At 39.7% G+C, this 57,671-nt stretch carries 50 protein-coding genes and 1 pseudogene; 26 read left to right on the top strand and 25 right to left on the bottom strand.

Annotated elements, in window-relative coordinates:
- Positions 1-54: 54 nt before the first annotated feature.
- From AAEZ18_RS10480 to ccoN, 4 genes are read right to left on the bottom strand one after another with little or no spacing between them, the layout of a single operon-like run.
- A complete protein-coding gene (locus AAEZ18_RS10480; RefSeq protein ID WP_011328520.1) occupies positions 55-1,089 on the bottom strand; it encodes a c-type cytochrome in 1,035 nt (344 codons plus the stop codon).
- Complete coding sequence (locus tag AAEZ18_RS10475; RefSeq protein WP_011328519.1) at positions 1,086-1,271, bottom strand: cbb3-type cytochrome oxidase subunit 3; 186 nt, start codon at positions 1,269-1,271, stop codon at positions 1,086-1,088. Before AAEZ18_RS10475 ends, AAEZ18_RS10480 begins: the two co-directional genes overlap by 4 nt.
- A gap of 6 nt (positions 1,272-1,277) precedes the next feature.
- A complete protein-coding gene (gene ccoO, locus AAEZ18_RS10470) occupies positions 1,278-1,952 on the bottom strand; it encodes a cytochrome-c oxidase, cbb3-type subunit II (RefSeq protein ID WP_011328518.1) in 675 nt (224 codons plus the stop codon).
- 12 nt (positions 1,953-1,964) lie between these two features.
- On the bottom strand, positions 1,965-3,398 hold the full coding sequence (gene ccoN / locus AAEZ18_RS10465) for a cytochrome-c oxidase, cbb3-type subunit I (RefSeq protein WP_011328517.1): 1,434 nt from the start codon (positions 3,396-3,398) through the stop codon (positions 1,965-1,967).
- A gap of 344 nt (positions 3,399-3,742) precedes the next feature.
- Here ccoN and AAEZ18_RS10460 point away from each other — a divergent pair, with 344 nt between their 5' ends.
- The 3 genes from AAEZ18_RS10460 to AAEZ18_RS10450 all read left to right on the top strand — a co-directional run bounded on the left by AAEZ18_RS10460 (position 3,743) and on the right by AAEZ18_RS10450 (position 8,907).
- The gene (locus AAEZ18_RS10460; RefSeq protein ID WP_197108120.1) at positions 3,743-4,165 is read left to right on the top strand and encodes a hypothetical protein; all 423 of its coding nucleotides are present in this window, start codon (positions 3,743-3,745) and stop codon (positions 4,163-4,165) included.
- Positions 4,166-4,987: 822 nt separating this feature from the next.
- A complete protein-coding gene (locus AAEZ18_RS10455) occupies positions 4,988-7,435 on the top strand; it encodes a TonB-dependent receptor (protein WP_350594859.1) in 2,448 nt (815 codons plus the stop codon).
- A gap of 104 nt (positions 7,436-7,539) precedes the next feature.
- The gene (locus AAEZ18_RS10450; protein ID WP_350594861.1) at positions 7,540-8,907 is read left to right on the top strand and encodes a hypothetical protein; all 1,368 of its coding nucleotides are present in this window, start codon (positions 7,540-7,542) and stop codon (positions 8,905-8,907) included.
- A gap of 50 nt (positions 8,908-8,957) precedes the next feature.
- Here the strand turns inward: AAEZ18_RS10450 and AAEZ18_RS10445 are convergent, their stop codons facing one another.
- The 8 genes from AAEZ18_RS10445 to AAEZ18_RS10410 form a co-directional block, all read right to left on the bottom strand.
- Complete coding sequence (locus tag AAEZ18_RS10445) at positions 8,958-9,212, bottom strand: DUF3862 domain-containing protein (RefSeq protein ID WP_350594864.1); 255 nt, start codon at positions 9,210-9,212, stop codon at positions 8,958-8,960.
- 31 nt (positions 9,213-9,243) lie between these two features.
- The gene (locus tag AAEZ18_RS10440; protein WP_197108122.1) at positions 9,244-10,080 is read right to left on the bottom strand and encodes a peptidoglycan binding protein CsiV; all 837 of its coding nucleotides are present in this window, start codon (positions 10,078-10,080) and stop codon (positions 9,244-9,246) included.
- Positions 10,080-13,553, bottom strand: coding sequence for a transcription-repair coupling factor (gene mfd, locus AAEZ18_RS10435; RefSeq protein WP_197108124.1), 3,474 nt, complete (start codon positions 13,551-13,553; stop codon positions 10,080-10,082). The genes AAEZ18_RS10440 and mfd overlap by 1 nt, the downstream gene beginning before the upstream one ends.
- A 61-nt stretch (positions 13,554-13,614) precedes the next feature.
- Positions 13,615-14,508: a carbon-nitrogen hydrolase gene (locus AAEZ18_RS10430; protein WP_011328510.1), complete on the bottom strand. Its 894-nt coding sequence runs from the start codon at positions 14,506-14,508 to the stop codon at positions 13,615-13,617.
- Positions 14,505-15,560 carry an agmatine deiminase family protein gene (locus AAEZ18_RS10425; RefSeq protein ID WP_350594866.1) on the bottom strand — a complete coding sequence of 352 codons (1,056 nt, stop codon included), beginning with the start codon at positions 15,558-15,560 and terminating at the stop codon, positions 14,505-14,507. The genes AAEZ18_RS10430 and AAEZ18_RS10425 overlap by 4 nt, the downstream gene beginning before the upstream one ends.
- Before the next feature lie 57 nt (positions 15,561-15,617).
- Positions 15,618-16,226, bottom strand: a complete 609-nt coding sequence (locus AAEZ18_RS10420) for a PilZ domain-containing protein (RefSeq protein WP_350594868.1) — start codon at positions 16,224-16,226, stop codon at positions 15,618-15,620.
- A 224-nt stretch (positions 16,227-16,450) separates the two neighbouring features.
- On the bottom strand, positions 16,451-17,212 hold the full coding sequence (locus AAEZ18_RS10415; RefSeq protein WP_179807299.1) for a haloacid dehalogenase type II: 762 nt from the start codon (positions 17,210-17,212) through the stop codon (positions 16,451-16,453).
- Positions 17,212-17,862 carry a peroxiredoxin-like family protein gene (locus AAEZ18_RS10410; RefSeq protein WP_350594870.1) on the bottom strand — a complete coding sequence of 217 codons (651 nt, stop codon included), beginning with the start codon at positions 17,860-17,862 and terminating at the stop codon, positions 17,212-17,214. Before AAEZ18_RS10410 ends, AAEZ18_RS10415 begins: the two co-directional genes overlap by 1 nt.
- A gap of 119 nt (positions 17,863-17,981) precedes the next feature.
- On the opposite strand from AAEZ18_RS10410, the gene AAEZ18_RS10405 reads away from it, so the two are divergent.
- The 3 genes from AAEZ18_RS10405 to AAEZ18_RS10395 all read left to right on the top strand — a co-directional run bounded on the left by AAEZ18_RS10405 (position 17,982) and on the right by AAEZ18_RS10395 (position 21,269).
- On the top strand, positions 17,982-18,866 hold the full coding sequence (locus AAEZ18_RS10405) for a LysR family transcriptional regulator (protein WP_011328505.1): 885 nt from the start codon (positions 17,982-17,984) through the stop codon (positions 18,864-18,866).
- A gap of 152 nt (positions 18,867-19,018) precedes the next feature.
- A complete protein-coding gene (locus AAEZ18_RS10400; RefSeq protein ID WP_182683378.1) occupies positions 19,019-20,377 on the top strand; it encodes a cytochrome c in 1,359 nt (452 codons plus the stop codon).
- On the top strand, positions 20,370-21,269 hold the full coding sequence (locus tag AAEZ18_RS10395) for a c-type cytochrome (RefSeq protein ID WP_011328503.1): 900 nt from the start codon (positions 20,370-20,372) through the stop codon (positions 21,267-21,269). Before AAEZ18_RS10400 ends, AAEZ18_RS10395 begins: the two co-directional genes overlap by 8 nt.
- Positions 21,270-21,453: 184 nt before the next feature.
- On the opposite strand, the gene AAEZ18_RS10390 is transcribed toward AAEZ18_RS10395, so the two are convergent.
- On the bottom strand, positions 21,454-22,470 hold the full coding sequence (locus AAEZ18_RS10390) for a hypothetical protein (protein WP_350594873.1): 1,017 nt from the start codon (positions 22,468-22,470) through the stop codon (positions 21,454-21,456).
- Positions 22,471-22,743: 273 nt separating this feature from the next.
- Between AAEZ18_RS10390 and AAEZ18_RS10385 the strand changes: the two genes are divergently transcribed.
- Genes AAEZ18_RS10385 through AAEZ18_RS10375 form a run of 3 tightly spaced genes read left to right on the top strand, consistent with a single transcriptional unit; the run spans position 22,744 to position 27,437 of the window.
- Positions 22,744-23,319, top strand: coding sequence for an RNA polymerase sigma factor (locus tag AAEZ18_RS10385; RefSeq protein WP_011328501.1), 576 nt, complete (start codon positions 22,744-22,746; stop codon positions 23,317-23,319).
- Positions 23,316-24,392 carry a FecR family protein gene (locus AAEZ18_RS10380; RefSeq protein ID WP_011328500.1) on the top strand — a complete coding sequence of 359 codons (1,077 nt, stop codon included), beginning with the start codon at positions 23,316-23,318 and terminating at the stop codon, positions 24,390-24,392. Before AAEZ18_RS10385 ends, AAEZ18_RS10380 begins: the two co-directional genes overlap by 4 nt.
- A 45-nt stretch (positions 24,393-24,437) precedes the next feature.
- Complete coding sequence (locus AAEZ18_RS10375; protein WP_226897996.1) at positions 24,438-27,437, top strand: TonB-dependent receptor plug domain-containing protein; 3,000 nt, start codon at positions 24,438-24,440, stop codon at positions 27,435-27,437.
- A 120-nt stretch (positions 27,438-27,557) separates the two neighbouring features.
- Here the strand turns inward: AAEZ18_RS10375 and AAEZ18_RS10370 are convergent, their stop codons facing one another.
- The 6 genes from AAEZ18_RS10370 to AAEZ18_RS10345 all read right to left on the bottom strand — a co-directional run bounded on the left by AAEZ18_RS10370 (position 27,558) and on the right by AAEZ18_RS10345 (position 33,248).
- Positions 27,558-28,001 (bottom strand): ferritin-like domain-containing protein, encoded by a 444-nt coding sequence (locus AAEZ18_RS10370; protein ID WP_011328498.1) that lies wholly within the window; start codon positions 27,999-28,001, stop codon positions 27,558-27,560.
- 173 nt (positions 28,002-28,174) lie between these two features.
- Entirely contained in the window at positions 28,175-29,113 is a 939-nt protein-coding gene (locus AAEZ18_RS10365; RefSeq protein WP_011328497.1) for a LysR family transcriptional regulator, read from the bottom strand.
- A gap of 17 nt (positions 29,114-29,130) precedes the next feature.
- Positions 29,131-30,846: a bifunctional isocitrate dehydrogenase kinase/phosphatase gene (gene aceK / locus AAEZ18_RS10360; protein WP_182679246.1), complete on the bottom strand. Its 1,716-nt coding sequence runs from the start codon at positions 30,844-30,846 to the stop codon at positions 29,131-29,133.
- Between the two features lie 110 nt (positions 30,847-30,956).
- Positions 30,957-31,436: a hypothetical protein gene (locus AAEZ18_RS10355; RefSeq protein WP_089368448.1), complete on the bottom strand. Its 480-nt coding sequence runs from the start codon at positions 31,434-31,436 to the stop codon at positions 30,957-30,959.
- A gap of 100 nt (positions 31,437-31,536) precedes the next feature.
- Positions 31,537-33,030, bottom strand: coding sequence for a DUF3413 domain-containing protein (locus AAEZ18_RS10350; protein WP_350594874.1), 1,494 nt, complete (start codon positions 33,028-33,030; stop codon positions 31,537-31,539).
- A 5-nt stretch (positions 33,031-33,035) separates the two neighbouring features.
- A complete protein-coding gene (locus AAEZ18_RS10345; protein ID WP_011328493.1) occupies positions 33,036-33,248 on the bottom strand; it encodes a YejL family protein in 213 nt (70 codons plus the stop codon).
- Between the two features lie 62 nt (positions 33,249-33,310).
- On the opposite strand from AAEZ18_RS10345, the gene yejK reads away from it, so the two are divergent.
- Positions 33,311-34,327 carry a nucleoid-associated protein YejK gene (gene yejK / locus AAEZ18_RS10340; RefSeq protein WP_011328492.1) on the top strand — a complete coding sequence of 339 codons (1,017 nt, stop codon included), beginning with the start codon at positions 33,311-33,313 and terminating at the stop codon, positions 34,325-34,327.
- A gap of 79 nt (positions 34,328-34,406) precedes the next feature.
- Here the strand turns inward: yejK and rne are convergent.
- Positions 34,407-37,548: pseudogene (gene rne / locus AAEZ18_RS10335) on the bottom strand (ribonuclease E).
- Positions 37,549-38,318: 770 nt separating this feature from the next.
- On the opposite strand from rne, the gene rluC reads away from it, so the two are divergent.
- Both rluC and AAEZ18_RS10325 read left to right on the top strand, forming a co-directional pair.
- A complete protein-coding gene (rluC, locus tag AAEZ18_RS10330; RefSeq protein ID WP_011328490.1) occupies positions 38,319-39,278 on the top strand; it encodes a 23S rRNA pseudouridine(955/2504/2580) synthase RluC in 960 nt (319 codons plus the stop codon).
- Entirely contained in the window at positions 39,275-39,943 is a 669-nt protein-coding gene (locus tag AAEZ18_RS10325) for an HAD-IA family hydrolase (protein ID WP_182683383.1), read from the top strand. Before rluC ends, AAEZ18_RS10325 begins: the two co-directional genes overlap by 4 nt.
- Here the strand turns inward: AAEZ18_RS10325 and AAEZ18_RS10320 are convergent.
- Positions 39,940-40,548, bottom strand: coding sequence for a Maf family protein (locus AAEZ18_RS10320; protein ID WP_058373622.1), 609 nt, complete (start codon positions 40,546-40,548; stop codon positions 39,940-39,942). The genes AAEZ18_RS10325 and AAEZ18_RS10320 overlap by 4 nt on opposite strands.
- Positions 40,549-40,679: 131 nt before the next feature.
- On the opposite strand from AAEZ18_RS10320, the gene yceD reads away from it, so the two are divergent.
- The 14 genes from yceD (at position 40,680) to AAEZ18_RS10250 (ending at position 52,512) form a co-directional block, all read left to right on the top strand.
- Positions 40,680-41,204, top strand: a complete 525-nt coding sequence (gene yceD / locus AAEZ18_RS10315; RefSeq protein WP_011328487.1) for a 23S rRNA accumulation protein YceD — start codon at positions 40,680-40,682, stop codon at positions 41,202-41,204.
- Positions 41,205-41,213: 9 nt separating this feature from the next.
- Positions 41,214-41,384 (top strand): 50S ribosomal protein L32, encoded by a 171-nt coding sequence (gene rpmF, locus AAEZ18_RS10310; RefSeq protein ID WP_011328486.1) that lies wholly within the window; start codon positions 41,214-41,216, stop codon positions 41,382-41,384.
- 11 nt (positions 41,385-41,395) lie between these two features.
- A complete protein-coding gene (plsX, locus tag AAEZ18_RS10305; RefSeq protein WP_011328485.1) occupies positions 41,396-42,433 on the top strand; it encodes a phosphate acyltransferase PlsX in 1,038 nt (345 codons plus the stop codon).
- A gap of 57 nt (positions 42,434-42,490) precedes the next feature.
- Positions 42,491-43,417: an ACP S-malonyltransferase gene (fabD, locus tag AAEZ18_RS10300; protein WP_193038392.1), complete on the top strand. Its 927-nt coding sequence runs from the start codon at positions 42,491-42,493 to the stop codon at positions 43,415-43,417.
- 11 nt (positions 43,418-43,428) lie between these two features.
- The gene (gene fabG / locus AAEZ18_RS10295) at positions 43,429-44,175 is read left to right on the top strand and encodes a 3-oxoacyl-ACP reductase FabG (protein ID WP_011328483.1); all 747 of its coding nucleotides are present in this window, start codon (positions 43,429-43,431) and stop codon (positions 44,173-44,175) included.
- Positions 44,176-44,425: 250 nt separating this feature from the next.
- Positions 44,426-44,662 carry an acyl carrier protein gene (acpP, locus tag AAEZ18_RS10290; protein WP_006792304.1) on the top strand — a complete coding sequence of 79 codons (237 nt, stop codon included), beginning with the start codon at positions 44,426-44,428 and terminating at the stop codon, positions 44,660-44,662.
- A 208-nt stretch (positions 44,663-44,870) separates the two neighbouring features.
- Positions 44,871-46,109 (top strand): beta-ketoacyl-ACP synthase II, encoded by a 1,239-nt coding sequence (fabF, locus tag AAEZ18_RS10285; RefSeq protein ID WP_011328482.1) that lies wholly within the window; start codon positions 44,871-44,873, stop codon positions 46,107-46,109.
- 59 nt (positions 46,110-46,168) lie between these two features.
- Positions 46,169-46,993, top strand: a complete 825-nt coding sequence (gene pabC, locus AAEZ18_RS10280; RefSeq protein ID WP_011328481.1) for an aminodeoxychorismate lyase — start codon at positions 46,169-46,171, stop codon at positions 46,991-46,993.
- Complete coding sequence (mltG, locus tag AAEZ18_RS10275; protein WP_011328480.1) at positions 46,987-47,973, top strand: endolytic transglycosylase MltG; 987 nt, start codon at positions 46,987-46,989, stop codon at positions 47,971-47,973. The genes pabC and mltG overlap by 7 nt, the downstream gene beginning before the upstream one ends.
- 6 nt (positions 47,974-47,979) lie before the next feature.
- Complete coding sequence (gene tmk, locus AAEZ18_RS10270) at positions 47,980-48,606, top strand: dTMP kinase (RefSeq protein WP_011328479.1); 627 nt, start codon at positions 47,980-47,982, stop codon at positions 48,604-48,606.
- 1 nt (position 48,607) lies between these two features.
- A complete protein-coding gene (locus AAEZ18_RS10265) occupies positions 48,608-49,522 on the top strand; it encodes a DNA polymerase III subunit (protein WP_011328478.1) in 915 nt (304 codons plus the stop codon).
- A gap of 10 nt (positions 49,523-49,532) precedes the next feature.
- Positions 49,533-49,859: a PilZ domain-containing protein gene (locus AAEZ18_RS10260; RefSeq protein WP_011328477.1), complete on the top strand. Its 327-nt coding sequence runs from the start codon at positions 49,533-49,535 to the stop codon at positions 49,857-49,859.
- Positions 49,860-49,868: 9 nt separating this feature from the next.
- Positions 49,869-50,648, top strand: a complete 780-nt coding sequence (locus AAEZ18_RS10255; protein WP_011328476.1) for a TatD family hydrolase — start codon at positions 49,869-49,871, stop codon at positions 50,646-50,648.
- 4 nt (positions 50,649-50,652) lie between these two features.
- Positions 50,653-52,512 (top strand): alkaline phosphatase D family protein, encoded by a 1,860-nt coding sequence (locus tag AAEZ18_RS10250; protein WP_192531806.1) that lies wholly within the window; start codon positions 50,653-50,655, stop codon positions 52,510-52,512.
- Here AAEZ18_RS10250 and AAEZ18_RS10245 read toward each other — a convergent pair.
- Genes AAEZ18_RS10245 through AAEZ18_RS10230 form a run of 4 tightly spaced genes read right to left on the bottom strand, consistent with a single transcriptional unit; the run spans position 52,509 to position 57,144 of the window.
- Positions 52,509-53,834, bottom strand: coding sequence for an O-antigen ligase family protein (locus tag AAEZ18_RS10245; protein WP_011328473.1), 1,326 nt, complete (start codon positions 53,832-53,834; stop codon positions 52,509-52,511). The genes AAEZ18_RS10250 and AAEZ18_RS10245 overlap by 4 nt on opposite strands.
- A 53-nt stretch (positions 53,835-53,887) precedes the next feature.
- Positions 53,888-54,430, bottom strand: coding sequence for a hypothetical protein (locus AAEZ18_RS10240; protein WP_011328472.1), 543 nt, complete (start codon positions 54,428-54,430; stop codon positions 53,888-53,890).
- Positions 54,431-54,455: 25 nt separating this feature from the next.
- A complete protein-coding gene (locus AAEZ18_RS10235) occupies positions 54,456-56,462 on the bottom strand; it encodes a bifunctional diguanylate cyclase/phosphodiesterase (RefSeq protein ID WP_011328471.1) in 2,007 nt (668 codons plus the stop codon).
- Positions 56,446-57,144 carry a transglutaminase-like cysteine peptidase gene (locus AAEZ18_RS10230; protein ID WP_011328470.1) on the bottom strand — a complete coding sequence of 233 codons (699 nt, stop codon included), beginning with the start codon at positions 57,142-57,144 and terminating at the stop codon, positions 56,446-56,448. The genes AAEZ18_RS10235 and AAEZ18_RS10230 overlap by 17 nt, the downstream gene beginning before the upstream one ends.
- Positions 57,145-57,671: the final 527 nt, after the last annotated feature.

Below are 57,671 nucleotides of genomic sequence, written 5' to 3'. Positions count from 1 at the left end.
TGATCTGGATTAATCTATTGAATTTAAAAGATTAAATATTCGTTAACGGTGTAACTATTTAGCTTGAGATAAGCTGTAAACGTAAGCCGTTAGTAGGTGTATTTTATCTTCACCTAAAATATCTTTCCACGCTGGCATTACACCGGCACGACCATGGTTAAGTGTTTCTTCAACAGCACGTTGAGAACCACCATATAACCAAACGTTGTCGGTTAGGTTAGGTGCACCAAAGGGTAAGTTGTGTGCAACAGAGCCTTTACCGTCAGCACCATGACATGCAGCACACATAGCCCACTTAGCTTCGCCGGCAGCAGCGTCTTTTTGGTTTACAGTACGACCTGAAAGGCTAAGTACATGAGCAGTCATTTCTTTAACGCCTTGCTCACCTAATGCAGCACCCCAAGGTGGCATTGCTGCTATACGCCCGTAAAGTAATGTTTCTTTAATTTTATCGGGTGTGCCGCCATATAACCAATCATTATCAGTTAGGTTAGGAAAGCCAGTACCACCACGCGCGTCAGAACCATGACACTGAGAACAGTTTTGTGCAAAAAGACGTTGGCCAATTTCAATTGCTAGCTGACCTTGTGTCTCGGCATGTTTTTCACCATTTTCAAGTGCAACTTGCTGTGCTGCGTCACCTTCAAATTTAGACTCAACCAATTTTACTACAGGTATTTGTGCCAGTTCATTAAAAATAGGACCAAAACGTGCATCTGCAACGCGGTACTCAGCGTCCAGTTTTACAAAGCGACCTTCTTCTTTAGCAAGTTCTACTGCTTCTTTAGACTCAGCCAAAGAAGTAATACCTTGGTTAGAACTAGTCCACTTACCTAACCCTTCCCAGTTACCTAAACCTGGGTAAGCTGCTAAGTAATAAACAGACCAAATAAATGTTGCAAAGAACATGTAAGTCCACCACTTTGGTAGTGGATTATTTAGCTCTTCAATTCCATCATATACATGTCCGCAGCTTTCACCTTCAGGTACACCAGCGTAGTTTTTTAAATTCCACACGAGTAAACCAAACAAAATGAACAAACATGATAGGGTTAATACAATAACCCAAATACTCCAAAAGCTAGTCATTTCTCAGACCCCTTTTCCTCGTTAGAGAGCGTATTGTTGTGTTTTTTTTCATCTTCGAAAATAACATTAGCAGCGTCTTTAAAACGTGTTTTACTACGTTTGCTGTATGCCCAAGCAACAATCACAATAAATAGTACTAAAATTACCAGAGTTAAAATGCCTCTGTATGTCCCATAATCCATAATTAGTTACTTCAAGTGGGTGCCAAGCTGTTGCAAATAAGCGATAAGGGCTTGCATTTCTGTTGCACCTTTACCGTCATTCATTGCATCAACTTTGGCAACATCAGCGATTAATTCTTCATCACTACCGTAACCTAAACCATCGTAACGGTCGGTACGGCTATCGATTCCAAATGTGTCACGGAAAATTTTAAGTTTATTCAAAGTCAAGCTTGTATCAAGCGTATTCTCTGCTAACCAAGGAAAGCCTGGCATGTTCGACTCAGGAACCACAGCACGTGGGTCAACTAAGTGAGCATAATGCCAGTCATCCGAATAACGTTTGCCTACACGAGCTAAGTCAGGACCAGTACGTTTAGAACCCCAAAGGAAAGGGTGATCCCAAACAGATTCACCAGCAACTGAATAGTGGCCATAACGCTCAACTTCGTCACGAAAAGGGCGGATCATTTGTGAGTGACAGTTAGAACAACCCTCACGTACATATAGATCTCGGCCTTCCATTTCAAGTGCAGTTAACGGACGTAGTCCGTCAACTGGTTTAGTTGTATCGTCTTGAAACATTAGCGGAGTAATTTCAACTAATGCACCAAAGCTAATTGCGAAAACGGTCAAGATAGCCATAAGGCCAATGTTTTTTTCGACTATTTCGTGTTTGTTTTGTGAATTTTTATTGCTCATTATCTCACTCCGTTATGCTAATTGTGCTTGTTCGTCTAATTGCAGCGAATCGTTCTTCGCTGCCACTGTACGATAAACGTTATAAGCCATAACTAGCATACCTACTACGATGAACACACCACCAATAAAGCGTATAACATAGAAAGGATGAGATGCCTCTAAAGACTGTACAAAGCTATACATTAATGTGCCATCAGAGTTAACTGCACGCCACATTAGACCTTGCATTACACCTGAGATCCACATTGCTACTATGTATAAAACAACACCAACAGTGTGTAACCAAAAATGTGTGTTAATTAATTTAACGCTGTACATACGACCTTGCGAGAATAGCGCAGGGATTAAGTGGTAAATAGCGCCGATAGATATCATTGCAACCCAACCTAATGCACCTGAGTGAACGTGTCCTACAGTCCAGTCGGTGTAATGAGAAAGCGCGTTTACAGATTTAATTGCCATCATTGGACCTTCAAACGTAGACATACCGTAAAAAGATAATGAAACAACTAAGAAACGTAAAACAGGGTCAGTACGAAGCTTATGCCATGCACCAGACAACGTCATAATACCGTTAATCATGCCACCCCAAGATGGAACGAATAGGATAATAGACATAACCATACCTAAACTTTGCGTCCAATCAGGAAGCGCAGTGTAGTGAAGGTGATGAGGGCCTGCCCAAATATAAAGCGAAATAAGCGCCCAAAAGTGAACCACTGATAAGCGGTAAGAGTAAACCGGACGGCCTGCTTGTTTTGGTACAAAGTAATACATCATACCTAAAAAGCCAGCTGTTAATAAAAAGCCAACGGCATTGTGTCCGTACCACCACTGTACCATTGCATCAACTGCACCAGCATAAATGGAATACGATTTAGTTAACGACACAGGTACAGCCATACTGTTTACAATATGAAGTACAGCAACCGTAATGATAAAGCCAGCATAGAACCAGTTAGCTACATATATATGAGACACTTTACGCTTTGCGATTGTGCCCATAAATACTACGGCATAAGTTACCCATACAACGGCTATTAAAATATCAATTGGCCACTCAAGTTCTGCATATTCTTTAGAACTTGTAATACCCAAAGGTAGTGTAATAACAGCAAGCACAATAACAAGCTGCCAACCCCAAAAGGTAAAAGCTGCTAATTTATCTGAAAGAAGGCGCGTTTGACAGGTACGTTGAACGACGTAATAAGACGTCGCAAAAAGTGCACTTGTACCAAATGCGAAAATAACTGCGTTCGTGTGTAACGGACGAAGTCGAGAGTATGTTAACCATGGTGTATCAAAGTTAAGTGCTGGCCAAGCTAGTTGGGCAGCAATCAGAACCCCAATACTCATGCCAACGATGCCCCAAATCACTGTCATAATAGCGAATTGGCGTACAACTTTATAGTTGTACTCAGTGTGTGATGCTACTGTCTGGCTCATTTTCTGGCTTCCGCTGCAATAAATGCGTTTAGAAATGAATTACCCACCTAAAAAAAGTGGGGCCTACTATTACTTCACAAGCTTGCCATCTAAAACATTAAAAATACGATTATTTTAGAAAACAGACTCGAGAAACCCTTATTTTTTTGCGGTTGAAATGATAAAATTTTTGGCTTAAAAAAGATAGGTCAATTACATAATATTATGACATCAATCAAACTTTACTAGCTTGCTGTTTACTTTTTGAGGTGAATTGTACGTTATTTGTAATAAAAGTGTGATTTGACCTTGTGACTATTAAATTAGTGCCAGCCATTATTTTTTGGATTGTGAGTACCTGCCACATGTATATATATAGAGTATGTTTGTTTTTTTTACTAATTTTTTTAGTTGCGTGTGATTATTCAAAAACCAGCGATACACAACAATTAAAAAACCTTGCTTGCGAAGCCGGTTTACCCTGTACTTTTCCAAATGGCGTTAAAGTGTGGCTTAGCGATGGTGATTTATCCCCTGAAACACCATTCTCCATATTTTCCGAGTTACCTAAAGGGCATGTTATTACGAATGCAAAACTTGAAGGCGTAACTATGTATATGGGGTATATTCCTCAGCAATTTAAGCGCCATGGCAACACTTGGCAAAGTGAAACTATGGTAGGTATTTGCGCTGAAAAAAATATGCTGTGGAAATTAATCCTTAACGTAACCGATGAGGCAACACAGCAAAGCAACTCGGTATATTATTATTTTTACGTTACTTACTAAACATGCCATTGCTTATACTACTTATTAAGTAGCTCGCTTAATTTGCAGCAGGGAGATAAGCATTCTGGTTGAGATCAGTTTAGTTGGCTTACTCTCTTTAAGTTAAGCGTTACTTTTTATTTCTTGGCGCAGAAAAGCTAAATCCACAGAGGGTTAGCTTTAGCGCAAGAAGATTAAGCCTACAATAAGAGTACTTCGTACACTCACATCATTTTAGCTAGCACTTAGCACTCCTGCCTTTTGTTATTTTTACTTTCTCTTTTTAATTTCGAAAAATGCAAAAATGGTATTTGGTTGAATTAAGTGTACTACTAGGTTTGAGGCAATCATTGCGTCATTAAATTGGTGAATAATTTACTTGTTTAATCTTGGCTGAATAAAAAATCTCTCCTTTAAAAGCTATATATGCGTTAAATCAGACTAATTAATTACTCAAAGCGCATAAATATAGTTATCAATTAACATCTAGTTTTACGGTTTTAATAACCTACTGTGATTAACTTGTTAAATTACCGGTTAAAGGTACATTGTTGAGTTAATTACATTTAATTACAAAGTCCATTAGTTTGATTTCACCTGTGCTTTTAATGTAGCGCAATGCATTTAGTGTATTGATTTTGAAGTGTATTTATTAATTAACAAGGAAACATAGTGTAACGTTTGTACCTTTTTTGGGTGCTGTGTTTTTCGGTTGGTTTTTAATTGGCCTTTCGTTAAGTTTTTGTTCAGTTAATCACGCCTAAGTTGCTGTTTTCTGACTCACAATTCTTATAAAAGTGAGCATTACCATTTAGGTAAATTTTCAACAAGTAGGGTTCATCCATGAAAAAATCAACTCTTGGCTTAGCGGTTATCGCTGCTATTCCAATGTTCTCAAGTGTGCAAGTTTTAGCGGCTGACGAAGCGGCAAAGTCAATTGAAAAAATTCAAGTAACAGGCTCTCGTATTAACCGTACAGATATGGAAACGGCTAGCCCTATTACAGTTATAGGCGATGACTTTATTGCAAAAAGTGGTTACACATCAGTTGCAGACGTGCTTTCTAATCAACCATCAGCGGCAGGGATGAGCTTAGGTGGTTCGAGTAATAATGGTTCAGGTGGTACTGCTACTGTAAACCTACGTGGTATGGGCTCTCAGCGTACTCTAGTATTATTAAATGGTCGTCGTATGGTTTCATCTGGAACCGGTGCAGATTCTTCTGTTGATTTAAATACGATTCCAGTTGCAATGATTAAGTCTATTGAAATTTTAAAAGATGGTGCTTCTGCAGTATACGGTTCAGATGCTATCGCTGGTGTTGTTAATATAATAACCAAGAATGACTTTGAAGGTTCAGAAGTTAATGTAGAAGGTAGCCGCACTACAAAAGGTGATGGCAATAACTACGGTGTAAGTTTATTACACGGAATGCAAATTGCTGAAGGTAATTTAGTTGTAGGTGCGCAGTATTCAAGCCGCGGCGAAATAATCCAATCAGACAGAAGCTTTGTAGAGCCAGGTCAATCATCATTTATTCCAGAGGGAACACTTGGTGGTAAAATGCCAGATGGAAATGGTGGTTTTATAGACCGTAATAAAGGCTATGATTATACGACTTCTAGCTATGCACAAACACCAAACGACTTGTACAGTATTTTTACTAGCTTTGATAAAGAGTTAGACTCAGATACAACATTTAATGTTGATTTGATGTATACGCGTCGTGATTCGACTCAACAGCTTGCACCACAACCAGCAAATATTGATTTAAAAACAGCTAATTTAGATGCTGCTTATACAAGTGCTTTTGTAGATGGTAAGGGTGCTCTTGCAGATACCTTAGAGTATCGTCGCAGAATGGTTGATGCAGGTCCTCGTATTTATGAGCAAAAAACCGATACCTACAGAGCGTCTGTTGCATTAGCGGGTACGTTAGATAACGACGCTAGCTGGGATGTAAGTGCTACTTATGGCCGTAATGATTCTAAAGATAAAGTTCAAAACTCTATCCATGCAAGCAATGTTGAGCAAAGCATTTATGCTAATCAAGCGCTTTGGTTTGCTGGCGATGCATTAAATCGCGATATGTTAGTGTCAGATGGTGCAATTTACACTGAGTCAAATGAAGGTGGTAACGAGCAGTTTATTCTAGCTGCAGGTTACAGTGCACTAACAGATAACGATATTGGTTATGCAATTGGTGTTGAAAACAGATTTGAAAGTGGTTATTACACTCCAGATATGATCACTCAACGCGGTGAAAGTACAGCGGCACAACAAGATCCAACTGAAGGTGATTACTCAGTACAGTCTGTGTATTTTGAAGCGTCTATGCCAGTGTTTGAGTCAGTAACAATTGAAGGTGCCGCACGTTACGATAACTACTCAACGTTTGGTGGTGCAACAACGTGGAAGCTTGGTGCAACTTGGAACGTAACAGATGAGTTTATGGTTCGCTCTGTATTAGCGACTGGCTTTAGAGCACCTAATGTTGCTGAGCTTTTTGGTGGTAACTCAGGCTCTTTCGATTACCTAGAAGATCCATGGGGTAATGAGCAAGACCCTCAAATCAAAGTAAATTACACCAGTGACAAAAACCTTAAAGCAGAAGAAAGTAAGTCATTTACTTTTGGTATGGTATGGGAAATTACTGATGGCTTATCAAGCACCATGGATTACTGGAAGTTTGATATAACTGATGCAATTACGCGTCTAGACGTTCAGAACGAAATGAGAAATTGTTTTGCTGGTACGCTTGAGTCATGTTCATCAATCAATATTACATCAACAGGTGATTTATCAAATATGAGTTCAGCATTAACAAATGTTGGCTCGCAAAAAACATCTGGTGTTGATTGGAATATCTCATACAAAGCAGATAACTATGCTATCAACCTTGATACAACATACTTAATCGAATTTGAACAAGATGATATTGATTACACAGGCACTATCGATGGCAATATCGGTGGCTATGCTAAAATCAAATCAAATCTATCTGTAAATTACGATGTAAGCGAAGCTTTAAGCTTTCTTTATAATGCAAGATTCGTTAAAGGAATGGATGGCGAGTATTACGGTGACTTCTTTAGCACTGACAATACTGTTTATCATGATATTTCTATGAGCTACAGCGTAAGTGATGATTTACGCATTACTGGTGGTATGAATAATATCTTTGATAAAGAGCCTGAGTCTGTATTAGGTGGTAATGATATGGGAACAGTTCCTGAGATATACGATGTAATTGGTTCGCGTATTTTTGCGAGTGTTAATTTTAAATTTTAATTAGCAGAATAAATATTTTAAGGCCTAGTTTTTACTAGGCCTTTTTTATTGAACAAAATACTTCAGGCAAGTATACTAAGGAGCTATATTACAAGGAGATTTAATTGTTAAAGCAAGATGAGAATTTATCTTTTATTATTGAACCGCAGCTGGGCCAACGCTCAGAGCAACGCCTTGATTTATACTTTTCTATTCCCAACGAAATGGGCGTGAATGCACAAACCCTTAGTGAAGAATCCTATTTTAATAATCAATTTAAATCTTATTTAGCTTATAACGCCAATAATATTCACCTACCGCTAGTGCGAAGCCGTTTTGTAAGTAAAAACAAAGGTGAGCAGCGAGATTACCGACAAAACCTCAATTTGTATTGTTATCAGGTGCGCTTGGCTATTGATGCAGATATTAAAGAAACCCTCAAAATAGAAGACCCTGATGAATTTTATCAACGGGCGGGTGAGCTGTGCGAGCAAAGCCAAAGCTTATTAAGAAAACTAAGACGTTATACCCCTGAAGATGAAAAGCTAATTTCATTTTACACCAATGCCGATAACTACCTTAGTTGGCAAATAGAGCAGTCGTTTTTAAAACTGCTCGATGAAGGACCACGCAGTAGTGACTATGCAAAAGAGCGCAACGACTTAGTTAACTTTTGTAAGTCAGAAAACAGCTATCGCGAAGAGCAACAATATAATTCAGAATCAACCCTTAAAGATGCAAACCGCATTACTAATAAAATGCGGTTATTGCAGCGTTTAATTGAACATGGTGTAATTTTAAACCGCCAAACTCGCTACCTTAATAGTTATTTAAAACGTTTAGTTAAGGGCTCGGTAACCGCTGTAATTATGGCGTTAGTGATGATAGTTATACTCAACGCACGCGCTACTTTTACAGAAGTTACTGCAACATTAATCTTAATATTGGGGCTTATTTATGGCCTTCGCGAAATATTTAAAGAAGATATAACCCTAATTATTTGGCGCGCTATTGTACGTGGGCGGCCTAAGTGGCGGTTTGTTTTTAAAAATAGCGTGACCAAAGACAAAGTTGCGAGCCAGCTTATTTGGTTAGAATATACGCGCTTTAAAAATATTCCAAAAGAAGTCCGTGCTATTTTCTCCAAACGCCGGCAACAAAATAAGCTCGCTGCACAGTGGTTACACTTTGCAAGCGAAACACGTGTAAATGCCCGAGAGTTTTTACCAGGTTACGATAGTTTGCATCAAACACTGCAGTTTAGTCTTGCGCCGTTTTCTCGCTATCTTAAAAAAGGTGAGGGTAAGTTATATCATCTTGAGAGTAATAAGGTTTCTAAGCAGGCTGTAGAGCGGCGTTATCAATTAAATATGGTATTAGTGCTAACCGAGCGAGATAAAAAGCTGTATCAGCGTTATAAAATAACCATGAACCGCAGTAAAATAGTTAATATTGAACTTATTTACTCTGATGACGGTACTAAGCAGGAATAACAAAGGCTGTAACCGGTTACATCCCATGTTATTCCTCTAAAGGGTTAGCGTTAGTTGTTTGCTAACCCTGTTTTGGTAAATAAAGTTACTTTGTTTGATACGAGTATAACTTCGATATTTTTCGCATCGTCACCCCAAACGCAGTTGGTATGCAGTGTTTTTTCTACGCAGTTATCAGCGCTTCCTAAAAAAACTTCGACTTCTGATTTATCCATACCAATTTTTATTTTTTCGTAGTTCTCAACATTTACTTTAGAACACGCTGCTAGGCTTAGCGTTGCTGCAATAATCAGGAGTTTTTTCATTGTTATTTCCTATGTGTTAAATAACATCATATTAATGTTTGAATTTTCTAATTTGGACGATCATCCCCATTCTAGGGTGATCAAAATAGTGTATTTCTTCACTTATTACTCGTCTAAATTGTGAAAAACGAGCGGCTTCTATTTCACCACTATCGTGCTTTTGGCTAATATCGAAATTAGCGGTTATGTATAAATAATGGCGTAAATGTATTTTAAATAAACCGTCGAGTTCCCACTTCATAGTGGGTTCTTTAGGAGCATTAAAAAAGGAATCTTGCGAGTTAACCAAACTAATAAAGTCTGGGTTTGCATAACTTGGGGCGCTAGGCTCTGCACTTTTAATATGCTCACCAGCGATTAAATGCATGCTAGGTGCACGCGACTTACTTGCCCCTTCAAAACGCCAGCCAGTATGTAATAGTGGCGTTAACCCTTTGCGCTCTAAGGCTTGGCGTTGGCTGTTAAATTGCAGTTGTGTTGGTGCTAAAAGGTATGTTTGCTGCATTGTATCTTGTGCAGCTACAAGCGGTGTTACCGGTAGGTGTTCATAACTTTTTAAATAATCAATACTGTTATCACACACCCCAGATTGCTGTTTTGAGTTAACTAAAGAATCTGTAAAAGAGCGTTTTTCAAAGCGTGTATCGCCATCAATACACGCTTGCATAGCTTGCTCAGTGTAAAGTGGGGTGAGTAAATCAAGTGTGTTTTTATCTTCAATAGCTGGTTTTTTAAGGCTAAAGTCTTCTTGTAAGTACGGAGCAGGGCGTTGTTTAAATACCAGTACTTCTACTTCAAACCAGCGCTCAGCAATTGCGGTGCTGCTAAATAAGCAGCATAAAATAATAAGCGATTTTTTTAGCAACATTAATGGCTAACCTTTTTTTCGAAATCTGCAAGCATTGCAGTGACCATTTTCAAGCGTTCGCGGGCATTTGCCTCGCTAATAACAAAGCGCAGTTTATTTGCGCCATCCATTTTGTACACGCGCGGTGCACTTTGTATCAAGCCTATGATGAAGCTAGGATTAACCTTAGTGTTTTGGCTAAATTCAAAGTAACCACCTTTCGGGTTTGCCTCAATTTTTGTTATACCTAAATCACTTGCTCGCATTTTTAATTGCTGCAGGCTAAAGAGGTTTTTAGCCGCGTCGGGTAATAAGCCAAAGCGGTCGATTAATTCTACCTGCAATTCGTCCATATCGGCAACATTAGCACAACTAGCAACGCGCTTGTACATACCTAAACGTGCGTTCACATCGTAAATATAATCATCGGGTAATAAAGCCGGTAGCTTTAAGTCTACCTCAGTTTGTTTTTGTAAGAGGTTTTCAAGGGTGGGCTCTTTGCCTTCTCGCAATGCTTTTACTGCTTGTTCAAGCATTTCCATGTATAAGCTAAAGCCAATGGTTTGCATTTGTCCTGATTGATCATCACCTAAAAGTTCACCCGCACCACGAATTTCTAAATCGTGGGTTGCTAGTGCAAAACCTGCGCCTAAGTCTTCTAATGACTCTATTGCTTGTAAGCGTTTGCTTGCATCTTTAGAAAGAGCTTTAGGATCGCCTGTTAATAAGTAGGCATAAGCTTGGTGATGGCTGCGACCAACACGTCCACGTAATTGATGTAACTGCGCTAAACCTAGTTTGTCGGCTCTATCCATAATTATGGTGTTAGCAGTTGGTATGTCAATACCGGTTTCTATTATAGTGGTACACACTAATACGTTGTATTTTTGGTGGTAAAAGTCAGCCATTATTTGCTCAAGCTCTTGCTCGCGCATTTGCCCATGTGCACTGGTTACGCTTGCCTCGGGCACCCATTCACTTATTTCTTGTGCTACGCGCTCAATTGTCTCTACGTTATTATGTAAAAAGTAAACTTGGCCACCGCGTTTAATTTCTCGCAGTACCGCTTCACGTATTAATTCTACATCGCGTTGGCGCACAAAGGTTTTTACTGCTAAACGCTTTGCAGGTGGAGTGGCAATAATAGATAAGTCGCGCATACCGCTCATGGCCATATTTAAGGTACGCGGGATAGGCGTTGCAGTTAAAGTGAGTATGTCGACATCGGCGCGTAGCGCTTTAATCTTCTCCTTTTGGCGCACCCCAAAGCGATGTTCTTCATCAACAATTAATAAGCCTAAATCGTTAAATATAATATCAGCCTGGATCAGCTTATGAGTACCAATGACAATATCGAGCTTGCCGTTGGCCATTTTTTCAAGCGTGTCTTTTTGCTCTTTAGGTGAGTTAAAACGCGACAATACACCTACCTCAATAGGAAAGTCGGCAAAACGGTCTTTAAAGTTTTCAAAGTGTTGTTGGGCAAGTAATGTTGTAGGCACCAAAATAGCTACTTGTTTGTTATCGTTAACAGCTACAAATGCGGCGCGCATGGCGACTTCGGTTTTACCAAAGCCTACATCGCCACACACTAAACGGTCCATGGCTTGTTTTGATTGCATATCGCCTAATACGGCTTCAATGGCATTGCGTTGATCGTCGGTTTCTTCAAACGGGAAGCTGTCGCTAAATTGGCGATAAGCTGGGGCATCGAGGGTAAATTTATTCCCTGGTTTTGCTTGGCGCTGAGCGTAAATATCAAGTAACTCAGCGGCTACATCGCGCACTTTTTCAGCAGCACGTTTTTTAGCTTTGTCCCATGCATCTGAGCCAAGTTTATGCAGTGGTGCACTAGCTTCTTCGCCGCCCGAATAACGACTTAGCATATGCAGCGCCGAAACCGGTACATACAATTTTGCTTCACTGGCGTAAGTAATGGTAACAAATTCAGTGGTAATGCCTGCGGCATCTATGGTTTGCAAACCTTGATAGCGACCAACGCCGTGATCAAGATGTACAATAGGTTGGCCTTCTTTAAGTTCGGCTAAGTTACGAATTAGTGCATCTTGGCTGGCTTGGTATTTATGCTTACGGCGACGGCGCTGCGATACTTTTATGCCAAGCAGTTCTTGTTCGGTGATAATAGATAAACTAGGTTTAGTACCTAATACAACACTTTGCTCCAGTGGGCTAACAATTAGGCCAACGTCGCTTTGGCTTTTTGTAAACTGCTCAAAACTAGTAAATTCTTTAAACTTTAAGCCGCTAGGTTTTAATACTCCCAGTAATGACTCGCGCCGGCCATCCGACTCTACGCTTAGTAAAATACGGCCTTTGTGCTTTTTTTGCGCCGCTACATAGTTTATAAACGCACCGTAAGGTTCGCTTTGTTTATGATCAATGCGAATAACAGGTAATTCACTAACAGTTAAATTTTTATTGCCTGCTTTTGTACCTAGTTTTGCTTGAGATAAGCGAATACGCGCATAATTCCCTAAATTAGCAAACAATTCATTAATGGGTTGATACAGCGCGCTTGGCTCTAATAATGGACGCAGTGGGTCTACGCGGCGGTTTTCATAGCGCACGTTTACGTCATGCCAAAAATTATCGGCGGCATGTTCTAAATCACCGAGCTGCATTACCGTTGTGGTTTCAGGTAGGTAATCAAAAATAGTGGCCAGTTGCTCGAAAAACAGTGGCATATAATATTCTATACCGGCAGGCCAATTACCTTTACTCACTTGCATGTAAACAGAGTCTTGCTGCGCGCTGGCACCAAACTTCTCACGGTACGCTATTCTAAAGCGTTCAATGTCGGCTTCGTTAGTGGGAAATTCGTGTGCCGGGAGCAGTTCAATTTTATCTACTTTTTCATCTGAGCGCTGGGTTTCAACATCAAATAAACGAATGCTGTCGAGCTCGTCGTCAAAAAAGTCGAGTCTAAAAGGATGCGGGCTGCCCATAGGGTATAAGTCGACAATAGAGCCGCGAATGGCGTACTCGCCGTGCTCCATTACTTGCTGTACGTTTAAATAACCCGCTTGTTCTAAATTATTTCTGAAATTATGAGTATCGAGCTTATCACCCACCTTAAAGTTAATTGTGGACCCATAAATAAACGAAGCCGGGGCGGTGCGCAGCATTAAGGTAGAAACAGGGACAATTAAAACACTTTGTTGCTCGTTTTTGAGCGTATTTAAAGTGGCTAAACGGGCAGAAATAATATCTTGATGAGGAGAAAAGTGGTCGTAAGGCAGGGTTTCCCAGTCAGGAAATATCATTACCGGGTTGTCGGGCAATAAATATTCTAGCTCGGTTTCAAGGCGCAGGGCGCTTGGCGTGTCTGGGGTTACAATTAATACTAAATTGTCTTGTTGTTTTACACCCTCAGCAATAGCAATGCTTAAACCGCTGCCGCTAAGTTGCCCCCATTGAATTTTATCTTTTTGAGATTTCACCCAAGGCAAGGCTGCCCATTGCTCAAACGCCATTTATTACTCCATTTATAAATTGGCCCTAATTTATTATGTAATAAGGGCCAAGTAATTTTATTTAATCGCGGTAAATTTTTGTTAAGTCTTGGTAGTGATCAATTCTGCGGTCGCGTAAATACGGCCAAATACGTCTTACGTTTTCGCTGCGCTGTTGATCAAGCTCAATTACTAAAATTTGCTCGTCAGTATTATTAGCCTCAGCAAGTAATTCACCTTGTGGCCCTGCAATAAAAGAGTTCCCCCAAAATTGAATCCCTTCGCTTTGCTCACTTGGGTCTTGCTCGACTCCAACGCGGTTACAACTAATTACCGGTACACCATTGGCAATCGCATGGGCGCGCTGGCTAATAACCCACGCATCTTTTTGGCGGGTTTGTTCATCGCTATCATCACGCGGATCCCAGCCTATTGCAGTTGGATAAATAAGTAGCTCAGCACCGGCCATTGCCATTAAGCGTGCAGCTTCAGGAAACCACTGATCCCAACATACTAATACGCCCAATTTACCTACTGAGGTTTGAATTGGCTCAAAGCCTAAATCGCCTGGAGTAAAGTAAAATTTTTCGTAAAAACCAGGGTCATCGGGAATATGCATTTTACGGTATTTACCGGCAATACTGCCGTCATTTTCAAGTACTACAGCGGTATTGTGATAAAGGCCGGTAGCACGTTTTTCAAATAACGACGCCACAATTACAATGCTTAACTCTTTTGCCAGCTCACCTAAAGTATGCGTGCTTGGGCCTGGAATGGTTTCGGCTAAATCAAACACGTCTACATCTTCGGTTTGGCAAAAGTACAGGCTACGGTGTAGCTCTTGCAGCACAACTAATTTAGCGCCTTTGTTGGCTGCTTCACGAATTGCGGCAATCGACTTTGCCATATTTTGCTCAGCATTATCGCTATTGCTTTGTTGTACGAGTGCAACGGTTAATTTTGCAGGGCTGGTCATTGAGCTGCTCCAGTTAAAAATCTACGTGGGAGTTGCATTGTTATACAGTGCAAACTGCCAAATTGTTCAATAATAGGTAGGCAATTAATGCCCACAATTGTGTGCTCTGGGTACGCTTGTTGAATTTGCGTTAAGGCGAGCTTATCGCTTACATCATCGTACGTTGGTACTAATACCGTATTATTAATAATTAAGTAGTTAGCATAGGTGGCAGGCAAACGTGTTTGCTCATCGTCATACACTGCTTTGGGCCAAGGTAAGGCAATTAAATTATATGGGGTGTTATCGGTAGTTTTAAAGCCTTGAAGCTGTTTTTCCATCGCATGCAGCGCGTTGTAATGCTCATCGGTTTTATCGTCGCACTGTACATAAACAAGAGTATTGTTTGGTGCAAAGCGAACTAGCGTGTCTATGTGGCTGTCGGTGTCGTCGCCCGCTAAATAACCATGGTCAACCCATAAAAAGTCAGTTGCTCCTAAGTGCTGTTTTAACAGTGTTGCAATGTCACTTGGGGTTAAATTTGGGTTGCGGTTTTTATTGAGCAAACATTCACTGGTAGTAAGTAATACGCCGTGTTCGTTTATTTCAATGCCACCGCCTTCAAGCACCATATCTACTGCTTGGTAGTCATTATTTGTATCGCTAAGCTCATTGACTAAAACACGGTTTATTTGATTATCTAAATTACTTGCAAATTTATTACCCCAACCGTTAAAGGTAAAATCATACACTTTAAGCTGATTAGGGTTATTTATAGCGGCGCAAGTAAGGGGGCCGTGATCGCGTGCCCATGTATCATTTGTTGGTGTAACTACAAAGTGAACACAGTTTAAGGGGACGTTGGCGGCGTGCAATAGCGCAATAACATGCTCTTTTACAGGCTCACTGTGCGCTACAATAACTAACTGTTGAACTGCGGTAATATGTTTTGCAAGCGCTACATACACAGGCTCAACGCGTGCTAAGTTTTCAGCCCAATCGGTGTTTTTATGCGGCCAAGTTAGCATAACAGCGTCTTGCTCGGCCCATTCTGGTAAAAGTCTAAAATTCATGAGTAATTGATACAAATTAAGGTAGCGCTAGTTTAGCAGTTTGAGTGTACATGTCAGCTATTTATCATCTGCTTGCATGTTTTGTGATTGCTCTAATTGCTGGCGTTTTTTTAGTTGTCGGGTTTGTGCATGCAAACTGGCTCTAACGACTAGTTCTTGGTCGCTGTCTTTTATGGCTATAAAGAGTAAAGTGTATTGGTAATGCTCGGTATCGATTTTTTTAATTGCAACGACTTCGGTATAGCAATAAACAGCTGACGCTTCATGGTGTAAAAAAAGTTTAGTCCGAAACTTTTGCCCTAAAGAATAAACATCCTCTGTTGTAAATTTTACGCCACCGCCGCCATAACTATCGCAATAAATAGCGTTATCTTCGCTTTGCTCTGAGGCGAGAACATGGCTCATTATTAAGTCTATTTTACGTGATTGCGCTTGTAAAAAAACCGCTAGCTCTTGGGCAACATCACCTAAATTACGCAGTGGTCCAAGCGCGCTTTGCTCTAAGCTACTTACTTCATTAGCGAGTTTAAATAAAGGGGGAATGTCTGCGTCTAACTGGGTAAGGTTTTTTGGAACGGCGTTATCATCAACTATGTATAGGTTTACACGGTTACTTTCATCAATTTGAAAATATTGTTCAAACTCACTTAATCTTTGACTGTTCATAGCACTCTCCGCAACACATTTAAGTAATAATAGCGCCCTTAGTGCTAAATTACTAGAATATATGTTTTTTGAATAACTGCTTGAATACTTTATTTATATTCATTTTATAAATATAAAAAAACGGCCAACGTTATCCTAACATTGGCCGCTGGGGTATTGATTAATTTTTACCACTTTAATCATGGCACATAGATGCCGTATGGGGAGGAGACCATTACATCAGGTTATTTAAGCAGCTCGGTTAACTCATGTAAGTTTTTTACAACATGATCTGGTTTTTTAGCCAGTGGGTAAAGTGCTTTACCTGGGCGTGCAATAAAAGTGGTTTGTAAACCGGCTGCTTTTGCGCCGGCTACGTCCCAACCATGTGCTGCAACCATCATGGCATCATTTGGTTTTACATTAAGTTTTTTAAGTACCCATTGGTACGCACGTAAATCAGGCTTGTACACTTTAATATCTTCAATGCTGTAGCGCTCGTCAAAATAATGGGTTAAACCAGCGCTTTCAAATTGTGCTTGTACGCCTTTATTTGAAGAGTTTGTTAGGCTAACCAGCTTATAACCTTGTGCTCTTAATGCAGCTAAACCTGCTTTTACGTCTGCGTGTGGAGGCAGTGTTAATAATGGTGTAACAATCGCGGTTTTTGCTTGCTCGCTGGTAATATTAATATTGTTGTTTTGTGCCACCATTAATAATGACGCCACGCCAATTTGGCCAAAGTCTTGGTAATCGCCAATTACAGTTGATACCAACGAGTGGTGTAGCATAGTAGAAAACCACAATGGTAATAAATCCTCTCGCCCACCAAGTGCTTCGCCTATAGAAGCGCGCATTGAATCTAGATCAAGGAGTGTTTCGTTAACGTCAAAAATTAACACTTTAGGTTTATTTGAGGTTTGTTCGGCCATAGTATCTCCAGATAATAGGCTTGCGCCTAAAATTAATGAAAGGGTTAGGGTTTTTAGGGATGTTAATACAGACATTATTTACTCTCAGATTTTAAAGCGTTTAATACATCAAAAGGTTCAGCGCGTAGGGTGTAGTCTTCAGTTACAAATGCGTAAGTGATCACACCTTGTTGATTAATAACATAAGTGGCCGGTAGTGGTAGTTGAAAGCTTTTATCGCCGTAGTAGTGCTCAAAATCAATACCAAATTCGGTATATAACGCTTGAATACGCTCATCGAGTGTAAACAATAAACCGAACTGCTTGGCTATTTTATTACTTACATCTGAAAGTACATCAAATTCAAGGTCGTTTTTTTGCGCCGTTGACAGTGTTTCATCAGGAAGTTGTGGTGAAATGGCAATTAACTGTGCATTTTGCGCTTTAAATTGTGGCAAGTAATCATTCAGGGCTTTTAACTCTAAATTGCAATAAGGGCACCAGCCACCACGGTAAAAGCTAATAATTACTGGGCCTTGTTTTAATAACGTCGCAAGTTCAACCGTGTTCCCTTGATGATTAGCCAAGCTAAAATTGGTAACTTTTTGCCCTACCTGTAATGCATTATCTTTAATGTGCTGGGCAGTAAGCTCTGCGTTTGTCGTATTCATTAGTGCTAAAACATCTGCAGGGAGCTTTGCTTCTTTTTGCACGTTATAGGCGTCAATTTGCGCTTTTAAACTCATATATAACCTCAATAATTAAGTTACGTTAGATTATATAGTTTTAGTTATTTAAATATAGATTGCAAAAGTGAAAGCTTCATTCGAAAATATTAAACATTGAAAACCCAAAGTAGCTTTTTATGTATAACATAAGTGATTTAGAAACTTTTATAGCCGTAGTAGAGAATAAAGGTGTACTTGCCGCTGCGCGCGAGCAAGGTTTATCGCCAGCAACAGTGAGCCATCGCCTTAGTAAATTAGAGCGAGAGTTGTCTACTGTTTTAGTCTTTAGGGATAGTCGGCGAGTACGTTTATCGCCTGCAGGAGAGGTGTTTTACACGCGTGTGGGCGCTATTATTGAGGCACTGCACGATGCAGAGCATAGTATAGGTGCTCGCAGCTCAACTGTGAGTGGGTTGCTAAGGGTAACTATGCCACCGTGGATTTTTTCTAAGTATGTTATGCCTAAGCTCAGCGAGTTTGAAAGTGAATATCCTCAATTAAAACTCGACTTTTTAATTACGGACCACTTTATTAATGTGGTTGATGATGCTCAAGATGTGGCTATAAGAGTAGGGCAGTTAAACGACTCTGGCATGTTGTCGCGTAAAATAGTCAATAATAGCCGTGTGTTATGTGCAGCGCCTAGCTATATAAATAAACAGGGTATGCCAAGTAATTTAACCGAGCTTGCGGCGCATTATTGGGTATGTTTGCCGTGGCAAAAGCAATTAAAATTATTTGACGAGCAAGGCAAAATCCACAGTTTTAATGCTAAAACCCGCTTTACTATTTCAAACTCAGATAACATGACCCAAGCTGCCATTGCTGGGCATGGCATTGCAATTAAATCAAAAATAGCAATTGGTGAAGAGCTTGCAAATGGCACCTTAGTTGAAGTTATGCCCGGTGTAATGGCGCAAAGCGACGCACCAGTATGGTTTTTACGGCCACAAAACAGCTTAACCACACGTAAAACTGAGGTGTTTTTTAACTTTATAAAGTCATTATTTGTTGCATGCTAACTATATAAGCGGTTGCATGACGCTTTTATTATGAGCAGCGCATGCGTTAGATCAACCTTTGTTCTTATACTCATTTGAGAATATTTTATTGTTGTTATTATCCCCCTCAGGCTTATTGGCCGTTTTATTTCTTTGAGGGATTAAATTTAACAATGAAAAAAGTGACGTACATTGTGTTAGTAGGTATTGCACTCTTGGTGTTTGCCTTTATGGGCGCTAAGCTCATTCCTATTACTTTAGCACCACCTTTAGCTGCAACACATAAAGTAGATATTAACGATCAAACGCTCATTGCTCAGGGCGAATACTACGCACGAGTTGCTGACTGTGTTGCGTGCCATACGGCACCCGGCGGAAAACCTTTTGCGGGTGGCTTAGGCATGCAAACACCTATGGGGGCTATTTATTCTACAAATATTACTCCCGACATCGAAACAGGCATTGGTAGTTATAGCTACGCCGATTTTGAACGTGCAGTTAGAAAAGGCATTCGCCAAGATAACCAACCGCTTTATCCTGCTATGCCTTTTGTGTCATATAAAATAGTAAATGATGCTGAAATAGAGGCAATGTACGCGTATTTTATGTCAAGCGTTAGCGCAGTAAAGCAACAAAATCAACAAACAACCATTCCATGGCCTGCAAGTATGCGTTGGCCATTAGCATGGTGGCATGCATTATTTTCACCAGCGCGTAGCTTTACAGCTAACCCCAATTTAACGACTGAGCAAAATCAGGGTGCCTATTTAGTTGAGGGATTAGCTCACTGCGGTGCGTGCCATACGCCACGTGGTATTGCTTTTCAAGAAAAGGCGCTATCAGATGATGCATCGGGTCAGTTTGTATCAGGCTCAGTACTGGAGGGCTGGTATGCTAAAAGTTTACGTAATGAAGGGTTAGGCTTAGCAACCTGGAAACAAGCCGATATTGTTGAATTTTTAAAAACAGGACGTACCGACAAAACTGCCGCATTTGGCAGCATGGCCGATGTAGTGGCGCATAGTACGCGGTACTTTACTGATAAAGATTTAAATGCTATTGCTAGCTATTTGCATCAGTTAGCACCGCGCCCTGGGTATGAAAAAAATTGGCAGTCAAAAGCAGATACCACTACAAGTGCATTGCGGGCAGGTGACTTTTCGGCCTCTGGTGCTTTGTTGTATATGGAGCAGTGCGCCGCGTGTCATCGTTTAGATGGAAAAGGCGCACCACGTATTTTTCCAGCATTGGCTGGTAACTCTATTGTGTTTGCAGAAGATCCCAGTTCGTTAATTCAAGTCACTTTAGCAGGGGGTGAAATGGCAACAACCGCGCATGATGTAATGACATTTACTATGCCTGAGTTTTATCATTTAAAAAACCAAGAGTTAGCCGATGTTTTAAACTTTATTCGCAACAGTTGGGGCAATCATGGCAGCCATATTTCAACTCGAGATGTTGCGACTATGCGCCGTGTAGTTGACCATGCTCCGGTACATTATGTACCCGCAAAGGAGATAGAAAATGAATAAGTTACTAGGGATAAGCGTGCTTGTAGTTGTAATTTCGGTTGCTGCTTACATGGGTTATGAAAGCCGTTTTTATGATGCGCCTGATGCAAAAACTTACGATGTAATTAATGCCGAAGGTAAAGTGATTGATCAATTTACCATTCCTAAAATTACCGATGTAGTAGGCCACAAAGATGAAGAGGCTATTTTATACGGTATGCGCTTACTTAACGAAACGGCGCGCTTATTGCCCGATAATGTAGGTAACGGGCTCAATTGCAATAGTTGCCATATGGGGCAAGGTAAACGAGAGTTGGGGGCACCCTATATAAATACTTATAATCGCTATCCGCGCTTTAATCCGCGTGCGCAACGCGTACTTGATTTAAACGAGCGTATTAACGGCTGTTTTCAACGTTCGATGAATGGTAAACCAATCCCAATAGATTCGCCAGAAATGCAAGGTATGCATGCTTATATGAAATGGTTGGGTGGTGATGTGGCACCGGGCAATACCGTTAAGCTAACTAGCCTAGAGTTTTTTAAAGTAGGCAAATATACAGCAAACGCAAATAACGGTGCACAGGTTTATGCAGCGCAATGCGGTACTTGTCATGGCAGTGATGGCGAGGGGATAAAAGATCAATTTGGTGATTATATTTTCCCACCATTATGGGGCGATGATTCATTTAACATTGGGGCAGGTATGGCACGAGCCTCTCGAGCAGGTGCATTTGTTATTCATAACATGCCATTGAGTGTGAGTCGTGAAGCGCCGCTTGGGCAGATCACTTTATCAGAGCAAGAGGTTGTTGATGTTGTGGAATACTTTACTAAAAAGCCACGTCCAGACTTTGCAGGTAAAGAAAACGATTGGCCAGGTATGGATAATCCCGCTGATTCTCGTTATTAATACAGTATGCATAACCGCTTAAGCTAACAAGGTTAAGCGGTTTTTTATTGCTGCAATGTACTTAGTTAAAACTCAGATTATTTACTCTGTGTATACTAGAGTAGTACAAAAAAGCGCGCCGTTTTGGCGCATTTTTATTGGCATAACATAAACCTAATATTTGAATTAAGACCATTACCTCAGATTATTTAAAATTCCACATTGACCATATACCTACTTCATTTTGAGTTCGCTCAACTGTTGCACTATCAATATTATTTTGCTTAGCAACAAGCGCCAGCGTTAAATAAGAAGTTGCCTTATAATCAACACCTAGTTGTATGTAATCACGTTCTAAACTAGCGTTTAAACGTCTATTAGGGTTGATTGTATCGTACCGAGCAAATGCAGAGTAACCCGGTTTAAAAGCATAACTTGCCCAAGTCCCCCAGCCGCTGCTAGCGTCTTGCGGTATTTTGTTAACTTGGTTCCAGTTGTCGTTATATACATATTCAACGCCAAAACGTACCCCTTGATGCAGGTAACTTAGCGCTGCATTGAAACGCTCTGCAGTATGATTTTTCTCGGCCTCGTCTTTATCAAGTGTGCGTGTACCTTGATAAGCACCTAAAGCAAAATCAAATTGTTTATTTATATGCCACACAGCCGATGCTTCTAAATCAATTCGATCGCCCACAGTTGGCTTTTGAAAACCACCCCCAGTAATAGCCGATACAGCATACGAAAAGTGCGCCGATTTATGGCCATAATGAATACCTAAATCGGTTGGACCGGCTAATTTGTTTTTTGGCGTTAAGCTCGGATCAACATAACGATACCCTACACGGCGTGCGATGTAATCAATCCATGGCAGTTCAGCAACACCAATTTTAAGCGTACTTCCTTGATTAAAATTGCGTTTTATATAAGCATGACGAAACCAAATGTCGGTAGGGTCTTGCTGGCGTTGCCACTGCACATCTGTGGTCACTGTTAATGACCAGTCATCATTAAATTGATGGTCTAAATTAAGATAAAAGCGCTTTACATCAAGTTGCCAATCTTCAATATCCTGGTGCTGATCGTCAATTTGAATATTACTAAAATTCGCAAATACTTGGCTCGATAACGTGGTTTGCGATGCGCTCACCGGTGCACTAATAACAAGCAATCCACTTACTGCTAATAATACAGAAACACTTAAACTTGTTTTATTAAACACCACAAAACTCCCTTAGGTTGCTTACATTCAAGCGAGATAAATTTTGCATATTATAGCTTTTTAGTTGTTGCACCACGAACTTGCTAATACGTTATTTAGTTAAAGCATGACCTAGGTCAAAATGCAGGTTTATTACTGTTTTAATAACATATAAAGAGACTTTTAAGGCAACGAAAAAATAACCGTGGATTAACAATTTACCTTGTAATTAACGTTAAAATTAGTCATCTTAACAAACTTAGGTTTATACAATAATAAGGGATGAAATTAAGGATGGCGCGAGGACTCAAATTAGCCACTACATTTACAGAGTTATCGACTCATTTACGCCGCTTTGTTTCACGAATAGTGTTACCTGACGACGTAGAAGATATAGTGCAAGAAACCTTTATTAAAAGCTACGAAGCTGATTTAAAACAAGATATTCAATTTACGCGTAGTTACATGCTCAAAACTGCTAAACACCTTGCCCTTAATCATATTGCTAAATGGGATAATAAATTTAGCGACTCCCTTTGTGATGATCATGAATTACCAAAGTTACTTAAATCAATACAACTAGAGGACGAGTACACCTCGAAAGAGCGTTTTTTATTGTTTTGTCGGGCAACAGAGCAACTAAGCTTGACGGTTCGTAAGTGTTTTATATTAAAAAAAGTGTACGGTATGAGCCAAAAAGAAATTGCCCAGCAACTACAGTTAAGTCAAAGCACAGTAGAAAAACATATTGCAAAAGGGTTACTACAAACCATGCTATACATGCGAGAGCATTCTCAGGATGAAAATGAGCAGTATAAAAAGCACGACACCGCTGCTCAAAAGCCAACTATAGTGAGTGTGGCAAAATGAGTAATATTCATCAATTTACACCAAAAGATTTAATTTTAGAAACAGCAGCTAATTGGATAAGCGCGATAGATCGCGGTTTAAACAAGGTTGAAAAAGAGCAATTTAAATTATGGATGCTGCAAAGTAATGCACACCAAGACGCCGTTTACGAACTCGCTAAGTTGTGGGACGAACTGAGTGTATTAAACGAGTTAAGCACTTTATTTCCGCATAAAAACAATACCGAGGAAAAAAGTAAATGGGTGTTTTCGTATGGTATCGCGGCCAGCTTATTTGCTGCGTTAATGATTTGCAGTTACTTATTGGTTAATTTAGAGACTGGTTATAACCAAGCCCTAGCGAAAGTTAATTATACTAAAATTTATAAAACCAAGGTGGGAGAGCAAGCCACTTACGTACTGCCCGATGGCACCATAGTGCAACTTAATACCAACAGCCTATTAGAGGTTGCCTATAGTAAAGGGCGCAGACAGTTATTACTGAGTAGAGGGGAAGGGCGTTTTAATGTTGCTAAAGATGCTACGCGGCCATTTAGTGTGATGGCAGGTGATAAAAGCTTTACAGCATTAGGTACTGTATTTAATGTGCAGCGCAATACCTCATCTCATTTAGAATTAGTGGTAACCGAAGGAAAAGTGATGATCACTGATCCGAGTGTAGCTGTTGATGCTAACGATTTTAAAGCCTATCAACTAGCCGATAACAGCACCCAAAAAATTAGAAAAATAAACGCAAATATTGTGCTCTCAGGCGAAAAAGCAATTATAGAAAAAAGTGTTACAGCGCCTATTAAACGCCTCTCTGCTGACGATGTGCAACGAGATTTAGCGTGGCAAAATGGCATGCTAATTTTTAACGGAGAACAATTAAGCGATGCCTTAAATGAAGTTAGCCGTTATACCGCTACTCGGTTTGAGCTTTCATCGGCAGAGCTTGCAAATATTAAAGTTGCAGGGGTATTTAAGGCGGGTGATGTTGCTGGGCTACTTGAAAGTTTAAAAACAAATTTTTCGATTGATCACGAACGCTTAGGTGAGCACGTAGTTAGCCTTAAACGTCAAACTAAGTCATAAATAGCAGCGCCTAAAATCATGCTAATGTTGGATTAAGTTGCAATTATGAACATGCAAAGTAAAAAATATATTAATAAAAAGAATAAAACCTATAGAGGATTTTTGTTTGCCAACTGTTTATATAAGTTGCGCAGTAACCAAACGCATTTATTGTGTAGTTTGAGTGTGCTTGCATCGGCTTTTTTTAGCTTGAATGTTTTAGCCACAGTAACTACCGGGCAAATGGTGCAATTTGATATAAAAGCGCAGCGAGCAGACAAAGCTTTAATAGAATTTGCTAAGCAAACTGAGCAAACCGTGGTGTTTTCTTATGAGTTAGCTAAACAATATAATGCAAATTCGCTTTATGGTTTTTACACCCAATTAGATGCACTGGAGGCACTGTTAGGTGACAGTAAGCTCGATGCGGTTGTTGATCAAAATGGTTTACTGAGTATAAAACTCAAACAAATCAATAGGAAAAATAACAACATGATGAAGCTTTCAGGCGTTAGTGCAGCAATATTGCCTGCATTACTTGCTGCAAACACTCAGGGCGTTAATGCTGCTGAAGATGTTGCCCAAGAAAAAATAGAAAAAATTGCCATTGTCGGGAGTCGTGTAGCAGGTCGTTCAGTTGAAGATTTACCTGTTCCGGTTGATATTTTAAGTGCAGAAGCACTAGAGAATACAGGGCAAACAGAAGTGGGCAGAATGCTGCAGTCAATTGCGCCTTCGTTTAACTTTTCAAGCTCGTCAATTAGTGATGGCACCGACGCCCTTCGCCCAGCAACACTGCGTGGTTTAGGCCCAGATCAAACATTAGTACTTATTAACGGTAAGCGCCGCCACCAAGCCAGTATTATTCATATTAATACTTCGGTAGGTCGTGGTACAGCGGGTACCGATATGAATGCTATTCCGGCGTCGGCAATTAAGCGCATTGAAGTACTGCGTGACGGTGCTGCAGCGCAATATGGCTCAGATGCCATAGCGGGTGTTATTAATATAGTACTCAAAGATGGTAGCGAAGGTGGTAAAGCCGCAATTAACTATGGCCAATATTCAGAAGGCGATGGTGAAACGATAAACCTTGATTTTAATAAGGGTTTTGCTTTAGGTGATAAAGGTTACGTAAATACTACGCTTAACTACCGTGATCGTGCGCCAACTAACCGTGCCGGTTTACATGGCTCTTGCCAATTTAATGGTTGTACAACACTTGATGACGGCACTTTAGTAGCGGGCGATCCGCGAGAGCTAACAGCCGACAGAGATACCTTTAGAATAGGCGATGCCGACTCACAACAATTTGGCTTAATTGTAAGCACAGGTTATGAGTTAGGTGATGGCGAACTATACGGTTTTATTACTTATTCAACGCGCGATAACGAGTCGGCAGCGTTTTTCAGGCACAATGCCAACGGTGGCGGTAATACGGTTTTACAAGATAACGATGCGACAATTCAGGCTGGCTTTTTGCCAAAAATTAACACCACTATCGACGATATTTCGTATAACTTTGGTTACAAAACGCAATTTGATAACGATGCTAGCTTAGACTTATCGTACACCTATGGTGAAAACAGTATTGATTACACTACCAGTGACACAATTAACGCCTCGTACGCTAACTTTTTACGCTACGACCAAGGCTTAAGCGCTGCTGATATTCGCGCCACTATTCCGCGTGAAGCCTATGCTTACGGTATGGAATTATCGCTACAAACGCTTAATTTAGATTTTACTCAAAATTTTGATGATTACTCACTCGCTATGGGCGCAGAAATTCGCACCGATGAGTATCGCATTTTAGAAGGCAGCGAATACGCATACCGAGATTACGACACTAATAACGGCGTAAGTATATACGACGGTTTAAGCGGTGGCGTTGGTAGCGAAGATGCTTCGGGCGGCACGCAAGGTTTTGGTGGTTCATCGCCAATGTCATCGGTTGATGAGTCGCGCGATGTGATTTCGTTCTACCTTGATGCTGAAACCTATATTATTGAAGACGTTATTTTATCGGGCGCACTGCGCTACGATAATTATAAAGGCTTTGGTGATACGGTTAACTTTAAACTAGCGGGTAACTGGTCGATTACTGACGATATATCACTGCGTGGTGCATTAAGCTCAGGTTTTAGAGCGCCGTCAATGCAGCAGCTGTATTTTAATAATATCAGTACTCAATTTGTTGTTGACGATGTTACTGGCAACTTAGTTGCCGAAGAAGTCGGTACTTTTAGAAACGACTCAACATTAGCGCAAAGCTTAGGTATTCCAAAATTAACAGAAGAAAAGTCGCAAAACCGCAGCTTAGGTATAGTGTATAACGTAACAGACAATATTAACGTAACGCTCGACTATTACTCAATTGATATAGACGACCGTATAGTTATTAGTAATCGTTTAGGTAAAGGGTTATCGCCAAGTCTTGACGCTGCATTAATAAGCTCAGGTGCTGGTGCGGGTCAGTTTTTCTTAAATGGTGCTGATACAGAAACGCAAGGTATTGACTTTGTTGCTACCTGGAACACTGAAGGGTTAGGCGGTACGCTTGATTTTACCTTAGCAGCTAACTTTACTAAAACCGATGTGGTGTCGTTATTTACCCCGGCAGGTTCAGGTTTAGAAACAGTACCGGTTGAGGACGTGTTCTCTGACCAAGAAATTTCTATTATTGAAGAGTGGCAACCAGAGGATCGCATTAACTTAAGTGCGCTTTATCAACGTGATGACTGGACAGTTAATTTGTCACTTAATCGCTTTGGTGAGTACACAGTAGAAGATGGCGGCCGCCAGACTTACGGTGCCGAAATATTAACTGATGTTAAAGTAAATTACTTTATAACTGAGAACTTATCGGTAAATATTGGCGCAAATAACTTATTTGATGTCTACCCAGATGAAAATACCATAGGTAATTCACGTACAGGTACTATTGTAGATGCCCAAGGCAATACCATTGTAAGTAGCCCAGGGGTATTTAAATACTCTCGCCGTTCAGCCCCATTTGGCTTTAACGGTGCGTATTACTACCTAGGTGCAGAATACCGCTTTTAATTATAGATACTCCCATTTTTATACTTAATATAAAGCCCAGCATTTAAGAATGCTGGGCTTTTTTAATTGTTTAACCTGAACTCAGCTTTAGGTTGAGTTATTATCCAGAATTTAGGCTACTTACTGCTTTTTCATTCGGCTCATTTCAGCATGACAGCTTTGCATTGTTAGTAATGCTTTAGCTAGTACAGCTTCGCAGTCTGCGGGTTGTGGTTTTTTCATTGCATCTTTAATTTCTTCGAGGGTTTTATCCTCAACTTCTTCTAGCTCTTTAATATACGTATCGTCGTTATTGCTGCTAAATTTAGTGATAAGCGCAGTGTAAGCACGGCGCGCTTCTACCGCAAATGATGAGCCATCTTCACGTTCGCCTTGTTCATTAACAGCAAAAGGTTGTAAGCGTTCAACGGTTACCTTACGCGCATCAATCATGCGCTGGAAAAGGGCGGCAACAGCGGGATCTTTTACGTTCTGTTGGGCTTTTTCGTAAAAATCTATACCACTATTCATTACTTGGATGATGTCAGAAATATGATTTACTTCATTACTTTGATGGGTGTTCATAATGACCTCTCTTATAAATGAAATTAAATGTTCATTTATATAAAAGCAAAGGTTGTTCCACTATAAGAACTTTCGTAGTAGTTTGTTTTTATTGAAATAAATATATAGTGAGGATGATGTTTGCTTACTTATTAGATTAAGTAAGCAAATTTTACAAAGCTTTTGTAACGGTATTACTTAAGTTCTTCAGCAACTTCGGCTACTTTTTGACGTAACCAAATATGACTAGCATCGCGATGTAAGAGCGGGCTCCAAATCATATCTAACTCAAACGGTGGAATAGGAAAAGGAGGTTCTAATATTTTAAGACTAGGATCGTCTATATAAATGTTAGCTGCTTTGGAGGGCAATGTTGCTATTAAGTTTTGTACTTTGGCTAAATGTACTGCCACATGGTAGTTACGGGTAAAGGTGGCAATATTACGGTGTTTACCAAAATGAGCGAGTGCTTCATCAACCCAGCCGAGTTTTTGCACATCTTTAGGATCCATTCCTACGCCTACACCAAAACCGGTTTTACTTACCCAAATATGGCGTGCTTTTAAGTAGCTCTCTAGGCTAAAATTGTCAATAATCGGGTTATCGGATTTAACTAAACAGCAAAAACTATCTTTCCAAATGCGCTTATGATGAAACGATTGCGGTAGGTTTTCAAAGCGATTGATTGCCATATCCACTTTGCCATTTTCCACATCATGAAAGGTCACATCACTAGGGGTGAGTATATCTAAGGTGGTGTCGGGGGCTTCTGCGTGTAATTTACTTAATAGCTTGGGCGCTAAGGTACTGGCCGCATAGTCACTGGCCATTATTCTAAATACGCGTTTACTTTGGCTTGCTTCAAACTCACGATTAGGCGCAAGTGTTTCCTCTAGGGTCATTAATATTCCGCGAATAACGGGTTGTAACTCTAACGCGCGCTCTGTGGGTACCATGCCATCGCTGGTGCGTACTAAAATAGGATCGTTAAATAAGTTACGAAGGCGCTTTAAGCCATTGCTCATGGCAGGTTGAGTAATACTTAACCGGTTTGCTGCGCGGGTAACATTACATTCGCGCAATAAAGTATCGAGATAAACCAGTAAATTTAAATCTATTTTACTTATATTCATTGTGTGTCCTTAACGCTTTACCAGTGATGGATAAAACGTTGTGCTGTCGGGTATGGATAAATATGACTAACCTGACCATTTTTAATATTTTGCTGTGCTTGCTTCCAAAAGTTAACATCAATAAGCTCTGGATGTGTGCTCATTAAAAACTGCTTGTAGATTGGGTTAGGCATTACAAAGGTGCAAAGTTGCTCAGGAAATACATCTTGCGGTGCAACCGAATAGCTTTGCTCATCCATTAAGTAGTCGTCATACGTTTTTGCTTTAGGCAGTGCTCTAAAATTCATGTCGGTTAAATATTGCACTTCATCGTAATCATAAAAAATAATACGTTTGTGTTTACTAACACCAAAGTTTTTTAACAGCATGTCGCCGGGAAATATATTAACAGCAATCATTTCTTTTAGTGCCTGGCCATACTCTTCAATCGCGTCGGCGGCACTGGCATCATCGGCATTTTCTAAAAATAGATTAAGCGGTGTCATGCGTCGCTCAATATATAAATGTTTGATAATAAGCCAGTCGCCTTCAATTACCATGGATGAGCCAATGGTTTGGTGTAACTGCTGCAACAAGTTACTATCAAACCGCGCTAAAGGAAATACGACGTTAGAATACTCTATGGTGTCGGCCATGCGGCCAACCCGATCGTGTTTCTTTACCAACTGATAGCGCTTTAACACGGTATCACGACCAAAAGGTTTACTTTCGCCAAATTTATCTTTAATAATTTTAAATACATAGCCGAATGAGGGCAGAGTAAATACCATCATCACCATGCCTGGTGTACCAGGGGCGATAGTAAATTCGTCATTAGAGTGAGTTAAATGATTTAAAAACTCACGGTAAAACTCGGTTTTACCTTGTTTATGAAAGCCAATAGCGTTGTAGAGCTCAGCTATGGTTTTATTGGGCATTAACTGGTTTAAAAATCGGACTAATGCGCAAGGCGCATGGGTTTCTACCATAAAGTAGGCACGCGCAAAGCCAAAAATAACTCGCATTTGCGACGATTTAGTCAGTAGTGCGTCTAGGTACAAGCCTTTATCTTCATGGTGCAGTACTGCAATAATAAACGGCTGTACGCCGCTTTGCGATACCACTCGCCCTACAATATAGGCGGCTTTGTTACGGTAAAATGGAGTGTGCAGTATATCAAAGCGCATTTGCCAGGCTTTATGGTGCGTATCGGGCGCTTGTTTATAAAATGCTTTTACCAGCAGTCGTATGTCTCGTTCTAAGTTTACAAAGGGGGCTTTAAAATCAAAGTGATTAATGATCTGTTTAATTGTGGGCTTTAGGCCGTCAACCACAGGAAAATAGCTGCGATACTCAGCTTCTACTGGCACTGCAGGCGCATCTTTTAGAGTGGCTTCTACAAAAATAAAGTCGTTATGAAAATAACGGCGATGATACAGGCGGCAAAATACCGAGTTATAAAAAGTTTCGGCAAGCTCAGCTTGAGGATGAAAACATAAAAAATGTTGATAGAGCTTTTTTACTTCTAGCCACAGCTGTTCGTCGAGTTGTTCGGTTTGTTGTTGTCGAAGTGTGGCGGTGGTTTCGTTAACCCGATCATCATAATGGCTAATACGTAATCGGCTTATATCATTAATTGCTTGCCAGTCTCTTTTAGCAAACGCCAGCGGTGCTTTTGCCGTGGTTTTTTGAAATAACAGGTAGTGCTTTTTAAAGCCCGTTAAAATTAATTCAGCAATATGACGAGGCTGCATCATTACTCCTTATTAGACGCTAGAGCTTATACTCTATCATTGTTAAGAGTATGTTATTCTCGATTTAAAACCAAGCTAAATTAAGATGTTATTTATTCATGAGATAAAGGTTACTGATAGTTGTCTATTTTTTTTTGTAATTTATTAATGCGCTTTTTTACCATATTAATTTGTGCTTTATAGTTTTTGTTAATTACTTTTTGTTTTTTAGCAATATCGGCGGCAATACGTTTTTTATCTTCCTTGGCTAAAATATGGTTAAGGCGCTGTTGCTGTTTATAATCAGCTTGGTCTTTTTTACGATCTAATATTGCTAACTTATGTTGATTACTGCGCAGCTCTGCCTGTAAGCCTGCTAGTAAGCTTTCGCGCTCCAGTTCGTTTAATTGCTTGGTGTAATCTACTTTAGGGCCTACTTGCTGATTTATTATGGTGTTAACTTTGTATACGGTGGCGTTGTTATCGCACGGGAATTGAGAAAAGGTGGTGCCTTCTTGTGTAACACACTTGTAGTAACTGGTTGCACTGAAACTGTTAAAGCTTAAGGTTGTAAGCAAGAGGAAAATAAAAATACAGTACAGCTTAATCATATTGGCTATCCCTAAGAGTGTTTTACTGCGTTAAATTAATAACGTTAAAGTAAAACTATAACCTAGCTTGGCGGTATAGCAAGCTAGGTTAATAATAGCCTTATTGAGTAAAGGTTTTTAACTTTTTGATACTGTGAACTAAAAATGGAATGTCTAAGCCTTGCTCAATAGAAAATCCTTCGGCGGCAGAAATATTTTTAAAGTCGCCATCAGGATCAATTAAGGTAATTCTATCCTTTTTATACGCTATAACCACGCCTTGAGAATAATTAACACCCATATTATCTTTTTTCTGGTGTAAGTTAACACCAAGCATAGTTTGCTCAGCAATAGCGTTGCAGTTTAAATACTGCCCAACAGCGGTCGCTATTATATCGCTAGGTTGAATAAGGCCATTAACGCGAGTGATCCGTTTATCTGAACTATAAAGCGTTGAGGTAATTACCACCTCTTTATTATTATCAGCCAAACTAAAAGCATAAACATGAGTATTTTTATCGCGAGGTGCTAAATCATCAGTGCCTTTAATAATTCTAATTGCACTATTAGTGTGGGTTTGATCGTTAATAAAATTTAACGCTGCAATACCCGTTACTTCAACACTGCGACGTTGGCTTTGCCATGCGGGTAATGTTTGCTCATTTATAATTGTAGATTTATAAAATGCTGGTAAACCATAAACTAAACTAAAGAGCATATCGTTATGATCGGTTGGTTGTAAAAACTGCTTAGTGCTATACAAGTTTTTATTACTGGCAAATTGAGCAAGCTGCTGCGCTGTTTCAAATACAAAAATATCAATTTTAGCCGGTGTGTAATCTTCGCATTTTGTCAGCGGAGTAGGCAATTGGTAGCTAATGTTTTGTTGATTAATTTGCACATTATGCGCTTGTTTATAGCTTTCTATGTCTAGTAGATCATTTTTAGCTAATAAACTTTTAGCCGTTGTAGGGTAAGAGAGTGGTAAAAAGTTATCTTGTTTAGTTACATCAAACTTTAAATTAGCGTCTGCCCAAATATGAATACTATGACTTAAAGCAAAACAAATCACTAAAAATGAACTCGCGTAGCGAGCAAACTTGAGCTGCTTTAAACGCGCTAAATTTTGCCAAGTAAAATTACTGACCGTTAACTGAAAACCTAAAATAACTAAAACTATGCCACCGGCTAAAATAGTTGTTAAAGCGGGTGAGCTGTTTAAGCGGTGCCATAAAAGCGAAATGATCTCAGGTAAAGCAGAACTACTTAAGTGATAACCTAAATTAAAATAAACATAAGCATCAAGTGTGAGTAAAGAGGCGCCAAAGGTAGCAATAACTGCAGCCATACCGCGAATATGGAGAGGGTATGGAAAAACTAAACTGAGCGGAAATACCGTCAGCACAAACGCTAAAAAGGCAATAAAGCTAGTATGGCTAAGCCAAGTAACTAGCATATAAGTAATACCCATAAAGCTTGTAGGTGGCGAGTCGGCAAACAAGTAGCTTAAGCTAATTAAGAGCGCTAAGCCAATATTGGCAAAGGTAAACCAATGCCCCCAACTTAGTAATTGACTCGCTTTTGATGAAAACTGATTGTGCTGCGATAAATTCATAGAGTTTATTTAACCGACTGTGCGAGAGCTTTAGCAAAGTTCTCGGTAACGGCTTGTCTTTTCCCTGTTGGTACATGCTCTTTTAAGATATGCGTGATAGAATTTCCTAAACACATAAGACTCAAATCAACCGGCGCATTGTGTTGAGTTAACACATCAATAAGCTGATCGACGATTTGTTCTACTTGTTCATTAGAGTATTTTGATAAGATTGGCATCAGTTGGTTCAATTTAATAGTTATATTCTCACATTTTAACACCAGAGGCGTGAAAAACAAAGATGGCAACAGACGTTAAAAAACTAGTCGTTCATTATGTAGACAAAAAAGACGGCGATACTCAAATTCATTTACGTAATGATGAAATGCTAATCAACGATAAAGTAGCTGTGTTTATTGAGCAATTGCATCATGCATATAATGGTAAGCCAGGTAAAGGCTTTTGCGCTTTTAGTGGCGATAAAAACAGCGTAGTTGCATCGGCAATGCAAAGTTACCGTAACAACGAACTTGGCTTTTGGCATATGACAGATCAAGCATCGAGTGTGTTGAAAGAGGAGCTTGATAAATACGCATTTAATGAAACCGGTTATTTAGTGTTTTGTCACTATCAGTATGTGGCTACAGACTACATGCTGATTGCGATGATTAATATTAAAGAGCATTACTCAATTACCTCTGAGCTTGATTTAGCATCGTCACGTCATTTAGATATTTCGCGTATGCAATTAGCGGCACGAATCGATTTAACCGCTTGGGACACCCAAGCGCAAGACAATCGTTATATTTCATTTATTAAAGGCCGCGCAGGGCGCAAAGTTGCCGATTTCTTCTTAGACTTTTTAGGCTGTGAAGAAGGTATTGATCCTAAACAACAAAGCCAAGTAATGCTCAGTGCTGTAGAGGATTACTTATCAGAGCAACAATTTGATAAATCAGAAAAAGATGATTTACGTAAACAAGTATTTGATTACTGTAATGATTGTGTAACGACAGGTGAAGATGCCAACGTAAGTGAGCTTTCGGCAACACTTACAAAAGGCGATGACAGTCCGTTTGACAGCTTTTGCAAAGAGCAAAGTTACGATTTAGAAGAGTCATTCCCCGTTGATAAAAAAACAGTGGCAAGTATGGTTAAGTTCTCCGGTTTAGGTGGCGGTGTAAGTGTGAGCTTTGAGCGTAAACACTTAGGTGAACGTGTTACTTATAATGAAGCAACCGATACCTTAGTGATCAAAGGCATTCCGCCAAACTTAAAAGATCAGTTACAACGCTTCATGGAAAAAGAACAAGACTAATGCGATTGATATAAAGTTACAGGTACAAAAAAGCCCCGCTAGTTAATAATTAACTAGCGGGGCTTTTTAATGAGTATTGTTAATCAACACTCATTGTTTTAGTCATTGTAGAACTTGCACGACCAGCAGGTTTGATTGAACCCGCACGTAAACCACTGTCTGGCACTAGTTCACGTTTATCGTGAGCCATAGCAACAGATGTATGTTTTACTTCGCTATCAGCTACAGGGGTAGGCTGTGCCATTGGCGCACTTGCTGACCCTTGAGCTATCGCTGTTTTAACATGTGGTGCTGCAGTTACTACTGGAGTTTCAACTTTAGCTGGCTCTTCAGTTACCACTGGCGCTTCAACTTTAGTTGGCTCTTCAGTTACCACTGGAGTTTCAACTTTAGTTGGCTCTTCAGTTACCACTGGCGCTTCAACTTTAGCTGGCTCTTCAGTTACCACTGGCGCTTCAACTTTAGTTGGCTCTTCAGTAACTACTGGGGTTTCAACTTTAGCTGGCTCTTCAGTTACTAATGGAGTTTCAACTTTAGCTGGTTCTTCAGTTACTACTGGCGCTTCAACTTTAGCTGGCTCTTCAGCTGCTACTGGCGTTTCAACTTTAGCTGGCTCTTCAGTTTGTACTGGCTCTTCTACAGCTTCAACTTTGGCTAAGTCTTCAACCGCAACGGCTTGTTCAACTTGTTGCGCTGCATCCGCAGGTGTAGCTGCAGATTTAGCTTTAAGCTCTGCTTCATACTCTGCAGCAGCTTGGTCGGCAACAGGAACAAATGCCGGTGCTTCATCTGACTTAGCTTCATTGCCTTCACCTTCAGGGCGACGACGACGCTGACCTGATGCACGAAGATGACGAGGTGAGCGACGTGAACGTGTACGAGTTTGCTCTTGCTCGTCTTCGGTTGTAGGTGTTTCATCGTTAGAATCAACATCTTCAACTTTTTCTTCTTTAATATGAGCTGTTTTTTCTGCCGCTGTTTGAGTTTGCTTTTCTACAACAGGTGCTTGCTCTTGGGCTACTGGTGTTTCTTTTTCTGTAGCTTGTACAGGTGTTTCATCTGTTGTTTGTACCTGCTCAGCATTTTCATCTTGCAGGCGTACTTTTTTACGCAAATTACGACGCTGGCGACGAACCTTTGGTTTTTGATCCTTTGGCTCTTCGGCTTGAACTGGCTTAGTTTCAGCTTCTGCTTTTGCAGGTGCATCAACTTTTACTGCATCTTTATCTTCAGTGCGTGGCTCTGGGCGCTTACGTGAATTAGGATTGCGACGACGCTTATTGCGATTCTCGCCTCTCTCTTGGTTCTCGTTAGTTTGCGTTGCTGCTTCAGGTTGATACAGAGTTAGTTTTAACCTCTTCATCCGCAGTACGCTCAGTGCGTGGCTTAGAACGAGGGTTATTACGGCGACGCTGATTGTTGTTATTACGGCGACGATTATCGTTATTACGCGTATTATCGCGCGTTTCTTGTTGCTGTTTTTGTGTTTCTTCTTTTTTCACTTCAACGGTTTCGCTGGCGAATAAAGATTTAAACCACTTACCAATTGCATCCAGTAAACCGCTTTGCGCTTTAGTTTCAGCAGGGGCAACAACGTTAGCAGGAGCCGCTTGTGGAGCTGGTGCTGCAGGCATTACAACGCCTTTTAACATTGGCTCTTCACGTACTGGTGCTACAGGCGACTTAGACATTTCAAATGCTTCAGGCTCTGGAGCAACAATTTGTCCATAGCTTACTGTTTCAATCGTTTCGTCTTTACGTAAGCGCATTACTTCGTAGTGTGGTGTTTCCATGTGTTGATTAGGAATGATCACTATGTCGCACTTATGTTGTTTTTCCATGCGATGAACACTACGGCGCTGTTCATTTAATAAATAAGCGGCAACAGCAACAGGCACTTGAGCATTAACTTGTGCAGTGTTGTCTTTAATTGCTTCTTCTTCAATTAAACGCAAAATAGACAGTGCAATTGATTCGTTAGAACGAATCGTACCTTGACCACTACAACGTGGACATGGGCCTTGGCTTGCTTCACCTAATGAAGGGCGCAGACGCTGACGCGACATTTCGAGTAAACCAAAACGTGAAATTTTACCAATTTGCACACGAGCACGATCAGGACGAACAGCGTCTTTTAGACGGTTTTCTACTTCACGCTGATGGCGTGGTGGTGTCATATCGATAAAATCGATAACAATTAAGCCACCTAAGTCACGAAGACGTAATTGACGTGCAATTTCATCTGCTGCTTCTAAGTTAGTATTAAGTGCTGTTTCTTCAATATCGCCGCCTTTTGTTGCTTTAGACGAGTTAATATCGATAGAGGTTAATGCTTCTGTAGGATCAATTACAATTGAACCACCTGAAGGCAAGCGTACTTCACGCTGGAACGCAGACTCAATTTGGCTTTCAATTTGGTAATGCGTAAATAATGGCGTATCACCTTGATAAAGCTTAACACGGCTCATAAAGTCAGGGCGAAAACGTTCAATATGCGCTTTAGCTTCTTCAAAAACACGTGGTTTATCAATTAATATTTCGCCAATATCACGACGTAAATAGTCGCGAATTGCACGAAATATTACATTGCTTTCTTGGTGTATTAAAAACGGCGCTTTAGCACTGTCGGCTGCAACACCAATTGCTTCCCAATGAACAAGTAAGGCTTTTAAATCGTAGTTTAATTCTTCAAACGATTTGCCAACACCAGCAGTACGAACAATTAAGCCCATACCTTTAGGAAGTTCTAAACGACTAAGTGACTCTTTTAGTTCAGTACGCTCATCACCTTCAATGCGACGAGATATACCGCCAGCACGAGGATTATTAGGCATTAAAACTAAGTAGCTACCGGCAACGCTGATAAAGGTAGTAAGTGCTGCGCCTTTTTGGCCACGCTCTTCTTTATCAACTTGTACTATAACTTCTTGACCTTCTTTGATCACGTCACGAATATTCGGACGGCCATGGAAAGTATACCCAGCTGGGAAGTAAGTACGGGCAATTTCTTTTAAAGGAAGGAAACCATGACGATCAGCACCGTATTCAACAAATGCTGCTTCAAGAGATGGTTCAATGCGAGTGATTTTGCCTTTATAAATATTGGCTTTTTTCTGTTCGTGACCTGGGCTTTCTATATCTAAATCATATAGGCGCTGGCCGTCAACCAGTGCTACGCGCATTTCTTCTTGCTGCGTTGCATTGATTAGCATACGTTTCATATTGTTACTCTACTAGTTTGTGTCGCTGACATGACGCTGTTTTCACGTCTGTTCAGTTATTCCTATTTTTAGAATGTGCAGCCTCACGACTGGGTCTTTAATGGAACGGCTCTGTTTTTTGCGTACGCAGTATTTTTAAATGCAGGCAAACAATAGTGTATTTATTACTATTAAATTCATAGCAGGGCTAAAACTGTCGGCTTTTCAGCTACGTTACACGTTTTACCCAGAAGTTGGCCTGTCATACTAATCTTATTAAATGCCGTTCATATTTAGGCGCATAGGGCTCGTTAAGTAAGTGAGTAATACAATGTGATGTACTACTAAAATCCATTTTTGTGAGCAAAAATCGCTGCCAATGTTAATGACGACTTATTTATTAGATTTTTTTAGTTCTAAATAAGCTGCTGTACGGTACTACAATTGAGCAAGTGCTGAACGACGTTTTTACGTCGTCACTATCAGACAAATTATCTGTTCATTGCTTTTTCAATCGCATTAAAAATCAATTCATGTTCAAACTTAACTGGCAATATATTACGCGCATTGCCGCTAATTGATCGCACGTGTTGACTGGGTATGTATAAAAGCTTTGGAAAACTTAACTCGGATCTGTATGATCAATTACCCAGAATGTGCATCACGAATGTATTACTGCGTTAAAAAGCACCGTTGTTATTTGCAAATACTAAATATTTGCGCTGCTGATTATCCCACTATTATAACTGTGTTAGCAACTAAATTATTTTTCTTAAATTAGTGATTAGGCAATGTCAGAAAAAAACGACTTACAAGTAACTTATGTCACGATCAACGAAGACCATTTAGGTCAACGAATTGATAACTTTCTTATTACCCATTTAAAAGGGGTGCCTAAAAGCGCAATTTATAAACTTTTGCGTAAAGGTGAGGTGCGCGTTAATAAAAAACGCATTAAGCCGGTATATAAACTGCAGCTAGAAGATGTTCTACGTATTGCGCCAATTAGGGTGGCAGAACGAGAAGAGTTTGTGCCTTCAAAACTTGATAAAGTAACACGCCTTGAAAATGATATTATATTTGAAGATAAATACCTGATTGTTATTAATAAACCATCGGGTATGGCGGTACATGGTGGTAGTGGCTTAAGTTATGGTTTAATTGAAGCGCTGCGAGTATTACGCCCAGAAGAGCGCAGTTTAGAGCTTGTGCATAGACTAGATCGCGATACGTCGGGGTGTTTATTAATTGCTAAGCGCCGTTCAGTACTGACTGCTTTACATGAGCAGTTACGTGAAAAAACCATGGAAAAAAACTATTGGGCGCTAGTTGATGGCCAATGGGACTCTAAAACTAAAAATGTTACCGAAGGGCTGCGTAAAAATACGCTTAAGTCTGGGGAGCGCGTAGTGCGTGTAGATAACACTGAAGGTAAACCCTCACATACCCGCTTTAAAGTGCTTGAGCGCTTTAACGAGTGCTCGTTAGTGCAGGCGTCACCGGTTACCGGGCGTACTCACCAAATACGTGTGCATACACAATGCAAAGGGCATCCCATTGCGTGTGATGATAAATATGGCGATGAAGAGTTTGATAATTCGATGCGTAAAACAGGGTTAAATCGTTTGTTTTTACATGCTCATGACTTAACTTTTTATCATCCTAAAAACGAAACAACCATGCGCGTAGAAGCACCGCTTGATAAAGCACTGGCTAATTGCTTAGTTAAATTGCGTGCTAATAAAACGTGATAGCAGTCAGTTCGCTCAAAAAGTACAAGCTGGTTATTTTTGATTGGGACGGCACAGTAATGGATTCAATAACTAAAATAGTTAATTGTATTCGCAGCAGTGCCGTTGCGTTAAATATAGAACCGCCAAGCAATGAAGCAACAAAAAGCATTATAGGTTTGTCGCTTGATAAAGCCATTGCGGTATTATTTCCGCTGCATAGAGCGCAGCACCAAGCGTTAATTAGTGGATATAAGCAGCATTACCAAACAGATACTACGGCTACACCATTATTTGCCGATGTAGAAAAAGTGCTATTAGCACTACAGCACAGTGGCATTATTTTAGCCGTGGCAACAGGTAAAGGGCGCGCAGGACTCGATCGTTTATTACATCAAAGTGAGTTAGGGCATTATTTTAGTGCAACGCGTAGTAGTGATGACGCAAGCTCTAAGCCATCGCCGGATATGTTGTTTCAATTATTAGCAGAGCTTGGCATAAGCGCCGATGAAGCGGTTATGATTGGCGATACAAAAATTGATATGGCAATGGCGCAAGCCGCGGGTATGGATAGCATAGGTGTCACTATGGGTGTACATAACGCAAAGCAACTTAGCGAGTTTAACCCGATTGCAACTGTTGATAGTTATCAGCAGTTGCAACAGTTATTGCTGCCTGAGCATTAACTAAGGGGGGTATTTGATTGCGCACTTAGCACATCAAGGCCAAACTCAGCTAATAATTGGCTGAGTTTGATCAGTGGTAAACCAATTAAACTGTTGGGATCGTCTCCAGTTAATTTTTCAAATAAACAAATCCCTAGGCCTTCACTTTTAAAACTGCCTGCGCAATTATAGGGCTGCTCAGCATCGCAATAAGCACTTATTTGCGCATCAGTGAGTGTTTTGAAAGTAACATTAAATGGTTCAATGCAGGTTTTACTCTCCCCAGATGTAAGATCGTAAACGCACAGGCCAGTTAAAAATGTTACACTATGGCCGCTAAAAAGGGATAACTGCTTTACGGCATTGTGTTTATTATGAGGTTTACCTAAAATTTGCTCATTAAATACAGCAACCTGATCTGAGCCAATCACTAAGCCTTTACTAAAGTGTTTACTAGCTGCGCGGGCTTTTAATTCACTTAAACGCTTAACTAGTTGTGCAGGGGTTTCATTGTTTAATGCTGACTCGTCAACATTCGGTGAAAATGTATCGAATGGTAGATTGAATTTTTGTAATAAAGACTGCCTAAAGGGTGAGCTTGAGGCTAATATAAGTGGGTACTTCATAGATTGTTTTCCTAACCAAAATCAGATTGAGTTAGGATAAATCAGATCCGTGAGTAAAACACGTGAAAAACCACGTAAATATGGTTTTTTACTTTGACTAACCAACTAACTATCTATATGATGCAGCCCCTATGCAAAAGGTGAAAATTCCCATCACTCTTCATCCAGGCAAAGCAGCGCAACACCGTTTAAAGTATGACGGCATTGTACCGCTTGAGAAACTAACTCGTTTACGAGAAGTTGTGCAGGAAGAAGTAGGTGAAATAGCGGTAAAAATTCATTGCAAAAACGACGACCAAGGTTTTGTTGTGATTAGAGGCAATTTGTCCACACACGTAACTGTCACTTGTCAACGTTGTAATGGTGATTTAGGGTTGGATTTGGTGCAAGATTTTGTTTATTCACCAGTTGGTGATGAAACAGAATCAGACATTTTTCCAGAAGACTACGATGAAGTAGCGCTTGATGAAAATGGTGAAATTAACGTTTTTAATTTAATTGAAGACGAATTAATTTTAGCAGTTCCATTAGTCTCTACCCACAACGAAGCTTCATGCAGTTATTCAGCAAAGCCTGCCAGCTTTGGTGTTTTAAAGGCGGAAGATGAGAAACCTAATCCATTTGATATTTTGAAACAACTTAAGAAAGATTCTTAGGAGAAGACTATGGCTGTACAAAAAAGCAAAAAGTCTCGTGCAAGACGCGGCATGCGCCGTTCACACGATGCGATTAGTGGTCCAAGCTTAACTGTAGATCAAACATCTGGTGAGACTCATCGTCGCCACCATGTGACTGCAGATGGTTACTACAAAGGCGTTCAAGTAATTTCTAAATAAGAGATTTCTTTATGCTGAATAATCTAACCATAGCGTTAGATATGATGGGGGGCGATTACGGCCCCCGTTCATCTATCCCCGCTGCCGTTAACGCGGTAAATGCTCATGCTAATTTAACGCTAATTTTATGCGGTAATGAGCAAGTCATATCAAAACAACTCGAATCACTCGATTCACTAGCACACCCTCGACTTATTATTCGCCACTGTAGCGAAGTTGTTACAAATGCATGTAAGCCCGGTGTTGCTGTACGCTCCAAAAAAGATTCATCTATGCGCGTTGCCCTTAACTTAGTTAAATCGGGCGAGGCTCAAGCATGCGTAAGTTCAGGTAATACTGGCGCGTTATTCTTTATGGCACATTACGTGTTAAAAATGCTTCCTGGTGTAAAACGTCCAGCACTTATTTCTGCGGTACCTACAGAGCGAAAAAACCCTGTTTATTTACTCGATCTGGGTGCTAACGTACATTGCGATGCGCAAACCTTATATCAATTTGGCATTATGGGGTCGGTAGTCGCAGGGCAAGCACTTGGCTGCGATAATCCCAAAGTAAGTTTATTAAATATTGGCTCTGAAGATATCAAAGGCCATGAAGATATTAAGCAAGCTGCACAATTAATGCAGCAAAGCCCTTTAATCAACTATATTGGTTACAGTGAAGGTAGCGATATATTTACCGGAAAAGCCGATGTTATTGTATGCGAAGGCTTTGTGGGTAATGTGGCGCTTAAAACCTGTGAAGGGATTGCAAAACTTATAATGAATAAGTTTACCGCCGCGCTTGAAAAGCACCTCGTATATAAATGCATGGCGTTTATGCTGAGTCCTATAATAAAAAAACTCTATAAAAGGGTGAACCCCGACCAGTATAACGGTGCAAGTCTGGTAGGATTGCGCGGTATTGTGGTTAAAAGCCATGGAAATGCCTCAGCTAAAGCATTTCAAGCAGCAATTGATGAAGCGGTAAAGGAGGTTGAACGCCAACTTCCTGACAAAATAGCCGCAATTTTTGAAAAAATACATTCTAAAGACACGGTGAACGAGTAGTAATTGAGTTGCCGTGTTTATAACATTATTTATTTGTTTAATTAAAAAGAGCAAAATATGGCACAACAAATTGCAATTCTATTTCCAGGTCAAGGCTCACAAAGTGTTGGCATGTTAACTGAGTTACTCCAAAGCTCAGACATTGTTAAAGCAACTTTTAGCGAAGCGTCAGCGGCGTTAGGATATGACCTAGCAGAACTGGTTCTTAATGGCCCAGAAGAAAAGCTAAATCAAACTCACCGCACTCAACCTGCATTATTAACAGCCAGTGTTGCTATTTACCGTGACTGGTTAGCAGCTAACCCAGATGCAGATGTTGTTATGGCTGGACACAGCTTAGGTGAGTACTCAGCATTAGTATGTAGCGAAGTAATAAGCTTGAGTGAAGCGGTAAAGCTAGTAGAAAACCGTGGTTTATATATGCAAGAAGCCGTACCTGCAGGTGTGGGTTCAATGGCTGCTATTATTGGCTTAGGCGACGATGAAACCAAAGCGGCTTGCGCCGCTGCAGCGCAGGGTGAAGTGGTTTCTCCGGTAAATTATAATTCTCCTGGGCAAGTTGTTATTGCAGGCCATAAAGCGGCTGTAGATCGCGCTTCTCAAGCGTGTAAAGATGCAGGTGCAAAACGTGCATTGCCACTTGCTGTTAGCGTACCATCGCATTGTGAGCTAATGAAGCCGGCCGCTGAAAAGCTAGCTATTGATTTAGCTGCGTTAACATTTAACGCGCCTAAATGCGCTGTTATTAATAATGTTGATGTAAAAGCTGAAACGTCAGCTGATGCAATTAAAGACGCATTAGTACGCCAGTTATACAGCCCAGTACGCTGGACTGAAACAGTACAAGCATTAGTTGCACAAGGTGTAACGCAAAGCTACGAATTTGGCCCAGGCAAAGTATTAACTGGCCTTGCAAAACGAATTGATAAAGCAATGATCTGTGGTTCAGTTAACGACTGTGCCTCAATTGATGCTGCAAAATAAGAGTATAAAATATGACTAATTTATTTTCATTAGCGGGCAAAGTTGTCCTGATCACGGGCGCTAGCCGTGGTATTGGTAAAGCCATTGCAACTACTTTAGTTGCCCAAGGCGCAAAAGTAGCGGGTACGGCAACCAGTGAGTCGGGCGCTGCTAAAATTAGCGAGTATTTAGGTGAAAGCGGTAAAGGCTATGCGTTAAACGTAACTGATCCTGCATCTATTGAGGCGACATTGGCGGCGATTAAAGCTGATTTTGGCGATGTTGACGTATTGGTAAATAATGCCGGCATCACTCGCGATAATTTATTAATGCGCATGAAAGAAAGTGAGTGGGATGATATTATCGACACTAACTTAAGTTCTATATTCCGTTTATCTAAGGCAGTATTACGCCCAATGATGAAGAAAAAGAACGGTCGTATTATCAATATTGGCTCAGTAGTGGGCACTATGGGTAATGCTGGGCAAGCTAACTATGCAGCGGCTAAAGCCGGTGTTATTGGCTTTTCTAAGTCACTAGCACGCGAAGTAGCGTCGCGTGGTATTACGGTAAACGTAGTTGCGCCTGGTTTTATTCAAACCGATATGACCGATGGTCTTACGGATGAGCAAAAAGCAGCCACACTGGCAAATGTACCAGCAGGGCGTTTAGGGCAACCAGATGAAATTGCTGCTGCTGTATGTTACCTAGCGTCAGATGCGGCTGCGTATGTATCGGGTGAAACTTTGCATGTAAATGGTGCGATGTACATGGTTTAATAGCCTATGTGCAAAGAAAGTAATTAAATATAAGTAATTAAATTGCCAAAAAAGATTGAATTATTGGCAATCTTGCTTTAAACATACTTGAAATCGTGGTTAAAATAAGCGATAAAAGACGAAACGTACACTCAAGAGGTTTGACCAGACAATTATTTATGGTCAAAAGATTGAATCAGAGAATTATGCGACGTAAACTACGCCGCAATCTGAAAATAACGCATTGGCGTTTTTAATAAAGGAAAGAAGAATGAGCGATATCCAAGAACGCGTAAAGAAAATTATCATCGAACAACTAGGTGTTAAAGAAGAAGAAGTGAAGAATGAATCTTCTTTCGTAGATGACTTAGGTGCAGATTCTCTTGATACAGTTGAATTAGTAATGGCTCTTGAAGAAGAGTTTGATACTGAGATCCCTGATGAAGAAGCTGAAAAAATCACTACAGTACAATCTGCTATCGATTACGTTACAGCTCACGCTGAGTAATTAATCGCATATTAAGGGCAGCATTCGCTGCCCTTAATCTCTATATCCAAACCACTTCAAAGTATATGATTCAAAGCAAAGCTAAACATCAATCTAATTTACACTGATTTTATTGGTATTATGCGTTTTAAATCTAATTTGAGACGAGTACTTTGAAGTTGCTTGGGTATTATTATCCCCTTATAAAACACCTTATTGGAGGCAAACCGTGGCTAAACGTCGAGTTGTCGTAACTGGCTTAGGAATGTTGACGCCGCTAGGTAATGATGTGCAATCAACCTGGCAGGGCTTATTAGATGGCAAAAGTGGTATTCAAACTATCACACACTTTGATACATCAAAATTTGGTACGCATTTCGCGGGTCTAATCAATGATTTTGATGCATCGGCTTATATGCCAGCAAAAGATGCTAAAAAAATGGATTTATTTATTCAATACGGCATTGCCGCGGGGATCCAAGCATTTAAAGATTCAGGCCTTGAAGTAACTGAACAAAACGCGACGCGTATTGGCGTAGCAGTGGGTTCAGGTATTGGTGGTTTAACGCTTATTGAAGAAAACCATATAAAACTACTTAATAGTGGACCGCGTAAGTTATCCCCATTTTATGTACCTTCTACCATTATTAATATGATTTCAGGTCATTTATCAATAATGAATGGACTACGTGGCCCTAATATTTCTATTGTTACAGCCTGTACTACGGGTTTGCATAATATTGGCCATGCTGCCCGTATGATAGCGTATGGCGATGCAGATGCTATGGTAGCTGGCGGTGCTGAAAAAGCCTGTACACCAATTGGTATGGGGGGCTTTAATGCTGCTCGTGCACTTTCAACACGCAACGATGATCCACAAGCGGCTTCGCGTCCTTGGGATAAAGACCGCGATGGTTTTGTATTATCAGATGGTGCGGGTGTTGTGGTTGTTGAAGAATACGAACACGCAAAAGCACGTGGTGCAAAAATTTACGCAGAACTAGTTGGTTTTGGTATGAGTGGTGATGCATTTCATATGACTTCACCACCAGAAGATGGTGCAGGCGCAGCATTAGCGATGGAAAATGCGCTAAACGATGCGCAAGTAAATGCGGACCAAATTGGTTACATTAACGCACATGGTACATCGACTCATGCAGGCGACAAAGCAGAAACCTCGGCCGTTAAAAGTGTTTTTGGCAGTGCAGCAAAAGACGTAATGGTGAGTTCATCTAAATCTATGATGGGTCACTTATTAGGTGCTGCTGGTTCGGTTGAGTCGATTATTTCAATATTGTCGTTAACCGATCAAAAAGTTACCCCAACAATTAATCTTGATAACCCAGATGAAGGGTGCGATTTAGACTATGTACCGCACACTGCCCGAGATGCAAAATTAGAGTTTGCACTATGTAACTCGTTTGGCTTTGGTGGTACTAATGGCTCGTTACTGTTTAAAAAGGTATAATCTTTTTTAACAACAGACCAGACTATAAGAGCTCAGTTGTTTAACTGGGCTTTTTTTATATGCAAAAAACACAAAAAAACACACAAACTATTATTACAACAGTTAAAAACAGCACTATAAGCGCGTACGATCGTGGCTTAAATTATGGTGATGGCTTTTTTACAACTGCAAAAGTAGTAAATGGGCAAGTAGAGCATTGGTCACATCATAAAGCACGTTTAATTGAATGTGCTGCACGACTTGGTTTTCCATTAGTAGATATTGCTGAACTTGAAGCTCACATAGCTAAAAGTATAGCGGAGCATACGTTGTGTGTGCTTAAAATTGTAATAACGCGAGGCGAAGGAGGGCGCGGTTATGGTTTGCCGCAAACCTGTAATGTAACCGTGTTATTGAGTGTTTTAGAGTATCCTCAAAATTACAGCAGACTGGTAAATGAGGGGATAAGCCTTAACATCAGCCCCATTAAACTAGCCGCACAACCCTTGCTTGCAGGGCTCAAAACACTAAACCGCCTTGAACAAGTATTAATAAAAAAAGCGCTGCAAACGCAACCTTGTGATGATGTGCTTGTACTTGATTATAACAACAATGTGATAGAAGCCTCTGCAGCAAATATTATTGCTATTAAGCAAAATAAATTATTTACCCCAAGCCTTAATGAGTGCGGGATAAAGGGGGTTTATCTACAATCATTATGTGATAAATTAGCCGTTGATTTTAAGTGCGTGAGTATTGCAGACTTACTTGAAGCAGATGCGGTTTTTATCTGTAATAGCTTAATGGGCGTAGTGCCTATTAATCGTCTTGAGCAGCGTAGCTTTGATATTGTGCATAGCCAGTTATTATTAAATAAATTATTAGCCAAGGAGGCTAAGTGTTAAAAGTTACTTTATCGGTATTATTATTAGCTATAATTACCAGTGTTTTTGGTTATCAGCAATTACAAGCAACGCTCCATAGCCCATTAAAAGTAGCGAATAACACCCAATTTGAAGTGAAAAAAGGTACTGGCTTTAATCAGTTATGTAAGCAATGGCAAGCCAATAACTGGGTAGAAAACTGCTGGCGTTACCAATTACTTGCTAAACTAGACCCAACACTCACAGATTTAAAAACTGGGCTTTACGCACTTAATAGTGATAGTGTTATTAGCAATATAAAAAAAATAAATAATGGCCAACAAGTTAGCTTTAGTTTTACAATTATTGAAGGCCAAGCGCTGCGCGAAGTATTAGCCGCTATTAAAAATGCCAATAACTTAAAAAATGATTTAAAAGAGCAGCAACTAAGTCAGCAAATACTTGGCAGTGATATGCACTTAGAAGGCTGGTTATTTCCCGAAACCTATCACTATCATAATAACGACACAATTAGCAGTGTGCTAAAACGCGCCGCCCAAAAAATGCAGCAAACCCTTGATACTGCTTGGCAGCAGCGTGCACAAAATTTACCCTATAAAACAGCGTACGAAGCACTGATAATGGCCTCCATTATTGAAAAAGAAACGGGCCTTGCCAGTGAGCGGCCATTAATCGCCTCTGCATTTGTAAACAGACTAAATACTAATATGCGTCTACAAACAGATCCAACCGTAATTTACGGCATTGGGGAGAGCTTTGACGGCGATATTAAACGCAAAGACTTGCGTAACTACACGCCCTATAACACCTATCGTATTAATGGCCTGCCGCCAACACCCATTGCCATGCCATCAAAGGCAGCTATTTTAGCCGCGGTTAATCCACCCACAACTGAGTATGTTTACTTTGTTTCAAAAGGTGATGGCAGTCATCAATTTTCAACCACATTGAAGCAACACAATGCGGCAGTTAAAACGTATATATTAAACAAAAAGAACTAATTTTTTATGAAACCTAAATTTATAGTAATCGAAGGGTTAGAAGGGGCCGGTAAATCTACCGCTATTGCTTTGTGCCAGTCGTTTTTAAACAGCAAAAAAATTGATTTTATTAATGTGCGTGAACCCGGTGGTACGCCGCTTGCTGAGTCGTTACGTACATTAGTAAAAGCACAACATGACGAAGAAATAGCGTTCGAAACTGAGTTATTAATTATGTACGCTGCACGCTCGCAGCTAATGCATAATGTTATTAACCCAGCACTTGAGCAAGGGCAATGGGTACTTGCCGATCGTCATGACTTGTCATCGCAGGCGTATCAGGGTGGTGGGCGTGGTATTAGTGCTAATACACTTGCATCACTTTCTTCCATGGTATTAAAAGGGCTAAAACCCGATTTAACCATTTACTTAGATATTGATCCGGTTATTGGCCTTGAACGCGCTAAAGGTCGAGGCGAATTAGATAGAATAGAACAAGAAGCGATTGAGTTTTTTCAGCGTACACGGATGCGTTACTTAGAACTTGCTAATGACGACAACTCTATTAAAACTGTTGACGCAAACCAAAGCATTGAGCACGTACATCGTGATATAACGAATGTATTACGCACATTTTTTGCAGAGCAAAAATAATATGACACTGCCTTGGCTACACGATATAGAGCAACGCTTAACACAAAGTTTTAAAGCACAGCGCTTTCATCATGCGCAGTTGTTTAGTGGTCCTATTGGTGTTGGCAAGTTTGCTTTTGCAAGCCAGTTAGCCAATGCATTGTTGTGCAACAATATAGCCGAGCAAGTTGCGGCAAAAAAAAGTGTATTGTCGGCTTGTGGACAGTGTAAAAGTTGTTTATTAATAAAGGCAGGTACTCACCCTGATAAGCGCTTAACGCAAGTTGATGGGCAGAGTATTGGCGTAGACGATATACGTGGTATTAGTGATTTTATGCATCATTCGGCAGCGCAAAATGGTAATAAAGTCGCTATTATCGAAAACTGCGAAAAAATGACTACCGCTGCTGCAAATGCGTTATTAAAAACGCTAGAAGAGCCAAGTCAAAGCCGGTTTTTAATTCTCACATCCAGTCAAGCTACACAATTGCCAGCCACTGTTTTAAGTCGCTGTGCAAAAACAGATGTAAAAGTAACAAACTTAGCACTTGCTCAGCAATGGTTAGAATCGCTAGAAATAACTAATTACACCTGGTTGCCGCTGTTTTACAGCCAACCATTGCAAGTTAAATACTGGCAAGAGCAAAATCAGCTACAAAATATAAATACACTTTATAAATTTGCAACTGAGTTTAAACAAAGTCATAATTTTACAGAGTTAGTAGCAATAATAAATAAACAGCCTGAGCTTATTCGTATATTTACGTTGTTTTTAAGCGAGCAATTAAAACAACAGCTTATGCAAGGCATGAGCTTTGACGCTTATCAAAATGTGCAACATGCTCTAAACGAGTTTTTACAAAATAATACCAAAATACTCGGGCTAAATTTACCGCTAGCAGTATCGAGATTAGCGTCCGTACTGCGAAATAATTAAAGGACTGAGCATGCAAGAGCTATTAGTAGATATAGACGATTTAGATGAATTATATTGCTGTTATATGCCTTATTTAAAAAAAGGCGGCTTATTTGTACGCACTAATATGCGTTACGAAGTAGGGCATTCACTCGCTTTACGAGTTACCCTTCCAGATGCGTTAGAGGATGACGTTGTGACCGGGAAAGTGTCGTGGATCACACCACAAGGAGCGCAAAGCTCTAACCCGCCTGGCATAGGTATTAGTTTTTTAGATGATAAAACAAACCTAAACGCCAAGATCGAAAAACTACTGGGGACTATGTTAAACTCCGGTAATCCAACTTATACCATGTAAAGTAGTACCATGATTGTAGATTCTCATTGCCATTTAGACCGCCTTGATTTTGATAAGCTCGATTTAAACCTTGACCAAGTGCTTGATAAAGCGCGTGCAAAAAAGGTTGAACACTTTTTATGTGTAAGCGTAACACTTGATCAATTCCCGAATATGCTTGATAAAATTAAGCATTATGATGATGTGTCAGCTTCGTGTGGCGTACATCCACTTGATCAAAAAGATGCGCTTAATAAGCAACAATTAATCGATTTAGCGTCGCACGATAAAGTCGTCGCCATTGGTGAAACAGGACTTGATTACTACTACGCAAAAGACACGCATGCCGTACAACAGGCAAGCTTTGTAGGTCATATAGAAGTAGCAAATCAACTACAAAAGCCATTAATTATTCATACTCGTGACGCTCGTAGCGATACCATTAATTTAATGAAACAGCATAACGCCGAAAATTGTGGTGGTGTACTACATTGTTTTACTGAAGATTGGGATATGGCTAAAAAAGCCATTGATATGGGCTTTTATATTTCGATTTCGGGCATTGTTACCTTCAAAAATGCCGTAGAGTTAAAAGAAGTGGTAAAACAAATACCGCTCGATCGCTTGTTAATAGAAACCGACTCTCCATATTTAGCACCAGTACCGTATCGCGGAAAAACTAATCAGCCAGCATATGTAGAAGATGTGGCTTATTACATTAGTGAATTAAAGGGAATTAGCTTTAACGAGCTGGCAAAAGCGACTACAGAGAACTTTTACTCTTTATTTAAATTAGCAGCCAAAGGCTAAATACATGAAAACTCACACGGCGCAACTTCCTATTTTATTAATGGGGCCTATGGTGCGCCGTGCAGAGCAAACCAGTGTATGCATTCAGTTTGCTACCTCTAAGCCTGTAAACTGTCGCATTGAACTGTTAAATTATGAATGTTACAGCGATCAGCACAGCGTTTCTCTCGGCGAGCACTTATATCTGCATTTCGTCATTATAAAGCCAGTAAATCATAAGTTTCCTACTGACAGCTTATTAAGCTACGAACTTATAGTTGACGATACTCCAATTGATTTATCGCCTTGGTGCTATAGCAATCAAGCAACACCTGCATTTGTAATTCCCAATAAACTCAGTGATATTTTGCACGGATCATGTCGTAATGCACATCATCCCGCAAAAGACAGTTTAGTCTGTGCAAGTCATTGGCAAAACACTCAGCGCGGTAATAACAACCAAGGTGCACAATTGCTATTACTGAGCGGTGATCAGGTTTATGCCGATGACGTAGCAGGACCTATGTTATTAGCCATTCATCAGTTAATTGAAGCCTTAGGTATTTATAAAGAGCAACCACTTACAGTTGAGCTACCGAACGATATAAATGAGCAGCTTTATAATCGCCATTTGTTCTTACCAAAAACACCTTGGCAAAAACGCTCAAAGTTAGGTGTTAGTTACTGGCTGAAAAAAGATGAACCTCACTTTTCAAGTGTAAAAGCCCACAATCACCTTATTCACTTTGAAGAATATATAGCACTTTATTTATTAAATTTTAGTGCTGCCGCTTGGCAATGTGTAGATATACAAAGCATAACGTATGCAGGTCAAAACGAGCAAAACAAGACTATTTTTAACGCCGAAAAATCAGCACTGATTGATTATACAAAAGGATTGAGTGATGTAGAGCGGTTGTTTGCCAATGTATCTACATTAATGATATTTGACGATCATGATGTAACCGATGACTGGAACCTGACAGCTGGATGGGAGCAAGCGATTAGTCAAAACCCAGTGAGTAAACGTATTGTAAGCAATGGTTTAATTAGTTACTGGTTGTTTCAAGGGATGGGAAATGATGCACTCACTAAAACGGGCACATTAATCGCTGCGTTTAAGCACAGCTTAGCGAGTAGTAATATTTGGCAATTTAAAACATTTGATAAAACACTAACAGAATTTAGTCATTGGCATTATGAACTGACAACGGTTCCTAAAGTGGTGGTGCTCGACACTCGCACACATCGTTGGCGTAATGAGCAAAATTTTAATGAGCCCTCTGGTCTACTTGATTGGGAGCGACTTACTGATCTTGAGCAGAGCTTATTGAGCCATGATCAAGTTATTATTGTATCGCCCGCGCCAGTATTTGGCGTTAAATCGATTGAAGCTATTCAAGCGCTATTTAATATGTGCGGCCAACCGCTCACGGTAGACGTAGAGAACTGGATGGCTCACGAAGGCTCGGCAAGAAAATTGCTCGATACTTTTAGAAGAGACGATACCCCAAACGAAACGCTAATTTTATCTGGTGATGTACATTACTCCTTTTGTTTTTCGGTGCAAAAACGTTTTGGCGATCATCCTAATAGAGTGTGGCAGCTGACTGCCAGTGGTATAAAAAATGAATTTCCGCGTAAATTAATAAATATACTCGATAAACTCGATTCAATTTTATATAGCCCGAAAAGTCCGCTGAATTTCTTTACTAAACGTTGGCATATGGAGGTTGATAAACACCAAACCAAAGGCGATGGGCAAAAGTATTTAGTGAGCGATTCAGCTATTAGCTTAATAACGCTAGAGCAAGGTAATTTGGCCCGCTATCAGCTTATTCATGGCGATGGTCACTTAACTGAGTTTGATTTAGCACAGCACTAGTCAGCTTGATTACGTCTTTTTTTTATAGTTTTAGGCGCAGGTAATTTATTAGTTAAAATAGCTAAGCATAAAATAGCCAAAAACAGCATTGAATTAGCGCCAGCTTGCAGCGAATAGTCGACTAAAGAATGCAGTAGCATAGTAATAATAGCTACTGCACAGCCAAATGCTACTCCTTGATAAAGTGCGGTTTTGCGTTGGCGCATGGTCGCAATACAGAGCCATAAACAATAAAGTATCAGCAAACCAAGTGCTAATGTTGCCGGTATACCTAGCTCCACAGCAAATTGTATATAATCGTTATGCGCATTATCGTAGTAGCCAGAAAAGGGCTCTGATTGATACGCAGGGAAAGCAGTGTAAAAAGTACCCCCACCTGATCCCAGCAATGGTTTATCTAATATAAGTGGTATAGAGTCGCGTACCACTTCGTCACGCGTTTCTGAGTGTATACTGGTTTCGCTAATACGCTGTTTTACTTTTTCAACGTCAAATATTGCACCAATAATAATTAAATCGATAATAAAAAAGCTAATAATAAGGTGTTTAAACGCTTTGGGCTTTTGTCTGTAAATAAATAAAGCCAATAAGCTCATAACCATTAAAGCGATAAAAAATGCCGAGTTACCCATGCGGCTGCGAGTTAATATTAAGGCAACAATAATAATAATTAATGATACGCGTAATACAATTTTAGAGCTTAATAATATACCAGCCCAGTCACGTAATGTTTGTGCGAGTGATTGTGTATTGTCGTTAGCAGAGCGTTTTAACTCACTGATCAACACACCTATGCCTAAGCATAAGCACAGCGCTAAATAGTTGGCTAAAAAGTTAGAATAAGTAAAAGTACCAATAGCACGATCGGTATGTTTATAACTAAATAATGGGCTAATAATATCGGGTGATAAGCTTAAATAACTTGCATATAAGGCCTGAAAAACCCCAGCAAAAATAACAGTGTAAACTAGTTTTTTAATTCGTAGGGAGTGGTTACAGTAAATAAAAATTAACCAGCAAAATAATAGCATAAACCAGGTTTTAATTAACATTTGCTGAGTTTGAAACGGATCAACACTTATACTAAATAGCTGTATTGTGCATACTAAAACAACAACGCCAAGAGCAATAAATATAGGCCAAGAGTATAAAGGAGGATAAAGCAGTTGTTTATTTTTAATAGCACTATTAAATAAATGCAATAAAAACGTAAAGCTAATCAGCACGCCTATAGCTAATATTGCCCATGGGCGGTAACTGCCAAGGGGTAGGGGGAGTAAAAAAATAATTAAACATATAAAAAAAAATATAAAGCGATTCACAGCCATCTCAAAATATAAACGCAGCGCTAAGGCTGCATTTATATTTAATAAAGTTAGTTACCAACTTCAGATATACCAGTATCACCACCAGTACCACCCGATCCAGGAGGTGTAGGCAATACAGGTAAGCTAATAGGAGGATTAGGTTGTGCTTGGATAGGGCCTGCTGCCGTGGCTTGTGAAGCAATAGTAGCATCTATGCCCGCATTAATTGCAGCAAGTGTAATAGTGTCTGAATCTACTCCGTATGCAGAAAGTGCGGCTAATAAAGTAGCAACCATAGGGCTGTCTACACCAAAAGCAGCAATAACGGCAGTAATCATTTGATCAACCTGAGCGTTACTACAATTGCCTCGTGGCAAGGTTTTGTCTAGTTGGTTTTTTATATTGTTTTTACAAATAATTTTAATGGCGGCAACTAAGTCTTGTTGCAGTTGCTCAGGAGATACATTTATTGGTGCATTACTTAAAATCGAAATTAAGTTGTCTATCCCTGCAGACTGAACAGATTTTGATGTATTAGTTTGTGCATAAGTTTGCGGTACATAAAATACACACAGCCCTACTATTAATCCAAATAAGATAATTGATTTCATGATCGACCCTTGTTTAAAAAATAGGCTACTTACAAAATTCTAATACATTTGGATGAAAAGTAAACTTTTTATTTGTGTTTTCATCAATAATGTTGATTACTTGTGAGGCGGAGCAAATTAAATTCCCTTGAACACCATCACAACCTAAGCTTTCGAGTATGTTTAATGTTTCGGGCTTTTCAATTAAACACGCTAAGACTTTTATGCCAAAGCCATGACAAATATTATTTACAGTTTGAATATAAAAGCGACTTTGCGGATTATCAATTAAATCTTGGATGTAGCTACCGTCAATTTTCACATACTCAATATCAAGACCATGTAAATACTTAAAAGAGGTTAAACTGGTGCCAAAGTGCTCTACACACACACTAATACCAACCTCTTTTATCGCATCAATATGAAGTGCAGCAACGCGTATATTACTTAGTAAGCTCAATTCATGTAGCTCAAAAATAAGATTGTTTTTGAGGCAGGGGTAGTGTTGAGAAAACGCACCTAGCCATTGTATAAACTCCGGTGAATATAATGAGGACTTACTTATATTTAATGCGAATTTATCCTCTGGATATTGCATTTTAATATTAATAAAATCACGGATTAATTTTTTATCCAGTTCTTCTGTTAAATTTAACTTTTCGGCCATAGCGAATAAGTGACTATTGTTTATTTTTTCATTGTTATAGATAAAGTGCGCAAATACCTCAAAGTAGCACTGTGTAAACTCGGTATTACTTTTTTTCACAGGCTGTACTGAAAAGCTCACTTCCCCAGAGTTAATTATGCTCTGAATTATTTTTTGCCACTCTTCAACACTAAAGACTATTTTATTATCAATGTTAGCGTCAATCGTACTTTCTCCAATAGTACATTTGGTATCTAATGACGAAAGTAAATGACTCAGTGTTAAGCTTTTTTCAACATTTATAGAAGCTAAGCGGGCATAACCATTATTATGTGAGCTGTGCTGTTTTTGGCTAAACAGGTCAATAAGGTTAGCGTGTAAATTATATAAAAAAGTAATATCGTATGGCGCAATAAAAACAAAAGTACTGCCATTTATTCGGCATAACCTATAATTATTTAGTTCAGCTAAAGAGAGTTTTAATATTTTAGCAACGTCAGTCACATACTCATCACCCCTTTGATAGCTAAGTGTTCGATTAATGTTTACTAGCGAGGGAAGTGTGACCATTGTTGCTGTCATTGGACGCTCAGAGGTAATGGAGTGGGTAACGGCGTTAAAATAGTTTTCAAAAGATTTGCGATTACCTAACCCTGTTAGTGGATCACTATACACGGCGTTTGTTAGCGCTTGGGTTTGTTTAGCTAAAGAGTCGAATGTACTTTGCAAATTAAGCACCATATTATTAATTGCTTTGGTTACTATGCGCAATTCGTGGGCTAACGGCACTTTATTATTGAGTGTAAAGCGTTTGCGAGTAACAAGCAGTGCTTGCTTCTCAACTGCTTTTAAAGGTTTGAATATTGTTTGTAAAATAAAATAAGTGATCAGCAGTGAAGCAATTAATAATATGAGCGAACTATAAAAGCTACGCTTTGTGTGTAGCCATAAAGTTAAATATGACTCTCCTAAGTGGCTGGTAACTTCAAGTGTACCAGCAATGATCCAACCCGTATTTATTTCAGATTGCATTGTAGGCGCGCTTAATTTTACAGTGTTTGTAAACCAATGAGGCACAGAATCTACATGGGTAGGGTTTTCTAATGAGAATAGCGTTTCATGTTTCGTATTAATAAAGCGTATTTTACTATAATAACCAGAATCAAATATTGCGGTTGCCATAGTTTGCCCTATTATGATTCCATCTGTATCCAAATAAGGGGAGATAGAAAGTCCTAGGCTTGTAGCTGTGTCTTTTGCATGGCTTGCCATTTGTGTTTGTAAATAGTCTCGGGTTGTATCTACATCAATAATAATTCTTACAAAAAAAGATAAAATGGAAATACAAATTATTAGCCCGTAGATCTGTATTTTAAGACTCATACCTTGTTTAAAAGGGTGATACATTATTTTCATCTCCTGTATCAATTCCATTTACGAGTGCAAGCTCACCTTTTTCAATTCTTTTTAGCATAGTATCCCAAGCCGACACACCGCTACTATTTTTAACTTTATTACCAAGCCCTTTTGCTTTGGCTAACCATAAACCTTGGCCATTAAAACTGTATATAGGTGTTAAATCGTGACGTTTATTTGCGGGGAGTAACTGGGTATTAAAGTTACCCAAAACAAAAGGAACTTGGTCAGCTTCAGGAAAGTATATCAGTACCATGTGGGGCTGATTAATGGTGTGTTGACGCACATACATAAACCTTATTTTTTCTTCAGGAATACCAAGCGCAATTAAAGTAAAGTATTTAGCTATAACGTAATCCTCACAATCCCCCATACCTACACCCAAGCTTTCTATTGGTGTAGCCCAATAATCATTTTTATTCCAAAGCTCATTATCTGTTTTGTATTTTATATGTTCATTAAAAAAATTATTAACCAGATGTACCTGCCGCCATTCATTCTTATCAATCGATGCATCAATAAACCTAAGCCATTGCTTTATGCGATTATGTCCATCTTTACCATAATGTTGTTTTGCACGTTCAATTATTTCGCTATTACGCAAGTAATTGATTGTGTCTTGTGAGTAAACATAAAAAGATAACAAGATAACAATGCAGCACCCCAAACGCACAAGTAGTTCCTTAAAATTTAGATGCGACACTTATTATATTATTAGCATTAAAACCGAAACTAGCAATAAAGTAGGTTAAATAAGTTTTAATGAAACAATTTGTTAGCATTGACTAATTAAAAGGTGTGGTTTAATGTTTATTGAATTGCGTTGTTTTGTACTTTAAATGTACGAAATCGCGATTAGTGACCCCAACATATGCGTTAAAAGTTTTAAAGATTGCTCGTTGGATATAATAAAAATTGGCACTAAATTTTGACTTTATTAAATTGTATGGCAATTGATATAAAGTGCTATGTAGCAAATACACTACATTGTTAAGTTATACCATTGATAAACCATATATATTAATTACTTAAAGCTTAAGTAATACATGAGAGGCTTAATATTAAACACAATCTCGGTGCACATGAAAATACAATATTTACGAGTTTTTTGAGATCTGTTTTACTAGGGCGTGTTGATCTTTGTGGTATGAAAAACAAACAGCATGAAGATAAGGTATAATTGAATTCGCCAGAAAACTT

The organism is Pseudoalteromonas sp. 19-MNA-CIBAN-0066 (genome assembly GCF_040308705.1).
In the GTDB taxonomy this organism is placed as follows: Bacteria; Pseudomonadota; Gammaproteobacteria; order Enterobacterales; family Alteromonadaceae; genus Pseudoalteromonas; species Pseudoalteromonas nigrifaciens.
The sequence above is the reverse complement of the archived record's forward strand: the minus strand, read 5'-3'. Positions and strand labels throughout refer to the sequence as shown.

Coding starts and splice junctions, on each gene's coding strand:
- AAEZ18_RS10480 (WP_011328520.1), bottom strand. CDS start 1,089: ATGACTAGCTTTTGGAGTATTTGGGTTATTGTATTAACCCTATCATGT.
- AAEZ18_RS10475 (WP_011328519.1), bottom strand. CDS start 1,271: ATGGATTATGGGACATACAGAGGCATTTTAACTCTGGTAATTTTAGTA.
- ccoO (WP_011328518.1), bottom strand. CDS start 1,952: ATGAGCAATAAAAATTCACAAAACAAACACGAAATAGTCGAAAAAAAC.
- ccoN (WP_011328517.1), bottom strand. CDS start 3,398: ATGAGCCAGACAGTAGCATCACACACTGAGTACAACTATAAAGTTGTA.
- AAEZ18_RS10460 (WP_197108120.1), top strand. CDS start 3,743: ATGTATATATATAGAGTATGTTTGTTTTTTTTACTAATTTTTTTAGTT.
- AAEZ18_RS10455 (WP_350594859.1), top strand. CDS start 4,988: ATGAAAAAATCAACTCTTGGCTTAGCGGTTATCGCTGCTATTCCAATG.
- AAEZ18_RS10445 (WP_350594864.1), bottom strand. CDS start 9,212: ATGAAAAAACTCCTGATTATTGCAGCAACGCTAAGCCTAGCAGCGTGT.
- AAEZ18_RS10440 (WP_197108122.1), bottom strand. CDS start 10,080: ATGTTGCTAAAAAAATCGCTTATTATTTTATGCTGCTTATTTAGCAGC.
- mfd (WP_197108124.1), bottom strand. CDS start 13,553: ATGGCGTTTGAGCAATGGGCAGCCTTGCCTTGGGTGAAATCTCAAAAA.
- AAEZ18_RS10430 (WP_011328510.1), bottom strand. CDS start 14,508: ATGACCAGCCCTGCAAAATTAACCGTTGCACTCGTACAACAAAGCAAT.
- AAEZ18_RS10425 (WP_350594866.1), bottom strand. CDS start 15,560: ATGAATTTTAGACTTTTACCAGAATGGGCCGAGCAAGACGCTGTTATG.
- AAEZ18_RS10420 (WP_350594868.1), bottom strand. CDS start 16,226: ATGAACAGTCAAAGATTAAGTGAGTTTGAACAATATTTTCAAATTGAT.
- AAEZ18_RS10415 (WP_179807299.1), bottom strand. CDS start 17,212: ATGTCTGTATTAACATCCCTAAAAACCCTAACCCTTTCATTAATTTTA.
- AAEZ18_RS10410 (WP_350594870.1), bottom strand. CDS start 17,862: ATGAGTTTAAAAGCGCAAATTGACGCCTATAACGTGCAAAAAGAAGCA.
- AAEZ18_RS10405 (WP_011328505.1), top strand. CDS start 17,982: ATGTATAACATAAGTGATTTAGAAACTTTTATAGCCGTAGTAGAGAAT.
- AAEZ18_RS10400 (WP_182683378.1), top strand. CDS start 19,019: ATGAAAAAAGTGACGTACATTGTGTTAGTAGGTATTGCACTCTTGGTG.
- AAEZ18_RS10395 (WP_011328503.1), top strand. CDS start 20,370: ATGAATAAGTTACTAGGGATAAGCGTGCTTGTAGTTGTAATTTCGGTT.
- AAEZ18_RS10385 (WP_011328501.1), top strand. CDS start 22,744: ATGGCGCGAGGACTCAAATTAGCCACTACATTTACAGAGTTATCGACT.
- AAEZ18_RS10380 (WP_011328500.1), top strand. CDS start 23,316: ATGAGTAATATTCATCAATTTACACCAAAAGATTTAATTTTAGAAACA.
- AAEZ18_RS10375 (WP_226897996.1), top strand. CDS start 24,438: ATGAACATGCAAAGTAAAAAATATATTAATAAAAAGAATAAAACCTAT.
- AAEZ18_RS10370 (WP_011328498.1), bottom strand. CDS start 28,001: ATGAACACCCATCAAAGTAATGAAGTAAATCATATTTCTGACATCATC.
- AAEZ18_RS10365 (WP_011328497.1), bottom strand. CDS start 29,113: ATGAATATAAGTAAAATAGATTTAAATTTACTGGTTTATCTCGATACT.
- aceK (WP_182679246.1), bottom strand. CDS start 30,846: ATGCAGCCTCGTCATATTGCTGAATTAATTTTAACGGGCTTTAAAAAG.
- AAEZ18_RS10355 (WP_089368448.1), bottom strand. CDS start 31,436: ATGATTAAGCTGTACTGTATTTTTATTTTCCTCTTGCTTACAACCTTA.
- AAEZ18_RS10350 (WP_350594874.1), bottom strand. CDS start 33,030: ATGAATTTATCGCAGCACAATCAGTTTTCATCAAAAGCGAGTCAATTA.
- AAEZ18_RS10345 (WP_011328493.1), bottom strand. CDS start 33,248: ATGCCAATCTTATCAAAATACTCTAATGAACAAGTAGAACAAATCGTC.
- yejK (WP_011328492.1), top strand. CDS start 33,311: ATGGCAACAGACGTTAAAAAACTAGTCGTTCATTATGTAGACAAAAAA.
- rluC (WP_011328490.1), top strand. CDS start 38,319: ATGTCAGAAAAAAACGACTTACAAGTAACTTATGTCACGATCAACGAA.
- AAEZ18_RS10320 (WP_058373622.1), bottom strand. CDS start 40,548: ATGAAGTACCCACTTATATTAGCCTCAAGCTCACCCTTTAGGCAGTCT.
- yceD (WP_011328487.1), top strand. CDS start 40,680: ATGCAAAAGGTGAAAATTCCCATCACTCTTCATCCAGGCAAAGCAGCG.
- rpmF (WP_011328486.1), top strand. CDS start 41,214: ATGGCTGTACAAAAAAGCAAAAAGTCTCGTGCAAGACGCGGCATGCGC.
- plsX (WP_011328485.1), top strand. CDS start 41,396: ATGCTGAATAATCTAACCATAGCGTTAGATATGATGGGGGGCGATTAC.
- fabD (WP_193038392.1), top strand. CDS start 42,491: ATGGCACAACAAATTGCAATTCTATTTCCAGGTCAAGGCTCACAAAGT.
- fabG (WP_011328483.1), top strand. CDS start 43,429: ATGACTAATTTATTTTCATTAGCGGGCAAAGTTGTCCTGATCACGGGC.
- acpP (WP_006792304.1), top strand. CDS start 44,426: ATGAGCGATATCCAAGAACGCGTAAAGAAAATTATCATCGAACAACTA.
- pabC (WP_011328481.1), top strand. CDS start 46,169: ATGCAAAAAACACAAAAAAACACACAAACTATTATTACAACAGTTAAA.
- tmk (WP_011328479.1), top strand. CDS start 47,980: ATGAAACCTAAATTTATAGTAATCGAAGGGTTAGAAGGGGCCGGTAAA.
- AAEZ18_RS10265 (WP_011328478.1), top strand. CDS start 48,608: ATGACACTGCCTTGGCTACACGATATAGAGCAACGCTTAACACAAAGT.
- AAEZ18_RS10260 (WP_011328477.1), top strand. CDS start 49,533: ATGCAAGAGCTATTAGTAGATATAGACGATTTAGATGAATTATATTGC.
- AAEZ18_RS10255 (WP_011328476.1), top strand. CDS start 49,869: ATGATTGTAGATTCTCATTGCCATTTAGACCGCCTTGATTTTGATAAG.
- AAEZ18_RS10250 (WP_192531806.1), top strand. CDS start 50,653: ATGAAAACTCACACGGCGCAACTTCCTATTTTATTAATGGGGCCTATG.
- AAEZ18_RS10240 (WP_011328472.1), bottom strand. CDS start 54,430: ATGAAATCAATTATCTTATTTGGATTAATAGTAGGGCTGTGTGTATTT.
- AAEZ18_RS10235 (WP_011328471.1), bottom strand. CDS start 56,462: ATGTATCACCCTTTTAAACAAGGTATGAGTCTTAAAATACAGATCTAC.